We start from the raw sequence: 55568 nt of genomic DNA, 5'->3' as shown, positions 1-55568 counted from the left end.
GCTTATGCTGTCGGCGACAGGCGAGGAGCGCAGGTCGTAGATGTTCGCTGTTCCGGCAGGAAGGAAATCAGTCTGTACCCGGCGGCCGTCGATAAACAGCCCATGGGAGTGTACGTCGCGGAGCTGTATCGTCACCAGGAACGCATCTTCGACGGGGATCGGCTCAGTGAGACCTGTGTCCTCTTTGTCGCAGCGGATTTCCGTCACCGCCACTTTGGCGTTCTTCAATGTCCGAGCGACAAACGAGGGTGCCGTGTCGGTCTTGAACGTACGCCGCAGCGTCTCGCCGTAGGCTCCGTTTTCCGTCATGTCGAGACCTCCCAGAGGGACCGGCGGTAAGCAGACGTCGCGACAGCATTCCATGCCGGGCGCATGCGCGGATCTGGGCGAGGCTAACATTCTGGAACAGTTCGGTATCCCTTATTGCGTGAAGGAACTGTCCGATATGTTCACCCCAACCATAGTTGGCCAGGTTTCCTGTTTTTAGTTCTTCCAGAGAGTTGTTCGCAGCCAGCCAGTCGGCAAAACGGCTTTCGAGGTGATCGACATCCTTTCCGAGTGCCTCGAAACCCGTCTCCTGGGATGTCCGAGAGATGCGAGGCGTGGCGACTACCTTCGACTGTGACAGTAACCGACCGATGCGTTCGACGAAGTGGACGACGACATCGAACGGGATGCCGTCGAGGAGGGGGCGCGGAACCAGCGGCTCCACAATCCCCATCCGCTGAAGCTGGTAGCAATCGTAGGAGCCGTCGTTGGGGCAAGAGCCGCGCCCGACTCCCAGCCCGCCCTTCAGGTGGCCATAGAATGGATATGAGCTATCGCCTTCACCGAGACGCAGCGAGTTTCCGTGGAAAAGGCAACGCGTCAGGCTCCGGACATCCCACCAACTCCGGTGATATGGCGCTTCCTTCACACATTCCGGGCAGTATCGAAGGCTTCGACGGGATGCCCGCGGTGGGGCGGTCGTGTTTTTCGACCTGGTTGCGGGGATCGGTGTCCACCGAACGAGAGATGCTTTCTCCTCCTCGGCGATCGGCAGATCCGTCACCGCTTTCAGGATCTGCCGGATCGGGTCACCGCCGCGGTACATGTCGCTGCGGAGTGCGAAGTCGCGCGGAGTGAGTTCCTCCCCATCCATCACGAGCCGGGTGAAATAGGAGCGTGCGCCTTCACCGAAGCACGGACGCACGCGCCATCTCGAGAAGATGCGCTGGAGACGGAATTGATCATGCAGCATGGCGATAACCGAAATAATTGTGGGAGTCGTCGGGTGCCAGCCGGGTCGCGACGACATGTCGAAGATGTTCAATGAGGATGTGAGAGGACCCGTCGTTGAACGCGCGGAAGGCCGCTGTGGTAATAGCGCCCACCAAGCTTTGACCATTTTTCGAGCAGAGCACGGATTGTCTTCCAGTCGCCGCGCGCCGCAACCGCCGCTTGGGCGGCATCGATGATCGCATCATTCGTCGTCGGCCCGTAACGGAGGCGACGGTTGCCCTTCGCCGCATCGTTGTCCGCAAAACTGACAAGCCTGTCGTATTGATTTCCGGTGCGGGCGATCCTGATGATCTTGTACCACCCAGATCGCCCGGGTGGTTTGTCGTCGCCGATTTCCGCGGCCACCTTCTTGATGACCTGCGCCTTCTGCTCATCGGTCATCGACCGAAGATCGTTCTCGCGCATGAAGGTCTCGAACCCGTCCGCATAGGCCAGCTTCGTCACCGCCTTTTTTCGCTGGTTCGGCTTCAAGGCAAATGACGAGCCGGGGACATTCCTCGCCCCGTCGGTCGGCCCAATGACTGGGCGGATACGCTTGGCGCGGGCGAGTTCGCTGATCTGCCAATCCGAGAGGTAGATCCTGTCATTGGTGCCGAGATGAGTGAATTCCGACTGCGGATTGGAATCCTTTGCCGCTTGCAGGGTCCCGCCGAATGAGAAGATGCCGTACTTCGTTCGGCGCGGATTCAGGATGAAGAATTGCTGGCGATCCTTCAGCTCCCACGCCTGGATCGTCGGCGCGTTCTCGCGATCAGGTGGCAGATCCAGTTCGTGGTAGGTCTTAATCTTCTGCCAGATGATATCGTCACGCATGAGCGGCATTCCTTCTGGTTACGATGGTGGAGGGCGAAAGGCTGTTGGCGAGATCGACATCGAGTTCACCTCGGATGGCCATCTGCATCACGGCGGAGAACACGGGATTGCATTCGGTGACGTGGCGGGCCGATGATCTGCCCTCGGTGCGGCTATGGGTGAAGATCCCGTTGATCGGCATCGAGCGGACGAGGCTCTCGATCGTGGCCGGGTAGGTCGCTCTGCGGAGGCATTGCCGAAGCTCCGCCATCTGAGGATGTTCCCCCTCGACCTGCCTGTGCATCCACATCCGTTTCAGGTCTTTGAGGACTGGCAGCCGAAGAGTGGTTTCAGAAAGAAGGAGGTATCTCGCACCAAGATCGCGGTAGTGCGCTGTCCTCGCGTCCCTGAAGCCCTCGTGGACGGATCCGACATAGGCAAAGCCGCCGCCGGGGGAGACGATGGCGAACGGTGCTCCTGGCTTTCCCCGGAAAAAGAAGAGACCCGTGTTCTGCTTGGTTGGGTCGGCCCTCTTCTCCTCGTCGGAATAGATGTCGTAGAACACTTGGTGGCCGCCTGCGACATCGTCGATAATGCGGTTGAGGCCGCCCAGAACCGTCTGCACGTCCACGGCGCTGTGATAGGGCAGCAGTTTTTGCAAGCCGTTGAGTGTCATGTCCTCGTCGTATCGCCGATCGTCCCACGGTAGGACCCGAGGCGCGTATCCTGAGAATGCCGGATGTCGCAGGATGTCGCCGATCGTGTTCGTCGGAGACAGGTTCCTGCTTTCCGATCTGCCTACCGACATGTCAGACAGGACCAGCAGCGACGCGAGCAGAACCGACTTGATGCTGTTTAACAATGAAATCTCCTCTCGCCTGGCATGGCTTTGTCCTGCTTATCCACGTGCTGCCTGCTGCCTGATCTGGCGGATGGCATCATTGAAGCCTTTGGGCGTGCCGCTGGAGCCAGCAAGCTTTCGGACCCGGACCTCATCGATCCTCTTGCCGACGACGACCTTGGGCACGGCCGCCGCGAAGGCGCGCTGGAGTTCCAGGGAGCGCGGGACATAGGCATGCGGGGTTACGGTGACGGTGGTGATGATGCCGTCCTTCAGGGTTGCTCTGACCGTGATATGCGACGGCTGCCCGCCGTATTCGCCCGTCGCGGTATAGACACCGTCGGCATACGGCGTCTTGCGCGCGCCTTCAGCCTCCGCCGCCCCGGCAAGCACGAGCGTGAGTGCCGTGGTCAGAAGCATTTTCCGTGTCTGGCTTCGCATTGCTGTTCCTTTCTCAAGTGAAGACTTCGCCATTGAAATTGTCCGAGATTTCGGCGCGGCCGTCGGCGAACATGCGGACGAACGAGAAATCGAAGGTCGACATCAACCGGGACGGCGGATCGAAGAAGAGAGCGGTCGCGAGCCCGTCGGCCGTTGCCGCGTCGGCGGCAATCGCCCATGTGGCGATGACGTTCATAGTCGGTCGCCCGGTCCGCCCGTCCAGGACGTGGTGAAGACCATGACCCCATCGGCGGCGATTGGACGCCGAGGCGCAGATGGACGAATCCTTCAGGTTAGCGATCCCGATCACCATGTCCGGATCATGGGGATGCTCGAGGCCGACGGTGAGGGTACCGTCTCCACGGTGGCACATGTCCCCGCTGCCATCGATCACGAACTCAACGACGCCCTCTTCCGTCAGAATGTCGGTGACAAGATCGACGAGCCTGCCTTTTCCGACTGCACCGAGATCGATCACGAGCGGCTTGCGGGTGCTCACGGTTCGTTCATTCCGCACGAGGTCCCGAGACCAGCTCGGACGCTTGGTCGTCATGGAAGCAAGAGAGTCTTCATCCGGAAGGAGCGAGTAGCCAGCGTCGTATCCCAGACGCTCGAGATCACATCCGACGAGCGGATCGACCGCTCCGCCCGTCGCGTCGTGAAGCCGATCGTAGAGATCGAACATCGGGATCGCCCCGGACGGAAAGGTGAACGTCCCACCTTCGGGAGCATTTGCGATCCGCGAAACGATGGAGTCATCACGGAATCGGGAATAGACGCTGTCGAAGCGCTCGATCAGGTCGAGTATCCGCGACCTGACCTCTTGAGAGAGCGGAGCAGGCGTGTCGATCTCCCAAGACGTGCCTATGGCATCGAACTCGAAATGGCAGGTCAACACGCCATCCATATCAGAGGCCCGTCATTTTCAGGACGGCTTCGGGAAGTCGCTCGCCAACAACCTCGAATTTCGCAAGAACGGTTTCGATCTCTGCCAAGTCGGCCGAGGTCATTTCGAGATTGACGCTTCCAATGTTCTCTTCGAGACGGTGCTGCTTCGTCGTACCGGGGATCGGCACGATCCAGGGTTTCTGCGCCAGCAACCAGGCCAGCGCGACCTGAGCGGGAGTAGTGCGGTTCCCAACGGCAATCGACGTGATCGCCGCCACCAGTGCGAGATTGGCCTCGCGAGCATCAGCGTCGAAGCGCGGGACGAGATTTCGGAAATCTGTTGCATCGAATTTCGTGCTCGCGTCGATCTTACCTGTCAGTAATCCCGCGCCGAGTGGCGTGAACGGCACGAAACCGATCCCCAGTTCTTCGAGAACGGGAAGCAGTTCCGCTTCCGGATCTCGCGTGAACAATGAATACTCGCTTTGAAGCGCGGTGACCGGCTGGACAGTATGCGCCTTTCGAATCGTTGCGACACCCGCTTCAGACATACCGAAATGCTCGACCTTGCCTTCCGCGATCAGGCCCTTCACCGCACCCGCGACATCTTCGATCGGAACGGCCGGATCGACGCGGTGCTGGTAGAAGAGGTCGATGCGGTCGGTCTTTAGGCGCTTAAGGGATGCCTCCGCCACGGCCTTGATATGTTCCGGGCGGCTGTTTGTGCCACCACGACGAGCGCCAGTTTCGAGATCGATGTCGAAGCCGAACTTGGTCGCGATGACGACCTTGTCACGGATCGGGGCCAACGCCTCGCCGACAAGCTCCTCGTTGACGAAGGGGCCGTAGGCTTCCGCCGTGTCGAACATGGTGATGCCCTGATCATGGGCGAAGCGCATCAGCTTGATCATTTCGCCTTTGTCGGCGGCGGGACCATAGGCCGAGCTCATGCCCATGCAGCCGAGGCCGAGGGCGGAGACTTCGAGGTTTCCGAGCTTTCTGGTTTTCATTGTGTCTTTCCTTTCAAATGTGGTTCCGCGTTCTGTCAGGCTGTCGTCGATGCAGTCTCCGGGCGGGTGCGGGGACGAGCCATGAACACGATGGCGAGGATCAAGGTGGCGGCGATGAGGAGCGATCCGGTTTCCATCGCAACGCTCGCGCGCTGGGCCAGAAGTTCAACACCCTCGAGACCCTGCGATCCAACTGCCGCGGTGGCGACCAGGACACCGAGGCCGAGCGAACTTCCGAGCTGGTGGGCGACGTTGACGACACCGGAGGCGGCGCCCGCACGCTCTGACGGAACACGGACGATACCCGATGCTGTCAGCGGGCCGAGAGCACCGCCCTGACCCGCGCCGATCAGCATCATCGGGATGGCGAGGCCGAGGAGCGATGCCTGCTGCATGGCGAGGCTCAACCAGATCATGCCGAGCAGCCCCGCCCCGACACTGGTGATGAGGACTCGTCCTGCACCGTATCTCGCAATCAGACGCGGCGCCGACATGGCGGTGATGAAATTGACCACGGTGGTCGGCAGGAAGGCGATGCCTGCCTCGGCAGAACTCAGGCCCATGACGCTCTGCAGAAACTGCGCGACAAAGAAGTAGAAGCCGACGTTCGCGCCAAGGAACAGGGCGCGGGCACCGTATGCAGCCGAGCGCTCCCGGTCGGCGAATAGGGACAACGGCATGATCGGCTGGCTTGCGCGGCGCTCGATGAAGGCAAACACGATCAGCATGATGATGCCGGAGCCGACCCATGCCTCTGTCATAGCGTCCGACCATCCCGTCGATGCCGACCGGATCACACCGTAGACAAGCGCGACGATGCCAAGTGTCGAGGCGATCGCGCCACCGATATCGAAGGTGCCGGGATTGCGATCCGTCTCATGGATGAACCTTTTCGCGGCGATCATCATGGCGATGCCGATCGGCAGGTTGATGAAGAATCCTACGCGCCATGACAGCCAGTCGGCGAGAAGCCCGCCGATCACCAGGCCAAATGCGGCGGACACACCTGCTGCGGCGGCGTAGTAGGATACGGCGCGCGTCCGTTCAGGTCCGGCTTCGAAATTGGTCTGCAGAAGTGCAAGCGTCGATGGCGCGAGGATCGCCGAACCCAGACCCTGCACGGCTCTCCCGGCAATCATGACCGCCGGGGTCTGCGATATCCCGATAGCAAGCGACGCGAGCGAGAAGATCGTGAGGCCGATGAAGAACATCCGTCTGCGACCGAATATATCTCCGGCCCGTGCCCCGAGCAGAAGGCATCCGCCGAAAGCCAGAGTGTAGGCGGTCGACACCCATGAGAGACCGGCATCGCTGAACCCAAGCTCGGCGTGGATCTTTGGCAGTCCCGTCAGCACGATCGAGATATCGAGCACGATCATCACGTAGCTGATCAGGATGATCGCAAGGATCGCGTTCTTGTTCGGTGAAGCGGAAGTCTGTTGGTGGTCCGGCATCTCGTTTTCCGTTCGGGGACTGGCAGCGCCGTCCTCCACGGCAAAGCGTCTGTTTCCATGGGATCAAGATATTCCTTGCCGACCATTTCGATTAGGGGCAGTAATCGGGATGAAGCTATAAGGATGCCTAATGAATGCCGCAGGAGAACTTCAACGATCTGGTCGCTTTCGTCATGGTGGCGCGCGAGGAGAGCTTTACGAAAGCCGCTGTCAAACTCGGCGTATCGCAGTCCGCGCTCAGCCAGACGGTGCGGGCGCTTGAGGAGCGTCTGGGGATACGGCTTCTGACAAGGACAACGCGGCGGGTCTCGCCGACGGCGGCAGGTGAGCGTCTTCTCCTGACAGCGGGACCGCGGTTTGAGGAAATCCAGTCAGAACTGGCGGCGCTGACCGAGATGAGGGACAAGCCTGCCGGGACGGTGCGCATCACGGCGGGCGAACATGCCGCGATCTCCGTTCTCGCTCCTGCGCTCGACAAGTTTCTGCCGGACAATCCGGACGTGAAGGTCGAGATCACCGTCGATTATGGCCTGACCGATATCGTGGCTGAGAGATTCGACGCAGGCGTGCGACTTGGTGAGCAGGTCGCCAAGGACATGATTGCAGTGAGGATCGGACCCGAGATGAGGATGGCTGTGGTCGGATCACCATCCTACTTCCAGAGCAATCCATGGCCCGAAGTTCCCCAGGACCTGACAGCGCATAACTGCATCCAGATTCGCATGCCGACGCATGGCAACATCCTGCAGTGGGAGTTCGAGAGAGACGGGCGCGAACTCAACGTCCGCGTAGACGGGCAACTCGTGTTCAATAACATCGCCATGCGGATGGATGCTGTCCTGCGGGGCCTGGGCCTTGCCTACATGCCGGAGGATCTGGTCCAGCAGCATATCCGCGAGGGGAGGCTTGTGCGAGTCCTGGAGGACTGGTGCATGCCGTTTCCGGGATATCACCTTTACTATCCCAATCGTCGGCACGCATCACCTGCATTCAGTCTGGTTCTTGACGCGTTGCGATACCGCAGATAACGCACTAATGAACTGAATGTGATTAATAAGCCAGCCTAATGACTTCAATCGGAAATAGGCGGCTAATCCGCTAGAAGGCCGTCGACTACCTTTCTCCCAACCTAATGTTGTGAGATCCAGATGCACCAAGCCTTTTTCAGAACTGTTTCCGCCTTCGCATTCTCGACCCTCATCGCGGGCGCCGCCTTTGCCCAGACTGGATCGAAGCCCGAGCCGCTCGTCATTCAGGAGCAGGGCAGCTTCGCAGTCGGCGGCACTGTCAAGAAGACGGCAGGCACGTACAACAACAACGCGCCGACTGCCGAGGGTCAGTCGATCCATGGTGACCACGCCTACGTCTCCTATCAGATCCCACAGAACGCGAAGTCCTTGCCGATCGTCATGCTCCACGGAGCATTCCAGTCTGCCCGGAGCTGGGAGACGACCCCTGATGGCCGCGAGGGCTTCCAGACGATCTTCCTGCGTCGCGGTTTTTCGACCTATCTCGTCGACCAGCCCCGCCGTGGCCGCGCGGGTAACAGTACCGTCGCCACGACGATCGAGCCGACACCCTACGACCAGCTCTTCTTCGACCAGTTCCGCCTCGGCAAGTGGCCGGACTATTACCAGAACGTCCAGTTCGACAAGGGACCGGCCGCACTCGATCAGTTCTTCCGCTCGGTCACGCCGAACACCGGGCCTTATGATGCGGGAGTGATTTCCGATGCCATGTCTGCGCTGTTCGATAAGACTGGACCGGGAATCCTGTTCACGCATTCTCAGTCCGGTGGTCCAGGCTGGCTGACGGCGATTAAGAACACGAACGTCAAGGGCATCGTATCGCTGGAGCCGGGCAGCGGCTTCATCTTCCCGGAAGGCGAGGTTCCCGCCGACATGCCGAGCGCCGCCGGCACCCTCAAGGGAGAGGCTGTTTCCAAAGCAGATTTCGAAAAGCTGACGAAACTGCCGATCGTCATCTACTATGGCGACAACTTCCCCGTCGAACCGACGACCGAGCGCGGTCAGGATAACTGGCGCGTCCGCCTCGCCATGGCGAAGCTCTGGGTCGAGGCCGTTAACAAGCATGGCGGCGATGCGACGCTCGTCCATCTGCCGGACATCGGCATCAAGGGCGGCACGCACTTCCTGATGTCCGACCTGAACAACGTCGAGATCGCAGACCAGGTGTCCAAGTTCCTGGCCGACAAGAAGCTCGACTGATCCGTCATCGCGCTCGAGGCATCGCTTCGGGCGCGTCGACCACGACAGGAAAGGAGCCAGCCAATGGCCAATGAAATTATCGATACCAGACGTCGTGAGTTTCTCGGAGCATCCGCTCTCGTGATTTCCGGTGCAATGTTGGGAGTGTCATCCATGGCAACCAGAGCCGTCGCCGCCGACTACAAGCAGAATCCGTTCACGCTGGTCTATGACGGCGCCATCACGAAAAACGAGCCGGGCAAGGTCAACATCCATCCGGTGAAGTACAAGCTCAACGGTCTCGACATCGTCGCCAACGTCTATACACCAGCGAATTACGACCAGGCAGGCAACCATCCGACGATCGTGCTGGCGCATCCAAACGGCGGCGTGAAGGAGCAGACGACAGGTCTCTACGCCCAGCGTCTTGCGGAACGTGGCTTCATCACAATTACGGCGGATGCCGCATATCAAGGTGGCAGCGGTGGCGCGCCGCGCAGCACGGACAAGCCGCAGTACCGTATCGAGGACATCCACGGAATGGCCGACTTCATCAGCCAGTTCCCCGGTGTCGATACCGCACGCCTCGGTCTTTTCGGCATCTGCGGCGGTGGCGGATACTCGCTGTCGGCCGCCAAGACCGACAAGCGCTTCAAGGCACTGGCGACGCTCAGCATGTTCAACTCAGGGCGTGTCCGTCGCAACGGCTTCCAGGACAGCCAGATGGGGACTATCCAGCAGCGTCTTCAGCAGGCATCAGCGGCCCGCGCCCAGGAAGCTGCCGGCGGCGAGGTTCTCTATTCCGGTGATGCGAACATGACTGACGCGCAGATCGCCGCCTTGCCATTCGATCTCTATCGCGAGGGTTACGAATACTACCGGCGCACGCATGCGCATCCTGGCTCTACCTTCCGATATACGACCAGCAGCCTGATGGATTTGATGCGCTGGGATGCGACGGACGAGATCGCGCTGATCGACGTGCCATTGCTGATGATCGCGGGCAGCGCTGCGGACACGCTCTATATGACCGAGGATGCATTTTCGAAAGCAACCGGCACCAGGGACAAGGAACTCTTCAAGATCGAGGGTGCCAAGCACATCCAGACCTATTGGGTTCCGGAATATGTCGAAGCCGCTCTCGGTAAGCTGGCGCCGTTCTTCGAGCGCCATCTCGCCTCCACGTGAGGACACGCCTTCACAAAAATCGGCCCAAGGCCGCAGGACCACCTGTCGAGAGGAAACAGATTTGAACAAGCTCATCCCAAGAATTCTTGTCGCAACGATCGTCCTTACAGCCGGATTGGAGTCCAGCATGGCACAGGCACCAGCATCGAACCTTGATTCCGCAAAGTCGCGGACACAGCAATTGATGGGCGATATCGCGCCGAAGCTAGCCGAGCTGACCGACGACGTTCTCTACGCCGACGTGTGGGAGCGGCCAGAGCTTTCCCAGCGGGATCGCAGCCTCGTGACAGTCTCGGCGCTGATCGCCCTCAATCGTCCGGACCAGCTCCGATCCCATCTGATCCGCGCGAAGGCCAACGGCCTTACGGAGGAACAGCTCATCGAAACCATAACCCACATGGCGTTCTATTCCGGTTGGCCAAGCGCAGTGTCGGCCGTGGCGATCGCCAAGGAAGTCTTTGCCGAGTAGTCCGCAAGAAGCGCCCCTCGGGCTTACGATGACAGGTGATCCATGAACATGAAGACCGCAATGACCATCGCTCTCTCCCTTGGTGCGCCCGCCGCCGTCGCCGAGCCTGACAAGAGTGTCACGGTGACGCGTGCAGGCACGCATGCTTCCACGGTAGGACCGGCGAGCAACTTCACCGGAGCCGTCCGGGTCGACTCCCGCTTCGCCGCGACGGCACCTGCCACCGTCGGTGGCGGGACCGTGACCTTCGAACCCGGCGCGCGGACCGCCTGGCATACCCATCCTCTCGGGCAGACGCTGATTGTCACGGCTGGTGTCGGTCTCGTCCAGCACTGGGACGGCGACGTCCAGGAAATCCGTCCGGGCGACATCGCGTGGATTCCGCCGGGCGTAAAGCACTGGCACGGGGCGACTGCAACGAACGGCATGTCCCACATCGCCATTTCCGAGTCCCTCGACGGCAAGTCGGTCGAGTGGATGGAACACGTCACCGACGAACAATACACGCGCTGACCTGAGGTCGGGCACTGAACGAAGAGGTTTCGATGAAGAAGATAATCGGCGGCATTGGCGGTGCAGTGCTTGCGGGGCTGACGGTCCTGTTCGTTGGCATGCAGGTCCACGCGGAACCAACGCGCGCGACGATGCCGAACATCGACAAGCTGGTTCACTACACCACGGTGACACGCGGCGAGGTCACCGAGCACATCATGACGACCCGCGAGGCGATCGAGGCCGTCAAGGCCGGAAAACCAATCCCGAACGGCACCCATGTCGCGCTGGTCGACTATCGCGACGGCAAGGTGTTCCGCTACTTCATCATGGAAAAGGGCGAGAACTGGGGGCAGGATTATCCCGAGGGCCGACGTACCGCTGACTGGCAGTTCCAATGGTTCAAGCCGGATGGCAGCATCAACGAGGCCGAGAACACGGCCCGCTGTCAGAGCTGTCACATGTCCCGTTCGGATCGGGACTTCCTTTACACGTTCAACGACATGCGGCGGTTCGAATTCGAATGAACCTTTTCCGTGTCCGTCTTCTGCTCGATTTCCTGGCAGTCGCCCTCATCATCGAGTGCCTCGCATACTGGTGGCTGGACAACTTGTCCCATGAACTGTTCGGAACCGCACTGTTCTTATTCGTCATCCTACACAACGTCTTCAATAAGCGCTGGTATGGCGGCGTGGCGAAGCGAAAGATGGATGCAGTTCGCATCGTCAATCTCGCCACCATCGTCTGTCTCGCGATCGGCATGACGGTCATGCTGGTGACAAGCTTTCTCCTTTCCCGGGATCTGTTTCCATTCACGGCTCTGAGCGGCGCGTTCGCCGTCCGTGAGACCCATATGTTTGCGGGCTACTGGGTCCTGCTGGTCATCGCCGTCCATCTGGGCACGCGGTGGAGCGTGGTGATGAACGTCGTGCGCTCAACATTTGGAGTACAACAATCCGCCGTGCTGGCCTGGATCGCCAGATGTTTGACACTCGCTATCATCATCTGGGGCGTGAGAAGTTTTTCGGAGATGGGGTTCGGATCGAAGCTGATGCTGACCTACTCGCTCGATATGTGGGATTTCAGCGAGACGACACTCGGTTTCTTCCTGAACTACGCTTCTATCGTCGGTATGTTTGTCGCGCTGACCCACTATGGACTGGCGGCTATCAGCTACCTTAGTCGCCCATCGGTGCGTAACGGGGCATAAGACGATTTCGGATGTTCGATCCAAGCAAACAGATCGGCCAGCCTCTTCATCCGCGATGCCGGAGCAGCCGCTCTCGATTGCGCCGCTCTCTGACTGCGATCCGCGGGGTCTTGGCTGGCAGGTAACCAGATTTCGCGAGAGCTTCCGCGAACGTCGGCTTTCTCCGGCGAAAGAGATCGACAATGTTCGTGAGCGAGATGGCCACAGTACGGCTCCGGAAACGAGGGTGTGAAGCGGACGTCCGTCAGTCCACGTCGCCGACAATATCCTGGTGAAGTCCTTGATCAAGGTCCAGGTAGCTTCTCTTAGCTGTGTCAACGAAATTCTCTTCAATAAAGCCGGTCACTTACCGGCAGGTCCTAGAAGAGGAACGTCAGGCATTCTGTACGACATTGATGGTTGTCCATCTGATCGCCCGACACCTCGAAGGTCTCTCAGGAGACCTATCTATACTGGCGGATCGCGACACGGAATTCCGGAGTCCTAGTGGACGCGGAGACGAGTTCGCGCACGGATCTCCGGGAGGAGGGGATGCGCGGGATCGGCCGAAATCGGTGCCCGGAGGCGCGGGAAATCTACGTCAGGGATTTGCACATCGATACGTTGAAGGTGAAGGCGCGGAATTTCCACTAAGCATGGAAAACCTCGTTTCATCGTCCTGACATGCTGGAGCCCGCTATCGACCCTGAGCGGTCAACGCACACGCATCCCATTGAGAAGCAGGTCTACCAAATGAGCAATGCGCGCCATCGGCGCATCCTCCTTTTCGACCGCGATAGATATTGCACTTACCACACAGATAATGTCGTCGAAGTTCGCATCGCCACGAATGATTCCGGCCTCCTGGGTGCGCCGAAGCAATCGTTGTCCTTCCTCGGTAATCGCGATGCAGCCGGGTGTCCCGTGCTGAATGACGGTCCCGAGCGTGGCGGCAAGGCTTTGATAGACGCTCGTGTTCATCGCGAGATCCTCAAGAAACAGGCGCATCGAGTCTCCGGGGTCATGGTCCGCATCCCGCTCACGACTTGTCTGTGCCACAGCCGTGAACCGCTCGTTGCTGGTGGCGGCCAGAAGGGCCTCTCGCGTCGGGAAACGACGATAGAGCGTACCGATTCCGACCTTTGCGCGCTTTGCTACTTCCTCTAGCGCTACACCGGCACCCTGCTCCAGAAATAATTTTTCTGCCGCAACGAGAATGCGTTGGCGGTTCAGTTCCGCATCGGCACGCAGGGCAGTCTCAACCATTTTTTTGTCCTCATCTTGCAAAGTGGAGGAACCCTCCATATAGTAAGTGGAGATGCATTCCACTTAATAGAAGGCAATATGATGACTAACCGTTTCGAAAACAAGGTCGTGGTGATCACCGGCGGAAGTGATGGTATCGGGCTGGCTTCCGCGCAGCACTTCGCGCAGGAGGGTGCGCTTGTTTACATCACTGGGCGGCGACAAGAGTTGCTCGATGAGGCCGTCGGCCTGATCGGTCATGGCGCGGTCGGTATGCAGGGCGACGTCACGAACCTCGCCGATCTGGCAAGTCTCTACCAGCGCATTGGCGATGACCACGGCAGGGTCGATGTCGTCTTCGCGAATGCCGGCATGCATCAGCCCGTTCCGCTCGACGCGATTGAAGAGGCTCATTTCGATGCGACGTTCGGCCTGAACGTGAAAGGTTTGCTGTTCACGGTGCAGAAGGCTCTGCCGCTGATGACGGAAGGCGGCGTGATCGTCCTCAATGGGTCGATTGCTGGTTCCAAAGCCTATCCTGGCCAGTCCCTCTACAATGCCAGCAAGGCAGCGGTTCGCTCCTTCGCACGGAGTTGGACCAACGATCTCAAGGAACAAGGCATCCGGGTGAACGTCGTCTCGCCAGGCGGCACTGAAACACGCCTGATGCGGAGTTTCTTCGACAATACGCCGGGAGCTGAAGAGGAGGTGATCAAGGGGGTTCCCCTTGGGCGCTTGGGCCACCTCGAAGATGTCGCACGCGCGGTCCTGTTCCTTGCATCGCACGAAAGCAGCTTCGTCGCTGGGCATGAACTCTTCGTCGATGGCGGCGTGGCGGCGGTCTGACGCTGGCCAAAAATCTCAAGTTCATGGGCATGATACAATCGAAAGCGAATAAGATGATGATGATAAGACTTCTGGCAGGCGTTTTGTTGGCGCTGTCAATTTCCGGCCCCGCCAATGCCGATGCAACCAATGTCGTCCTGGTGCATGGTGGCACCACGGACGGCTCGGGCTGGAAACAAGTCCATGATATCCTGCGGGCGAAAGGGTTGGTTGTCACTGTCGTGGAGTTGCCCCATACGAGCCTCGATGACGACATCGCGGCGGCAAAACTGGCCGTCGCTGTCCAAAGCGGGCCGACCGTTCTGGTTGGCCACAGTTATGGCGGGGCGGTTATCACCGAGGCTGGTGTGGCGCCCAGCGTCAAGGCGCTTGTATATGTCGCGGCTCTCCAACCAGATCAGGGCGAAACTCTCGCGGAGATCAGCAGCCGCTTTCCCATGGGCATCGACATGAAGATGCTCGATGACAAGAGGTTTGTGCCAAACCCGGCAACCTATCGCGAGATGCTCGGCGGGGACCTCCCGCGCGATATCACCGATTTCATGTCTGCGTCTGCCAAGCCGATGAGGGTGGATACATTCCAGGCCCGCTTCCACAATGCCGCATGGCGTGAAAAACCGTCGTTCGGCATCGTGACGACCGAGGACAAGGTGCTATCACCCGACTTTCTTCGTTGGATGTATCAGCGCACAAACACGAAGGTAACAGAGGTGGCGTCCAGTCACATGGTCTACATGTCTTACCCCAAGGAAACGGCCGATGTCATTCTTGAGGCAGTTCGTTCGGTAGACTGAAGGGATGCCCAGCAACAGCGGGCGCCACTTTCGAGGGGCGCCCGTTCACGTCTTCAAGTGGATGGTCAGAGCTTGCCTTCCACGACCAGTTCGCGTGTTCGGGCGAGCGTCGAAAGCAATGCGGCCTTGTATCCTCTTTCGCCATCGAACTGCGCCTGTTCGGCCTGTTCTTCAGCTCCACCCGGCTGCTTGCCGCGCAAGCCGAGGTAGCAATAGAAGCGAAGCTGCAATGCGCCGTTCTCGTCTTCGTAAAGTTCGTTGACTATTGCACCCTCGCGTGGGCCTTCCGCCTGGAAGAAGGTGACCTTGCGATCGGCTTCAATCGTTATGATTTCGCGAAGGTCGGTTCCGCCGATCGTGGCGTCACGGACGAAATGGGTGGCGCTTTCCTCGATGACATCGCATCGCGTGCATAACCCGGGCGGCAGAAAAAGGCACGCATCAAGCGCCTTCAGTTCGAGGCCCGCCCATATCTGTGCGCGGGTCAAAGTGACTTCACCCTTCGGATTTACGGGAACGGTTGCGGTGGAATAGATCATGATCGTATCTCCTTCAGAGGATGGACGTCCGGTTCAGGCTGAGGCGGCAAGCTGCGCGGCGAACGCGCGGTAGGTATGAAGGGGGCGACCCAGAATTTGCGTCAGGCGCTCGACATCGCTGGCCTCAGGAACCATGCCGTCACTGACATAACGCTCGGCCATCAGGCGCATTTCGTATGCCATCCACTTGGGCATGACGTTGGCGAGGTTCTGTTCGAAGCCGGACGGATCATCGCCGCCATAGACGACAGGGCGGCCCAGGGTCTCGGACCAGATGACCGCGAGCTCTGCGCCAGTCAGCGTATCCGGGCCAACCAGGTTGATGGTCTCGCTTGGTAGTTTTTCCGTGGCACGGTCACGACGCACGAGTTCGATCGCTGCGACTTCAGCAATGTCACGGGCATCGACCATCGCGACGCCCTTGCTGCCAATCGGCATTGGGTAGACACCGTAGTTCAGGATGACATCCTTGATCATCACTTCGTTGTCGATGAAATAGGCTGGGCGCAGGATCGTGGCGCTGAAGCCCATCGCTTCCAGCATGCGTTCCGTACCATACTTCACCGCGAAATGCGGGACATTCACAGCGCGGTCGGCATCGAATACCGAGAGATAGACGATACGTTCCACGCCAGCTTCCTGCGCAATATTCAGGGCGATGATGGCCTGGGTGAATTCATCACCGGCGACTGCGTTCAGCAGAAACAGCGTCCGCACGCCCTTGAAGGCGGGGCGGAGCGCGTCGATGTCGAGCATGTCGCCCTGAACCACCTCGACGCTGGAAGCAAAGTTGGCCTTGGCGGGATCGCGCACAAGAACGCGGACATCGGCATTGCGTGCCACGAGCTGGTTGACGAGATGGTGGCCAACGCGACCGGTAGCACCTGTTACGAGAATGGTCATGTGTGTTCTCCTTGGTTCGGTGTGTCAAAGACTTCGGTGTTGAAGACACGCCGAATATGGACGGTTCACATTCGCACCAATAGGCGCTAAAAATAGACGCATCGTCTCACTGATGGAACACTCATGGATTTGGCTGCTCTTGTTGATTTCATCACCGTCGCCCGCCATGGCGGTTTCGGACGCGCTTCCCGCGCCTCCGGCCGGCCGAAGGCAACGCTCTCGCGCCGCGTAGCGGAACTGGAGGCGAGCCTCGGCCTGCGGTTGTTCGAACGCGGCGCGCGGATGCTCAAGCTGACAGAGGAAGGACGGGCGCTTCACGAACGGGCAGGGGCTTTGCTGACCGAGCTTGACGAGACCGCCACCGCCATCGCTTCCGGCGGAGACAGGCCGCGCGGAAGGCTGCGGATCAGCGCGCCATTGCTGTTCTCGCAGACGGCGATGGGCAAGCTGGCTGCCGGCTTCGCCCTAAAGTATCCGGAGGTGCGTCTTGAAATCACGACGGAAGATCGGCCTGTCGACATGGTGGAGGAAGGGTATGATCTAGTCATCAGGGTCAATCCTGCCCCGGATGAGAGCTTGGTGGGCCGAGCCTTCCTGCGGGATGGATTGGTCGTCGTGGCAGCGCCAAGCCTTGTTTATCCAGCCGGAGGTGTTGTGCCAGCCGTCGTCCGTGGAGCACCCGGCCAGACGCGCTCGTGGACGATGACCACACCGACGGGCCGCGCCAATCTTAACATCGACCCCGTGCTAAGCCTATCCTCAATGACCATGGTTCGCGACGCCGTGCGGCTGGGCGTGGGTGCCGCCCGCCTTCCCCTATCGCTCGTCAGCCATGACATAGTTGAGGGTAGGCTGGTTCGCTGGGGAGATGTCGAAGGGCCGGAAACGGCGCTATGGGCGCTCTATCCTTCACGCCGCCTTCTCAGCGCGCGGGTGTCTGCTTTCCTCGACTATCTCAGGGAAGCATTTCCCTCCGGATCTGCCGAAGAACTGGCGGCCTATGTCGAAAAATAGCGGCGTAATTCACGTCCCCAGTTGGCGCGTCTGCGTCATGACGGCCTCCGGCCCGAAGAGGTCATTGGCGGTATGTGCTATCGAAAGGCCAGATGCATCGACGGTATCTTCCTCCGCAGGGCGAAGGGCTGATATCGCTCACTGAGGAATGCGACGGTCGAATCAAGCGAATGCAGGTGGTGAGGATGCAACATATTCCAGATGATGCGCGGGATGCTTGGACACCGGAACTGCTTTCTGAGCGTTTCCGCTACCAGCACCCGTCCTGGTATATTGTCGGTGGCTGGGCACTAGACCTGTGGCACGGTTACCAGACCCGCGATCACGAGGACTTGGAGTTCTGCATACTTTCGGACGATGTCGATATTTTTCGCGACGAGTTATCCGAGCTGGATTTCTTCGAGGTCCGCAACGGCAATTTTGCCTATCTTGCTCCTGAAACGAGGCCTCGGCCAGAGACCACCCAATTATGGGGAGCCGACATGGCGAACCTTTGCTGGCGCGTGGACATGATGATCGAACATGGCACCCGAGAAAATTGGACTTACAAGCGCGATCCATCATTCCGTCTGCCCAGATCGACTGCGGTTCGAGAAACACCGACCGGAATTCCTTATCTCGCTCCTGCTCTTGCCCTGTTGTTTAAGGCAAAACACGTTCGAGCGAAGGATGAGGAAGACCTGCATGCTGCCTTGCCGAAGCTTCACGATCAGGAAAAAGCCGATTTACGATGTTGGCTTGAGGCAATGTATCCGGGACATGAATGGATCACACGGCTTTGAAGAAAGGCAGGATGACTGCTTCTGGCGCAAAGCGACAATCTAGCTGGCTGGCGCGGATTGAAACCTTGGGCTTTTGGGAATGTGCTCGGGATAAGTCAGGAATCTGCATATCGACACTTTGAAAGTGAGGGCGTGTAACTCCCACTACCCGATCCCCAACGTCTCTTCAGAGCCAGCGTGCAGCCAGCAAGGATTCACAAAGCCAAATCCGCAAGAATCATTCAGGCCTTCGCTAGCCGCATTATTGTCAACATTTATAGGATTCGACGATGAATCCATGGCGATTGTCAACAATTCAAAGTATATGTTGCGCATTATTTGTGCCGCTATATTTCTATTGTTTTGAGCTGCCGATAATCTCTATTAGACTTGAATTTTCATCACGGTCTCATCGGCCCTAAGTATTAATTGGAGGCTATTCTGAACAAGGTGGTCGGCGTTTTGGGCAGGAAAGACGTGCTACCAAAAATTAACTGTGATCTTGAGAAGTGCGCGACGAAGCCCACTTTCGGTCATTTCGCGACCGTCGGCCACCAATGTCAACAATTACAATGACCTGAAACATGTGTCGAGCAGCATGAGGCGCTGCGGATGGGCGACGAAATACCAAAAATCTAACCGAACACTGATCACCCGACAAGCGCCGGCATCGCCCCCTCAACGATAGACATGGTGCAAGGCTGCAGTGACGACGACGCCGGAAGGGAACAGGGATGAAGCGATCTCGCCGTAAGAAACGCCTCTGGAGGCGGAATCTGTCAGACTAATCCGCGTTTATGCGTTCACAGTCCGCGTTATATGGTAGCCAGTCCGCACTTATGTGGCGACGTAGAAAAAATGGCGCACCCGACAGGATTCGAACCTGTGACCTTTGGAATCGGAATCCAACACTCTATCCAGCTGAGCTACGGGTGCATCCGCGACGGTTTGAGGCCGTCGAAGCAAGCTGTGACCGGTTCATAGCCTAGGTCGTGCCGCGCATCAATGGTGAAAGCGTCCCGGCGGCAGGAAAATCCTGTTCATTGAAAATGGTACGGCTCGCAATCGCTGCCAGAGCGGAGGGAAGGGAACAACGGGCAAGGGACGGGCGAAAAAATGCCGCGCTTTGGAGGCGCGGCATTGTTCTTTCAGGCACAGAATTGCCTAGGCCGTCTGCATCGCACCGGGGCCGGGGATGGCCTTCGGTGGGACCTTGCCGAGGATGATCATCCCCAACACTTCGTCCTTGGTGACATCCTCGGTGCGGGCATGACCGACCACCTGGCCGTTCTTCATCACCGAAACGCGGTCGGCGAGATCGAAGACGTCGTGGATATCGTGGCTGATCAGGAAGATCCCGATGCCTTCGCGCTTCAGCTGCTTGATCAGTTCGCCAACCTGCGCCGTTTCCTGCGGCCCGAGTGCCGCGGTCGGCTCGTCCATGATCAGGATGCGGGCGTCGAACAGGATGGCGCGGGCGATCGCCACCGATTGGCGTTGGCCGCCGGACAGTGCCTTCACCGGTTCCTTGAAGCGGCGGAAGTTCGGGTTGAGCCGCCCCATCACTTCACGGGCCTTGGCTTCCATCGCGACATCGTCGAGCGTGCCCCAGGGGGTGCGCAGCTCACGGCCGAGATAGAGGTTGGCGGCCGCATCGACATTATCGGCGACTGCGAGCGTCTGGTAGATCGTCTCGATGCCGTAACCCTTGGCGTCACGGGGATTGTTGATCTGCACCGGATCGCCATTGATCAGGATTTCGCCGGCGTCACGCTTGTAGGCGCCTGACAGAATCTTGATCAGGGTCGACTTGCCGGCGCCGTTATGGCCGAGCAGAGCCACGACTTCGCCCGGATAGAGATCGACCGAGGCGTTGTCGACGGCGTGGATGCCGCCGAAAGAGATGGAAATGTTCTTCATTTCCACCAGCGGAGTGCGTTGTTCCGTCATTGTCGTACTCCTTTACTTGGCCCGGCCGCGATAAACGGTATCCAGCCAGACGGCCATGACCAGCACGATGCCGATGACGATGCTTTGCAGTGGCGTATCGATGCGCAACAACACCATGCCGGACTGCAGGGATTGCATGACGATCGCACCGAGAACTGCGCCTGAGATCGTGCCCATGCCGCCGGCAAGCGACGTACCGCCGATGACTGCAGCAGCGATCGTATAGAGTTCGTCGAGCGTGCCTTGCGCATTGGTTGCTGCGTTCAGGCGGGCCGTCGAAATGGCGGCTGCGATGGCGCAGAGTGCGCCCATCAGCGCGAAGATGCGCACCGTCACCCAGCGGGTCTTGATGCCCGCGAGTTCGGCTGCTTCAGGGTTGCCGCCGATCGCAAAGACATAGCGGCCAAAGCGGGTGCGGGTGGTAAGAAAGCTCATGGCGATGGCGATGCCGACGGCCATCAGCACCGGGATGGCGATACCGAGCGGGATCTGCAAGCCGCCTTCAGGCCAGGGGATGTTGTTGGCCTCGGCATATTTCTTGGCGAGATTGACCGGCATGTAATAGCTGTTCAGCACCCAGACGGCGGCCAGCACCATGACGCAACCGACCGTGGAGAGGAAATACTCCGCCCACATCGGCCGCAACGGAAAGCCGAAGCGCTTGCGCTGCTTGCGCGAGTTGATGATCGAGGCGACGATGATGACGCAGGCGATGACGCCGACGACCCAGCTGGCCGTGGCACCGATCGACCCCTCCGCGCCGCCGCCCATCAGGCGGAAGGTCGAATCCATCGGCGCAACGGTGGCGCCGGAGATGACGAGGAAGGCCGCAGCCCGCCAGATCAGCAGGCCGCCCAGCGTGACGATGAAAGCGGGAACGTTGAGAAAGGCGATGATGATGCCCTGGAAGGCGCCGATGGCAGTTCCAAGCGCGATGCCGACTGTCAACGCTATGATCCAGGTGGCCGGGTGGTCGAAACCAATCAGCGGCGGCAGGATCTTGGCTTGGGTGATCGCCATGATCATGCCGACGAAGCCGAGGATCGAGCCGACCGACAGGTCGATATTGCGGGTGACGATGACGAGCACCATGCCGGTTGCCATGACCGAGACCGATGCAGCCTGGACCGTCAGGTTCCACAGGTTGCGTGGCGTCAGGAAAAGCCCGTCGGTAAAAAATTGAAAGCCGAGCCAGATGCACATCAGCGCTGCGATCATTCCCAGAAGCCGGGTGTCGATCTCGGTCGCCTGCAGGAAGCGCTGCAAGGCGTTCCCCTGTGTCTGGCGCACGCTGCTGGAAGGCGTGGCAATGGTGGTGTTTGCCATTTCCTGATTACTCCCCCTTTATTCTTGTCTAAAGTACCGTACATCGGAGAAGCGCCGCAACGTGATCGCTGCGGCGCTGGTAACGGGACTTTATCTGCCCATGTTCAGGATCGGATCAGTTGCAGACTGCAACGGTTCCGGCCTTGACGCCCTGGCAGGTTTCTTCCTTGGAAATCCAGCCGGCGTCGATGACGACGTTCAGATTGTCCTTGGTGATCGGCTGCGGTGCGATGAAGAACGACTGCATTTCGACGCCCTTCGGTCCGCCGGCAAACTTGACAGTGCCGGGGATCGCATCCATGGCGGTGCCGCTGGCAAGCGCCACAGCGATTTCGCCGGCCTTCTTGCCGAGTTCGCGGCTATCTTTCCAGACGGATACGGTCTGGGTGCCAAGTGCGACGCGGTTCAAGGCGGCCTTGTCGCCGTCCTGGCCTGAAACCGGAACAGAACCTGCCAGGCCCTGGGCTTCGAGCGCTGCGACAACGCCGCCGGCCATGCCGTCGTTCGAGGAGACGACACCGTCAACCTTGTTGTCGTTGGCGGTCAGGAACTGCTCCATGTTCTTCTGCGCAACTTCCGGCTTCCAGCCGTCCGTATAGGCTTCGCCGACATTCTTGATCTTGCCGGCGTCCATGGCGGCCTTCAGCACTTCCAACTGCCCGGAGAACAGGAAGTCAGCGTTCGGGTCCGTTGATGCGCCCTTGATGAAAACGTAGTTGCCTTCCGGCTTGACCTTGAACACTTCGGCAGCCTGCATGCGGCCGACTTCCTTGTTGTCGAAGGTGATGTAGTAGGCAGCCGGATTTTCGATCAGGCGGTCGTAGCCGACGACCGGAATACCTTCAGCGGCGGCCTTTTCGATGGCCGGGCCGATGGCTTCCGAATCCTGCGCCAGAACGATGATGGCGTTGGCGCCCTGTGCGATTAGCGACTCGATGTCGGTCAATTGCTTGGCGGCGGATGCCTGGGCGTCAGCGGAAATGTACTTGTCGCCGGAGGCTTCGAGGGCTGCCTTGATGGCGGCTTCGTCGGTCTTCCAGCGTTCTTCCTGGAAGTTCGACCAGGAAACGCCAACGACCAGATCCTTGGCCATGGCTGCAGTGTGCAGAGATACGATGATGGCAGCGCCTGCCATCAGTGTCAAAACTGATTTCATGAAGTCCTCCCAAGTGACCGCTGGCCGTCCGCGCGAACCTCCCGCACGGCCCCCGGCCAGCAAATTTGCCTGTCGCCAGCTCCAAAAGAGTTTTTTCTCGACAGTCGAGAAAATAGATGTCAGAGTTTTTCGGGGCTGTCAACAATGCTTTGAACAAGGCCGTTTGACATCGGGCAGATGCTTTGGGAGGAGCATGTGTTTGTGGGATTCGTGAGCAACAGGGATGCGCAATGCTGAGTAAATCGAGCACCGAACTGGTGCGTCAGCAAAACAGCGCGCTCGTGCTTGCAACGCTGCGGCGTCTGGGGCCGCTCTCCCATACCGACATATCCGAACATACGGGGCTGGCCTCTGCAACCGTTTCTGCGATCACCGCCGAACTGGAGCGGGCAGGGGTCATTGAGAAGGCGGAACAGCAGGCGCCTTCGGGACGCGGCCGGCCGCGGGTGCTGTTTGCGCAGCGCCGCGACAGCGGCTTTCTGATTGCCGTGCGAATCTCCTCGGATGTCGTGCAATATTCGCTGGTCGATTATTCCGGGCGGCTGATCGACCGTTTCGAGGAGCTGCGCAATCACAAGGCCGTGGGCACGCAATCTTTTGCCGAGGGGTTCCTCGATGCGCTGGCCCGCCTTATTCACCGGTCGCAACTGGACAAGGCGCAGATCCTTGCCGTCTCGATCAGCAGCAAGGGCACGGTCGATGCGGATGGCAAGCGGCTGTTGTGGTCGCCGGTCTTTGGTGGCGAGCAGATCGATTTCGTATCGTTGCTGCAGCCGGACTGGCGCGCCAAGGTCACCCTGAACAACGAGACGCTTCTGGTGGCGCAGGCCTTGGGAATGAAGGCGGATGCGAGCGAGGCCGGGTCTTTTCGCGTGCTTGCCGCCTTGTCGCTTGGCCACAGCATCGGGCTTGGCGTTGCCCGCAAGGATAGGTTTGGCGAGCTGGAGGTGACGGCACCCAATTTCGGCCATATGCTGCATGCCACCAATGGCTGCCTGTGCCGTTGCGGCTCCTTCGGCTGCATCGAGGCGTCGGCGGGGTTCTATGGGATTTTGCGTACAGCCTTTGAAGTGCCGCCCGATACGATCCCGGCCAAGTTCGTGCCTCTGGCGGAAATGGACAAAATCGCCGCAAGCGCGCGCCAGGGAAACCGCATGGCGGGTTATGCTTTCCGGCAGGCCGGCATTGCGCTCGGCAATGGTCTGTCCCGGCTGCTCAGCCTCTACGACCGCATGCCGATCCACATCACCGGGCCGGGAACGCGTTACTTCGATCTTCTGCAGCGTGGCATCGACGAGGGGCTTGAGCAGTCGCATGAGGTTCGGCTGCAGGGCAAACCGGAAATTTCGGTGATCTTCGATGAGCAGCGGCTGGTTTTCGATGGGCATCTGGATCGGGCCTTGACCGACATGGATCACGATATCGCCGCCTTCAGGCCGCTGCCGTCGTCGATAGAGCAGTCTTGATACAAGAATGGCCGGGCGAACCCGGCCTTTCTGACTTCGGTTTATCGATCAGGCGCCGACGCGGATCTGACGCTTTTCCGTGACCGACTTGACGGCGGCGTCGGCCAAGGCCAAAGCTGCGAGACCGTCAGCACCGGAAGGCGTGATCTTCGTGCCCTTTTCGATCGCCGAGATGAAGCCGGCGATTTCGTTGGCATAGGCTTCGGTGTAGCGCGTCATGAAGAAATCATGCAGCGGCGGGCGGGTATAGCCGTCGCCGTTGGCGATCTCGATCGAGACGGCGCGCTGATTTTCGGCAGAGACGACGCCCTTCGAGCCGTGCACTTCGATGCGCTGGTCGTAGCCATAGGTGGCGCGGCGCGAGTTGGAGATGATCGCCTGCTTGCCGGATGCGGTTTCAAGAATGACCGAAACGCTGTCATAATCGCCGGCCTTGCCGATTTCCGGATCGACGAGCACGGCCGCATGGGCGGTGACGGCGACCGGCTCTTCGCCGAGCAGGAAGCGGGCCATGTCGAAATCATGGATGGTCATGTCGCGGAAGATGCCGCCGGAACGCTTGATGTAATCGACCGGCGGGGCGCCGGGATCACGCGAAATGATCGTCACCATTTCGACGTCGCCGATCTTGCCGTCGTCGATCGCCTTGCGCACGGCCATGAAGTGCGGATCGAAGCGGCGGTTGAAGCCGACCATCAGCTTGCCCTTGGTCTCTTCGACAACTTTCATGCATTCACGCACCCGGCCGACGTCAAGATCGATCGGCTTTTCGCAGAAGATCGCCTTGCCGGCACGGGCGAAACGCTCGATCAGGTCGGCATGGGTGTCTGTCGGGGTGCAGATGACGACGGCATCGATATCCGCCGATTTTTCGATTTCCTCGATCGTGCGGACCGCGCAGCCATACTGCTTGGCGATCGCGTTGGCGGCCTCGGGAAAGGCATCGGCAACAGCGATCAGGACGGCGTCCGGATTGCCGCTGACGGCTTTAGCGTGGACCTTGCCGATACGGCCGGCACCGAGAAGACCAAATCTGACGGTCATGTTCATCTCTTTTTGACGAGCGGCAAAGCGCCGCGAAGGGACGGGGTGATGACGCTCACTCCGGACAGGCGTTGCGGAAGACAGGTCCGCGCTGATGCTTTCAAGGTTGTTTCAGGCGTCGGCCGGCCCTGTATTGCGGGCAGGGGCAATCTCTCTCCCTGTTCTTTTCCACTCCGGCGCGCATACCGTATATCTCCTCCGGCACGAGCGAAAATCAGAATGAAAACGTAACGAACATTATTTTCGGAATTTTTATTCCATTTACGCCGTCGCCGTCAAGCTGTTAAACCGTCCGGCCCCTTGCGGCAAATGTCCTTTTGGCCATAAAGCTGTGACGTTGTGATGTAAGGCCTTCAAGGCCGGAAAATTTCCAAGGACAGTTTGCATGATGAAGTTCATCGATCCGGATCACCCGTTCTACAAGCCGCTTTGGGTCCGGCTGTTGATCGTGGCGCTCTGCTGTGTCTGGACGGCTGTCGAGTTCTGGAACGGTGCGAATACCTGGGGGATGATCTTTCTTGCTGTATCTGCCTATACGGCCTGCGTGTTGATCATCTTTTTCAAGCCGAAGGCCGAGGTTGCCGAAGAGGCCAAGACCGACGACCCGGCCTGATCATCACCGCCGCTGCATCAACCGTAACCGCCGTTGCGCCTCGTCGATCAGCATGTTGGCGATCTTCATCCGGATCGTCGCGTTGGAGCGAAAGTCCGGGTGGTGCCGGTCAGGATGATTTTCGGCTGCAAAGCGCCGGCGCTTGTCGGTGAGTGTCTGCGGCGTTTCCATCTCGGTCAGCGCCAGGTCGGCGGCGATCTGCTCCGGGCGGATCCGGCCCAGATGGTCCGGCATGACGGGCTTGGGTACCGGTTTGGCAGGCGCCAGCATCTCGTCGCTGGCCGTGTCGAAATAGGCGCGCTGAACTGCGCCGCTATCTGCCATCCCGGATGCGGCAAGATTGCCGACGAAGCCGCCGTTGAGGCCGCGGATACTGGTATGCGCTGGCTGCTCGTCCTCAGCAGGCCCTTCCGCGTCTTCTTCCGTTTTCAGCCGTTCCAGAACGGACTGGAACACCGACATTCCGAACATGCGCGTCTTCCCGTTTTGCCGCCTTAGAGCATGGCAAGGTTTTGCGGGCCTGATCAGGCGGAACTTTGCTTGAGGATCAGATCATAAAGAAGCTTGGCGCTTGGCGGCAGGGCGCGACCGCGAGCGGTGATCAGGCTGTACGGCCTGATCTTGATGTCGAAATCGGTGGGCAGGACGCGAATTTCGCCTGCCTGGCTGCCGCTCCCGGCGATCAGCGTTGCCACGTCACGGGCGACGGGAGCGACGGCATTGGTGTGGCGGACGATGGAGACCGTGAGGATCGTCGATGAGGTGTTGATGATGGTTGAGGGCAGGGGCGTGCCGGCCGACAGGAAGCTGTCTTCAACGGCGCGCCGCAGTAGCGTTCCGGACGGCTGGAAAACCCAGTCGTAACCGGGTAGATCAGACGAGCTGATGATGCTCTTGTCGAGCAGCGGATGACCCGCACGGACAATCAGGCAGACGTCTTCCTCGCCGAGTTCGATCAGATTGAACTGCCGCGGATCCATGTCGTCCGGTATCCGGCCGATGACGAAGTCGTGCCGCGCGGCCAACAGTTCGCGCACGAGCACATTGCTGTTTTCGATCTGGATGTTGATTTCGATACCGGGATAGGCGGTCGAAACCTGGCGGATAGCGGGAACGGCGAGATTGAGGGCCGGGCCGGTGACAGAACCGAGCGACACCGAGCCGCCGCTGCCCGTTTTCAGTTCGTTGATCTCGCGGGTCGTTTCCCGCAGTTCCAGGAAGATCGTGCGGGCACGCCGCGCCAGCGCCCGGCCATACTGTGTCAGCTCGACGCCGCGGGCGACGCGGGCGCAGAGCGGCGCCTTGAGAATGGTCTCGATCTCACCCAGCATGCGCGATGCGGCTGGCTGTGAAATGCTCAGGGAATCGGCCGCTGCACTGATCTGCCCGTGCTCCTCAATGGCCAAAATCAGCTGAAGATGACTCATTTTTAAGCCTAAGCGAAAAATTCCGCGCTCCGAATAATCGACAGCTGTGGATGAGTGCGGCGCTGAATCGTCCATATTTTACCCACCTTCCGAGAAAAATGCCTTCGCATATGCAAAAAATCACACTGTTCCGCCACATTATACCAAAATTGCTATATGGATACACATATATTGCATTTGACAGTTATGATGTTTGATTCCAGTTTGCAGCCATGTGCGCCAGCGTGCTCGGGAGCGTGTAAGGCCTGGGAGGGCTTTCTTTCACCCCTTAAACCTCCGCCAAGAGATTTTCTGATCTCTCGGCTACGCGACGCGCTGCACATATCAAGGCCGGCTGATCGCCGCCTGGATCAACACTCAGGGAGAGATACATGAGATTAGTTACTTCGCTTCTCGCCGCCGCAGCGCTCAGCGTGGCGTCGTTCGTCGTTCCGGCGATCGCCCAAGACAAGGGCACTGTCGGTATCTCGATGCCGACCAAGACCTCGACCCGCTGGATTTCGGACGGCGAGACCATGGAAAAGCTGTTCAAGGAAGCCGGCTATACCCCGGACCTGCAGTTTGCTGACGACGACATCCCGAACCAGCTGGCCCAGATCGAGAACATGGTCACCAAGGGTGCCAAGGTTCTCATCATCGGCGCCATCGACGGCACGACGCTCTCCGACATCCTGGCAAAGGCTCATGAAGCCGGCGTCAAGGTCATCGCTTATGACCGTCTGATCCGCGATTCCGGCAATGTCGACTACTACGCAACGTTCGACAACTTCCAGGTCGGCGTTCTGCAGGCAACCACGCTGGTTCAGGGTCTCAAGCTCGACGGCGCGACCGAGCCGAAGAACGTTGAACTGTTCGGCGGTTCGCCGGACGATAACAACGCCTTCTTCTTCTACGATGGCGCAATGTCGGTTCTGCAGCCGCTGATCGACGCCAAGAAGATCGTCGTCAAGTCCGGCCAGACAGGCATGGAAAAGGTCGGCACGCTGCGTTGGGACGGTGCTGTTGCACAGGCCCGCATGGAAAACCTGCTTTCCTCGACCTACACCGATGCCAAGGTTGACGGCGTTCTGTCGCCTTACGATGGTCTCTCCATCGGCATCATCTCGGCTCTGAAGGGCGTTGGCTACGGTTCCGGCGACATGCCGATGCCGATCGTTACCGGTCAGGACGCTGAGCTTCCTTCGGTCAAGTCGATCCTCGCTGGCGAGCAGTATTCCTCGATCTTCAAGGATACCCGCGAGCTTGCCAAGGTTGCCGTCTCGATGACGGACGCCATCATTGGCGGCAAGGAGCCGGAAATCAACGACACGAAGACCTATGACAATGGCGTCAAGGTCATCCCGTCCTACCTCCTGAAGCCGGTTGCTGTTGACAAGTCGAACGTCAAGGACGTGCTGGTTGGCGCTGGTTACTACACGGAAGACCAGATCAACAACTGATCCCGTCTTCTCCATTCCGGGCCCGCATCACCTGCGGGCCCTTTTATCTTGATGAGAGACTTGTATTGTCATTGCGTCTGGCCTCATCATTCACGGACTGCCGCAGGATTACCTGAACATGGACAACATCATTCTCGAAATGCGGGGCATCACCAAGACGTTTCCGGGCGTCAAGGCCCTGGACAATGTCAATCTGAAGGTTCACGAGGGTGAAATTCACGCGCTGGTCGGCGAAAACGGAGCCGGCAAATCAACGCTGATGAAGGTTTTGAGCGGTGTCTATCCCGCTGGAACCTATGACGGCGAAATCCACTACGATCGCGAAGTTCGCAACTTCTCGACCATCTCGGACAGCGAGCATCTCGGCATCATCATCATTCACCAGGAGCTGGCGCTTGTGCCGCTTCTGTCGATTGCCGAAAACATCTTCCTTGGCAACGAAATCGCCACCAACGGCGTCATCGACTGGAAGCAGACATTTGCCCGCACGCAAGGCCTTCTTGAAAAGGTTGGTCTCAAGGAGCCACCGTCGGCCCGGATCACCGATATCGGCGTCGGCAAGCAGCAGCTCGTCGAAATCGCCAAGGCACTTTCCAAGAAGGTCCGGCTGCTGATCCTCGACGAGCCAACAGCGTCGCTCAATGAAACGGATTCCGATGCGCTCTTGAAGCTGCTGATGGAATTCCGCAAGCAGGGCATGACCTCGATCATCATTTCGCACAAGCTGAACGAGATCAAGAAGGTCGCCGACAAGATCACCATCCTGCGCGATGGCGGCACGGTGGAAACACTGAACTGTCACAACGAAGATATCAGCGAAGACCGCATCATCAAGGGCATGGTCGGCCGCGACATGGAAGACCGCTACCCGCCGCGCGAGCCGAAGATCGGCGAAACGTTGATGGAAGTGAAAAACTGGAATGTCTTCCATCAGCAGCACCGCGACCGCCAGTTCCTGCATGATATCAATTTCAATGTCCGCGCCGGCGAAGTCGTCGGCATTGCCGGCCTCATGGGAGCCGGCCGTACCGAAACCGCGATGAGCATTTTCGGAAAGTCCTGGGGTCACAAGATCACCGGCGAAGTGCATATGCATGGCAAGCTTGTTGATGTCAGCACCATCCCGCGTGCCATCGAAGCCGGCCTTGCCTATGTTACCGAAGACCGCAAACAGCTCGGCCTGGTGCTCAACAACAACATCATGCACAACACGACGCTCGCCAATCTGGGCGCTGTCGCAAGCAGCGGCGTGATCGACGATCACATGGAGCGCAAGGTCGCGACCGACTACCGGACGAAACTGCGCATCCGCTCCCATTCGATCTATCAGGAGACCGTCAATCTGTCGGGTGGCAACCAGCAGAAGGTCGTTCTATCCAAGTGGTTGTTTACCACGCCTGAAGTGCTGATCCTCGACGAGCCGACACGCGGCATCGATGTCGGGGCGAAGTATGAAATCTATACCATCATCAATCAGCTTGCCGCAGAAGGGAAGGGTATCCTGATGATCTCATCGGAAATGCCCGAACTTCTCGGAACCTGCGACCGCATCTACGTGATGAACGAAGGACGCATCGTCGCCGAGCTTTCGAAAGCAGAAGCAAGCCAGGAATCCATTATGCGCGCCATCATGCGCTCCGGGGAGAAACACTAATGGTCGCCGAAACCAGCGCTCCGAAAACCACACCCTCCATCGGGGAATATCTCAAGAACAATATCCGCGAATACGGCCTGCTCGTCGCGCTCGTGGTTATCATGCTGTTCTTCCAGTATCTGACGGATGGCGTCCTCTTCCGTCCGGTCAACCTGACCAACCTGATCCTGCAGAACTCCTTCATCGTCATCATGGCGCTGGGCATGCTTCTGATTATCGTTGCCGGACATATCGATCTGTCCGTCGGATCGATCGTGGCGTTCACCGGCGGCCTGTCGGCAATTATGCTGGTGAAATGGGGAATCCATTACTCGATCGTGGTGCCGCTCTGCCTGATCTTGGGTGGTCTCGTCGGTGCCGCTCAAGGGTATTGGGTCGCCTACCAGAAAATTCCGGCCTTCATCGTGACGCTGGCCGGTATGCTCGTGTTCCGCGGCCTGACCTATCTCATTCTCCAGAACCGCCCGATTGGTCCGTTCCCGAAGGACTTCCAGTCGCTGTCGACCGGCTTCGTTCCTGATTTCCTGTATTTCCTCAATCCGGCGCCGGACACGATCGTCAATTTCTTCTCGCTTGTCGTCGTCGTTGCCCTGGTAGCCCTGGCCATCTACTACGGTCTTCGCGACCGCCGCACCAATGAGAAACACGGCACGGAAAACGAGCCTTTCGCGTTCTTTGCCGGCCAGATGTTCATCATTGCTGCTGTCGCAATTTTCCTTGGCTACCAGCTCTCGACCTACAAGGGTTTCCCAAACGTTCTGGTCGTCATGGCTCTGCTGATCGCGCTCTACACGTTCGTCACCACACGTTCGACGATCGGCCGCCGCATTTATGCGATGGGCGGTAATGAGAAGGCCGCAAAGCTCTCCGGTATCAATACCGAGCGCCTGACCTTCTACACCTTCGTCAATATGGGCGTGCTTGCCGCTCTTGCCGGCATGATCATCGCGGCCCGCCTGAATTCGGCAACGCCGAAGGCCGGTGTCGGCTTCGAACTCGACGTCATCGCGGCCTGCTTCATCGGTGGTGCGTCCGCTTCGGGCGGCGTTGGCAAGATCACCGGCGCTGTCATTGGTGCTCTGATCATGGGCGTCATGAACAACGGCATGTCGATCATGGGCCTCGGCATCGATTACCAGCAACTGGTCAAGGGCCTTGTGCTTCTCGCTGCCGTGTTCTTCGACGTCTACAACAAGAACAAGGGCTGACCGGGTCCGGTCTGTCCTGCGCGCCGGGCCTTGTCCGGCGCAAACTGGTGCCGGGGCGCGTTTCGTGCTGACATTTGGCGAGATGCTCCGGCCCACGCATCATAACGAGAACGGCGGCGTTGCCGCCACCAACGGGAGCATATGCCATGTCTCCCAATGGGTTGTTGTTGCCGAAAGCTCGCGGCTTGACGCTGAAAAGACAGCCCGGATCGAGAAAAGGATAGTGCTGTGCTGATTTCCCAGGTGAAGAACAATGATGGCTCGATCACGGTCGCCGTTCGCGACGCGGGGCAGGCCGCGCGTGCGGTCAAGAACGCATCCAGTGTCTACGGACTGGCGATGGAAGCGGCCAATTCCGGCAAGAGCCTGAAGGCTGTCGTCGAGGCACATGGACTTGGCGACGAAGTCGATCTTCAGGACGCTTATGCCAAGGGCAATTTCCTGCCGCCGATCACGCATCCGGACGATGCCCACCTGCACCTGACCGGCACGGGCCTTACCCATCTTGGCTCTGCCTCGACGCGCGATGCGATGCACGCGGCTGTGTCCAAGGTGGAAGAGGGCGCCACCGACACGATGAGAATGTTCAAGATGGGCCTGGAAGGCGGCAAGCCGAAGCCGGGCGAAAAGGGCGTTCAGCCCGAATGGTTCTACAAGGGCAATGGCTCGCAGACCGTGGCCCCTGGCGGCGACCTCGTTTCGCCATCGTTTGCGCAGGATGGCGGCGAAGAGCCGGAAATGGCAGGCATCTATGTGATCTCCGACAAGGGCGCGCCATTCCGCATCGGTTTTGCGGTCGCCAACGAATTCTCCGATCACGTGACCGAGCGCGTCAACTATCTCTATCTTGCTCATTCGAAGTTGCGGCCTGCAAGCTTCGGTCCGGAAATCCGGGTGGGCGAAGCGCCGAGCGATATCCGTGGGACCTCGCGCATCATCCGCGATGGCGCCGTGTTCTGGGAAAAGCCGTTCCTGTCCGGCGAAGCCAACATGTCCCATACGTTTGCCAACCTCGAATATCACCACTTCAAGTACGGTATCTTCCGTGCGCCGGGCGATGTGCATGTCCATATGTTCGGGACTGCGACGCTATCCTTCGGTGATGGCATCAAGACCGAGGCAGGCGATATCTTCGAAATCGAGGCGTCCGAGTTCGGCCTGCCGCTGCGCAACACGCTGGCGATTGCTGGCGAAGACGAGGTCACGATCGGCCAGCTCTGATTTCCGTGCATTTGACTGCGGGCGTCTATCCCAGGGCGCTCGCTGAACCAAAGGAGGCTTCGAGCCCATGACACTTCATCACAACCTGATCGCTGGCGAATGGGTCGGCAGCAATGGCGTCGAGAACATCAACCCGTCGAACACCAACGAGATTGTCGGCCTCTATGCCACCGCCAGCGCCGACGATGCCAAGACCGCGATCGCCGCTGCCAAGGCCGCATTTCCGGCCTGGTCGCGCTCGGGCATCCTTGAACGTCACGCGATCCTGAAGAAGACGGCCGACGAAATCCTCGCCCGCAAGGAAGAGCTTGGCAACCTGCTCGCTCGCGAAGAGGGCAAGACGCTTCCCGAAGCGATCGGCGAAACCATCCGTTCGGCACAGATCTTCGATTTCTTTGCTGGTGAGGCGCTGCGCCTGGCCGGTGAGGTTCTGCCATCGGTTCGTCCGAACATCGGCGTCGAGATCACCCGCGAGCCGATCGGCGTCATCGGCATCATCACGCCGTGGAATTTCCCGATCGCTATTCCGGCCTGGAAGATCGCCCCGGCGCTCTGCCACGGCAACACCATCGTCTTCAAGCCGGCCGAACTGGTGCCGGGCTGCTCCTGGGCGATTGTCGATATTCTTCATCGCGCCGGTCTGCCGAAGGGCGTGCTCAACCTGGTGATGGGCAAGGGTTCTGTCGTTGGTCAGGCGATGCTCGACAGCCCGGATCTTGCCGGCATCACCTTTACCGGTTCGACCGGAACCGGCAAGCGGGTGGCTGCCGCCTCGATCGAGCATAACCGCAAGTTCCAGCTGGAAATGGGCGGCAAGAACCCGATGGTCGTGCTTGACGATGCCGACCTGACGGTCGCCGTCGAGGCTGCTGCCAATTCCGGCTTCTTCTCGACCGGCCAGCGTTGCACCGCCTCCTCACGCCTGATCGTCACTGAAGGCATTCATGACAGGTTCGTTGCGGCGCTTACCGAAAAGCTGAAGACGCTGGTGGTCGATGATGCGCTGAAGGCTGGCACCCATATCGGACCGGTGGTCGATGAGCGCCAGCTTGCCACCGATACCGACTATATCGCCATCGGCAAAAAGGAAGGCGCCAAGCTCGCCTTCGGCGGCGAGACGATCGAACGGGAAAATCCGGGCTTCTATCTGCAGCCGACGCTGTTTACCGAAGCCACCAACCAGATGCGCATCAGCCGCGAGGAAATCTTCGGCCCTGTCGCCTCGGTCATCCGTGTCAAGGATTACGAGGAAGCCTTGTCGGTCGCCAACGACACGCCGTTTGGCCTGTCGGCGGGTATCGCCACGACGAGCCTCAAGCATGCCACCCATTTCAAGCGCAATTCGGAAGCCGGCATGGTGATGGTCAACCTGCCGACGGCCGGTGTCGATTTCCACGTGCCGTTCGGCGGCCGCAAGGCCTCCTCCTTCGGCTCACGCGAGCAGGGCAAGTATGCAGCCGAGTTCTTCACTGTGGTGAAGACGGCCTACACGCTGGCATAACGCATTTTCGCCGGATCGGCTGTGTCGATCCGGCATGTCAAAGGACAAGGGTAATGTTCAAGAAAGCACAATGGCCGCGGCAGCTGCGTTCGCAGCATTGGTATGGCGGCACGAGCCGCGACGTCATCTACCATCGCGGCTGGATGAAGAACCAGGGATATCCGCACGACCTGTTCGACGGACGCCCGGTGATCGGCATCCTCAATACCTGGTCGGACATGACGCCGTGCAACGGCCATCTGCGTGAGCTGGCCGAAAAGGTGAAGGCCGGTATCTGGGAGGCGGGTGGCTTCCCGATGGAAGTACCGGTATTCTCGGCTTCGGAAAACACCTTCCGACCAACCGCGATGATGTACCGGAACCTTGCGGCTCTGGCGATCGAAGAGACGATCCGCGGCCAACCGATGGATGGTTGCGTGCTTCTGGTCGGTTGCGACAAGACCACCCCGTCGCTGATCATGGCAGCTGCCTCCGTCGATTTGCCTTCGATCGTCGTCACAGGCGGCCCGATGCTGAACGGCTATTTCCGCGGTGAGCGTGTCGGTTCCGGCACGCATCTGTGGAAGTTCTCCGAAATGGTCAAGGCCGGCGAGATGACGCAGGACGAATTCCTTGAGGCGGAAGCCTCGATGAGCCGCTCGTCAGGCACCTGCAACACCATGGGCACCGCGTCCACGATGGCCTCCATGGCCGAAGCACTCGGCATGGCGCTGTCCGGCAACGCCGCGATCCCGGGCGTCGACAGCCGCCGCAAGGTGATGGCGCAACTCACCGGCCGGCGCATCGTGCAGATGGTCAAGGACGACCTGAAACCATCAGATATCATGACCAAGCAGGCTTTTGAAAACGCCATCCGCACCAATGCGGCGATCGGCGGCTCGACCAATGCCGTCATTCATCTGCTTGCCATGGCTGGCCGCGTCGGCATCGACCTGACGCTGGACGACTGGGACCGTTGCGGCCGCGACGTGCCGACCATCGTCAACCTGATGCCATCGGGCAAATACCTGATGGAAGAATTCTTCTATGCCGGTGGTCTGCCTGTCGTCATCAAGCGCCTCGGTGAGGCGGGCCTGCTGCACAAGGATGCGCTGACCGTTTCGGGCGAAACCATGTGGGACGAAGTCAAGGATGTCGTCAACTGGAACGAAGACGTCATCCTGCCGGCCGAGAAGGCGCTGACGCAATCCGGCGGTATCGTCGTGGTGCGTGGCAATCTCGCTCCAAAGGGCGCGGTGTTGAAGCCGTCCGCCGCTTCGCCGCATCTGTTGACGCACCGTGGCCGCGCTGTCGTGTTCGAGGACATCGACGACTACAAGGCCAAGATCAACGATGACAATCTCGACATCGACGAGACCTGCATCATGGTCATGAAGAACTGTGGACCGAAGGGCTATCCCGGCATGGCCGAAGTCGGCAACATGGGTCTTCCGCCAAAGGTGCTGAAGAAGGGCATCACCGACATGGTGCGCATCTCCGATGCCCGCATGTCCGGCACCGCCTATGGCACGGTCGTGCTGCACACGTCGCCGGAAGCCGCTGTTGGCGGGCCGCTCGCCGTGGTCAAGAATGGCGACATGATCGAGCTCGACGTTCCCAACCGCCGCCTGCATCTCGACATTTCCGATGCGGAACTGGCCCAGCGTCTTTCTGCATGGAAACCGCAGCACGAGCTACCGACATCGGGCTATGCTTTCCTGCATCAGCAGCATGTCGAAGGGGCCGATACCGGCGCCGACCTCGACTTCCTCAAGGGATGTCGTGGTAGTGCTGTTGGCAAGGACAGCCACTAACCGCTGGGCAGCAATCAATAAAAAAGGCGGGGTGCAAACCTCGCCTTTTTTGTTTGCCCGCGCCAGATTACAGGCTGATCAAAGCAGTACCGCATACTGCGATGACAGCGCCGACCCACGCAGCTTTCGGTGGTGCGACCCCGGTTCTGGCCCATACCATAGGCAGGATCACGACGGGTGTCATCGAGGACAGCGTCGAGACAATACCGACATTGCCATTTGCAAGCGCCGCCATCAGCAATGACATGCCGAGACCCGTGCCGAAGAAGGCAGATCCAAGAGCCGTGACTTGTGTTTTGGCTGTCATCGGCGAACGGTCTCTCAGCTGTGCGATCGGCAGCAGGCTGGCGAGGAGAAAGACCAGTGCCGCAAAGCCGGCGCGGACCATCATGGCGGTAAACGGTTCGACACCTGCTGCCATCGCAGGACGGGCGCATAGGCTTCCGAGAGCCTGACCTATCGCCGTAATGACCCCGAGGCCGATGCCTAGCCATGGCGTTCCAGCCGATAATGCCGCCTTCGATCCTAACGGTAGGCCGATCGCCAGTGTGATGCCCAAAAGCACGAGAAGAACGCCGGCGCTCTGCTGCAGGCTGACCGTTTCGCCAAGCACGGCATAGCCGAGCAGAAGTGCGAAAGGAGACGCAAGCGAAAACAACAGGGCGGTTGTTCGCGCGCCGGCAATGTAGATCGCTGCGAAATAGGTCGTGGTCGCAATGACAATGCCAAAGCCGCTGGATAGTGCGAGGTATCCGATCTGCCATGGCTCCAGCGAGTGCCAGCCGCCAACGGCAAGCGACGCCGTACCTGTCATCAGGAATGACGCAACCATCTGCCACCGGGCCAGCCGGAAGACATTTACGCGCCCTTTCAGCTCACCAATGAGCATGCCGCTCATGGCAATGCAGGTTGCTGCGGCGAGTGCGAGGATTTCGGAGACATACATGAATGTTGCCTGGCTATGAATGTTTGCGGGGCATGCCACAGAGCCGTATAAATCCCCAGATAAATCGTGGTCTCTTGCCAGTAAAATTTCCCGTCCGGCTGCAAATGCATCATTTCAATGCACTTCTCTAAGGTATTATCGCCTGTGATTACTTTCCATTCACGCGGCTTTTCAGAAGCCGGAATGCGGTCGGAACGAAGGCGTGCCTGAGCTGGTTGCTTCTCCATCGCCGGGCTGATCCGGTATTCGGGAAGGAGAACGTTATGAAAATTGCTATCATAATCCTGTCTCTCGGCTTTCTCGCTGCAACGGTTGTATTTGTGCCGCCTGTTGAGGCTGAGGACAGTCACGGCAACGGTCGCGGTCTCGGTGTGAGTGTATCGATCGGCGGTGAAAATGGCATCAACGCTGACGTTGGAGCATCACTGGGCGGGCGTAATGGCGTCAATGCCGACGTCAATGCTTCAGTGGGAGGTGCCAAGGGTGTGAACGCCGATGCCAATGCCTCTGTCGGAGGACGGTCAGGGATCAACGCCGACGTCGATGCCAGCGTCGGTGGCAGCCGAGGTCTGACAGCGGATATCAGTGCAAGCGCAGGCGGAAGCAAGGGTGTCAATGCCAATGCTGGCGTCGGGCTTGGCGGATCGCGCGGCCTCAATGCAGATGTCGATGTAGGAATAGGCGGCGGGCGGGGTATCGATGTCGGTATTGGTGTTGGCAACAACGGCGGCGATGGCGGTGGCAAGACGCCGGTGAAGCCCAATCCCGGTGGTGGCGATGGCAGCAGCAATCCGGACGTTAAGCCTGCAACGCCACCTATGACGGCGTTCAACAGTTTGCCGGCAGGCGAACAGCATCGTCTCATCCGCCGCTGCCGGGATATTGCCGGCTCGTCAGATTATGATGCCAGTCTAGTCAGTCTCTGCCGACTGCTGCAGGCAAGCGCTTCGCGCTGACAATAGCAAAAAGCAAAATCCCGCCAGCTGGAATGGCGGGATTTTCCGCGGCGATCGATATCACCCTTTACTGGCTTTGCGTCTGGCTCTGGCCCTGCTGCTCCACCGTCACGGAAACCTTCAACGCTTCGCTCGACGAACCATGCACCAGGCCGGAAATCGGTGCTGCGTCGCGATAATCCAGGCCGCAAGCGATGCGAACGTAGCGGTCGTCGGGGCACATCTTGTTGGCGGCGTCGAAGCCGACCCAGCCGAGGCCGTTGAGGTGCACTTCGGCCCAGGCATGGCTTGCCGTCTGTTCAGGCTGGTCTTGCATCATCAGATACCCCGACACATAGCGGGCCGGCAGACCCAGCGTGCGGGCAGCGGCGATCATGATATGGGCGTGATCCTGACAGACGCCGCTCTTTTGCAACAGAGCCTGTTCCGCTGTGGTCTCCGTTCCGGTTTCGCCCTGCCGGTATTCGACAAGCTCGTGGATCTTTCCCATCAGGGCGTGCATTCTGGCAAGATCGGTATCGCCATCCATGGCCTTGGCAAGGTTGCGGATCGGTTTTGCCATCTTCGTCAATGGCGTTTCGCGCAGATAGAGCCAGAGTGGGGCATAGGCCTGATGCGCGCCGTAGACGCCGGCCTTGTCCTCGGTCTCCACTTCGCCGGAAGCGACAACGCGGATGAAGGTCTGGTCGCCGTTGACACTGACGAGATTGACGCGGTTGCCGAAATGGTCGTCATAGCCGACCTCCATCTTGGCGCCCTCGACGGATGTTTCCCAGCTGATCACGCTCTGGCCGGGCTGCGACAACGGTGTCAGGCGCAAGCGTTGCAGGGAATACTGTACGGGCTCGGCATAGGTATATTCGGTGGTGTGACTGATTTTCAGACGCATTGATTGCTCCCCATCCGAATCTCAGTTGAACCGGTAGCCGTTGGAGATTTCCTCTCCGAGGCGGTTGTTATGGCTGATGAAATTCTCGATATACTCGTGCAGGCCTTGATCCATCACGTCCTTGATCGAATGGTTGCGCAGCGACGACAGCGTTTCCTCCGCTGTCGCATGGGCCGCGTGGGCTTCCCCATATTCACGTGCCAGATAGCCGAGATTGCTGACGATCTTGTCATAACAATAGGCAAGCGAACGGGGCATGCGGCCATTGAGGATGAGGAAGTCGGCGATGTTGGATGGCTTGTATTCCGCCTCATAGACCCAGCCATAGGAGCGGTGCGCCGAAACCGAGCGCAGGATCGATTCCCATTGCACGTTATCGATCGACGAGCCGACCTGCGACACCGCCGGAAGCAGGACGTAGTATTTCACATCGAGAATGCGGGCTGTGTTGTCGGCCCGTTCGATGAAGGTACCGATGCGGGAGAAGTTGAAAATCTCGTTGCGCAGCATCGTTCCGTGGAACGCGCCGCGAATGAGGCCGGTCATGCGCTTGATGCCGTCGATGACTTCGGGAAGGTCGGCCGGCTTGATACGCCGGGCGAGGGTGGATTTGAGGTTGAGCCAGCATTCGTTGGTGGCTTCCCAGGTCTCCCGCGTCAGCGCGGTGCGCACCATACGGGCATTGTTGCGGCCGGTGTCGATACAAGACATGACGCTCGACGGATTGGCCTTGTCGCGCAGCAGGAAATCGATGGCGTCGGCGCTGGTCAGGTTTGGATAGAGTTCGTCGTAGATGTCGCGGACACCGGAGCTTTGCAGCACGCCGTCCCAATCGTCTTCGGTCGCCTCCGAGCGGGTCAGCGACATGCGCAGGCCGGCGTCGATCAGCCGGGCGCTGTTTTCGGCCCGTTCGATATAGCGGAACATCCAGTAGAGGCCGTTTGCGGTTCTTCCAAGCATGTGGTGTCAGTCCTCCAGAACCCAGGTATCCTTGGTGCCGCCGCCCTGGCTGGAATTCACCACCAGCGATCCGGCCTTCAAAGCCACGCGGGTGAGCCCGCCCGGAATGATCTGCACCTTGTCGGAAACGAGGACGTAAGGGCGGAGATCCACATGGCGTGGAGCGATGCCCTTATTGACGAGGATCGGCACTGTCGAAAGTGAAAGTGTCGGCTGGGCGATGTAGTTGGCTGGCCGCGCCTTGAGCTTTTCGGCAAACAGCGTGCGCTCCTTCTTCGATGCGGTTGGCCCGACCAGCATCCCATAACCGCCGGAGCCGTGGACCTCCTTGACGACAAGATCGGCGAGGTTTTCCAGCACGTATTTCAGGCTGTCGGCCTCCGAGCAGCGCCAGGTCGGAACGTTCTCGAGCAGCGCCTTGCGGCCGGTATAGAACTCGACGATCTCGGGCATGTAGGAATAGATCGCCTTGTCGTCGCAGATGCCGGTGCCCGGCGCATTGGCGATGGTGATATTGCCGGCGCGGTAGACATCCATGATGCCGGGGATGCCGAGCGCCGATTCTGGCTTGAAGGTTAGCGGATCGAGATAGTCGTCGTCGACGCGGCGGTAGAGCACGTCGATCGCCTCGTAGCCGCGTGTGGTGCGCATCTTCACCTTGCCGTCGATGACACGCAGGTCCGAGCCCTCGACCAGTTCGACACCCATCATGTCGGCAAGGAAGGCATGTTCATAATAGGCCGAGTTGTAGATGCCGGGGGTGAGGACGGCGACACGCGGCTTGCCCTCGCAGCCGGGAGGGGCAAGCGACGCCAGCGAGTGGCGCAGCAGATAAGGATAGTTCTCGACGGGGCGGACGCGGTTCTGATGGAAGAGTTCCGGGAACATCTGCATCATCGTCTCGCGGTTTTCCAGCATGTAGCTGACACCGGAGGGGGTGCGGGCATTGTCTTCCAGCACATAGAACTGGTCTTCGCCGGTGCGAACGATATCCGTGCCGACGATATGGGTATAAACGCCGCCCGGCGGGCGGAAGCCGATCATCTGCGGCAGGAAGGCGACGTTGCGCTCGATCAGTTCGCGCGGTACGCGGCCCGCCTTGATGATTTCCTGCTTGTGGTAGATGTCATCGAGAAAGGCGTTGAGGGCGATGACCCGCTGCTCGATGCCCTGAGCGAGCTTTCGCCATTCACGGCCGGAAATGATACGCGGGATCAGATCGAAGGGGATGAGCTTTTCGGAACTGTCTGCGTGCCCGTAGACCGCGAAGGTGATGCCCGTCTTGCGGAATATGTTTTCCGCCTCCCGCGATTTGGCGATCAGGCGGGCCTTGTCCTGGGCGGCGTACCAATCATTGTAAGTCGAGTAAGGCTGGCGCGGGCTGTTGTCCGCATTCATCATTTCGTCAAATGCCAACGGTGTGTCCCCTTTTTTGTCATTTGAGACCAACAACAGGGGCAATGCAAGAAGCATGCTCAAAAGAAATTCAGGCGGGGGATCGCTGCTTTTTTAGGCTAATGACGGGGCGCCTGCATCGGCCTGCCACCAGTTTCATCATGTTTTTGCATAAACGTTGCCAAGCCATTCCATTCTGGTCTCGAGATGGAAGCCGGATGCTTGTCGAGTGCCTGATTTTTGTGCGGCCAAAAGATCGCGATCCTGCCGCTGCTGAAGATAAACATCAGGAATATTGCTTTGACCATCACAGGAAGCGGCCCTATCGCAGTCGGCGACGCAAAGATTGCCTCTGGAGTTCGCATGACCCTCGACCGCTTGGCACCCGCCATATTCGTACTGCTCTGGTCGACGGGATGGGTGATGGCGAAATATGCCGACATCTATGCCGATCCGCTGACATTCTTGGTGATGCGTTACATCCTCGCCACGCTGCTGTTCGTCGGCTTCTGTCTAGTCACCGGAGCCAAGTGGCCGAAGACATGGGCGGCAGCCGGACACGCAGTCGTCTCCGGCATCTTCCTGCACGGGCTTTACCTGGGGGCTGTCTGGTGGGCGATCGGGCAGGGCGTGCCGGCCGCGATTTCCGGCATCATTGCCGGCCTGCAGCCGTTGATGACGGCGGCGGTGGCGCCGGTCCTGATTGGCGAAAATCTGTCTGGTCAGCAGAGGCTCGGTTTGACACTCGGCTTCCTCGGGATTGCGCTGGCCGTCATTCCCAAGGTTCTGGCGATCGATACCGGCATGACACCGATCCATCTGTTCCCTGTCATCGTCAATGTCATCGGCATGGCGGCTGTGACCTACGGCACGATCTACCAGAAACGCCATCTTCAGTCGGGAGACATCCGCTCGACCGCGGCGCTGCAATATGTCGGGGCGCTGATCGTCACGGTGCCTGCCGCGTTTCTGTTGGAGGACATGCGGGTCATCTGGAGCGTGCAGCTGTTTGCCGCTCTTGCCTGGGCGGTGCTTGGCCTGTCGATGGGGGCAATCGCCTTGCTGCTCTATCTTATCCGGCGTGGTCAGGTCTCGAAAGCCGCTTCGCTGATCTATCTGGTCCCACCGCTCGCAGCGTTACAAGCCTGGTTGCTGTTTGATGAAGCGCTGACATTGCCGATGATCATCGGGACGGTCATTGCGGTGGCCGGTGTTTATCTCACCAACCGCAAGCCGGCAGCGGTTCCGGCATAAAAAAAACGGCGGGTCCAGCCCGCCGTTCTTCATTTCAATTCACTATCGCGAAAAGCTTATGCCTCGTCGCGGCGCGGGGCAGCGTTGGTACGCTTGCGCTGTCCCTGGGAGCCGGCGCCGCCTTCGCGGCTCTGGCCACCGGCGGCATTGCCGCCGCCATGGTTGCGGTTGCGCCATTCGCCCTGCTTGTGGCCGGGGCGTCCATTGCGGTTGCCGCCCGGACGCTTGGCAAGAGCATTTTCATGGGCTGCCTGTGCGGCCGGACCCTGGCCCTTGCGGTGCGGCTTTTTCGGCGAGGCGTTGTCGCCAGCCAAGAGATCGTCACCGGCAAACGGGCTTGGAGCCGTGCGCTCAGCGCGATGAACGTTGTCGCTGCCACCCTGCGGGCGCGGACGGCGTTCGTTGTGGCCGTTGCCGGCCGGACGTGCGGCGTTGCGGGCACCGTTGCCACCGCGGGCACCCTTCGGGCGGGCGCGGTCGGCCGGAACTTCACCGCTGGCGACAGCAATATCGATCTTCATCAGGCGTTCGATATCGCGCAGCAGGCGGATTTCATCCGGCGAGCAGAAGGCGATGGCGATACCGTCGCGGCCGGCGCGGGCCGTACGGCCGATCCGGTGAACGTAGGCATCCGGCACTTCCGGCAGGTCATAGTTGTAGACGTGGGTGACGCCCGGAATGTCGATGCCGCGGGCCGCAACGTCGGTTGCAACGAGAACGCGGGTGTCGCCATCACGGAAGGCCTTCAAGGCGCGCTCGCGCTGGCCCTGGCTCTTGTTGCCGTGAATGGAGGCAACGGAGAAGCCGACATGTTCCAGATGCTTCATCAGCTTTTCGGCGCCATGTTTGGTGCGCGAAAAGACCATGGCGCGGCCATCGGGATTTTCGGTCAGGGTCTTCTTGAGGATTTCGGTCTTCTGGCTGGCGCCCTGAACGAAGTGCACATACTGCTCGACCTTGTCGGCAGCCTTGCCCGGAGGCGAAACTTCGACGCGCTTCGGCGTGCTCAGATATTCGGCCGCGAGATCGGCAATGGCCTTCGGCATGGTGGCCGAAAACAAGAGCGTCTGGCGGTTCTTCGGCACCAGCTTGGAAATCTTGCGCAGGTCGTGGATGAAGCCGAGGTCGAGCATCTGGTCGGCTTCGTCAAGCACGAGGTAGCGTGCCTGTGTCAGCGTCACGGCCTTGCGGGCAACCAGATCGAGAAGGCGGCCAGGGGTCGCGACAAGGATGTCGACGCCGCGGGCGAGCTGTTCGGACTGCTTGTTGATCGAGGCGCCGCCAACGACCAGACCGATCTTGATCGGGGTCTTCTTGACGAAGTCCTTCAGGTTGGCGGCGATCTGGTTCACCAGTTCGCGGGTCGGGGCGAGCACGAGCGCGCGGATGTTGCGCGGATCGGGACGCTTGCCGTCGGCCATCATCTTTTCGATCATCGGCAGGCCGAATGCGGCCGTCTTGCCGGTGCCGGTCTGGGCAAGACCGATCAGGTCATGGCCTTCCATGACAAGCGGAATGGATTCGGCCTGAATCGGTGTCGGCGTTTCGAACCCGAGGGAGGCGAGGGTCGAAAGCACGTGCTCGGAGAGGCCAAGGTCTTTGAAAGTGGTCAATGTAGTACCTTTTCGGGGCGCAAAACGAGATTTGCCGGAACTGCACCATGCGGTTCCGGTTTCGCTTCGCGTCAAGAACCCCGCGTGATTTGGGAACTTGTGGGTTGATTCTGCTGTCTGCGCTGCATCCTGCCGCGTTTGGCAGGACATTCTGTGTTGCGCTTATCCTTCGTTACGGATCGTTGAGATCCCGCAGGGCTCGCTCACGCGGCGGCCGGAAGGTGACGCTGGGCCTCATGTCGTTGTTTTGCCGCGAAAAGTCAAGGGATAGTTTTTGCAGCTGCGAAGAGACCGGCGGATCACGGCATGGCCAGCTGGAAATCCCCGCCAGCGAGCACCGTGCCGTTGACGAGAATTTCCACGCGGTGGCTACCGGGATAATATTGCCGCGTGGTGATGGCGCGAATCGCATGCTGGCGTGTCATGATGACAGTTTCGCCGGGAGCGAGCACGAGGCTTTTCCACTTGAAGACTTTTGGGGCAAGGCTGCCATTGGCTTTGCGATGATGGACGGCATAGTCGATCATCACCTGTTGCGGTGCCGGCCCCTCATTGGCGATGGCGAGCTTGAAGGCGAGGGCATTGCCGAAGACCACCTGCGGGGTCTCTATCTCCATGGCCGCGCCGATGCCGGAAAGCGGCGCAAAGCCGAAATTCGACAATGCGGCCGCATGTCCCTTCTTCAAGAGCGTGCGCGAGGCATGCCGCAAAAGCTGCCGCCGCTCGGGGGAGGCCGTTTCGATATGCTCACCGACGAAGGATGCGACCAAATCAGGATGATCCTTGGCGATGTCGTTCAGGCTGTTGGCAACGGAGCGGCGCACGTAATCCTCGGGATCATCCAGCAGCGTGGAGAGGATTGGCAGGATCGGTTGCGGATCACGCATCAGCGCCGGTAGACGAATCGCCCAGGGCAGGCGGGGCCGGGTACCCTCGCTTGCCAGCCGCCGAACATGATAGTTGCTGTCGGTGGTCCATGTGCTGATTGTTGCCAGGGCGCGTTCCTGCTCCGCGAGAATAAACGGCCGGATGCCGAACTCGGCGGTAAAATGCGGGGTCAGCTGTTTCAGCAACGCCAGGGACAGATCGAAATGGCCAAGGCCGTTTTGCGCTACGAACTGGCTGACGGGCAGCAGCGCCCAGCCTGTGATACCTGAGCGGCCCGATTGCGGCAGGCTCGCCGACAGGATTGCAGCGGCTGTTTCGAAATCATCGGGCAGGGTTTCCTCAAGCGCGTCACGTATCTGCAGGGCGCGCTGCATCAATTCCAGCTGCTCCATATTCCGGCAGGCGATATCGACAAAGCGTACCCTGTCGAAACCAGTGGCGTTCGCGGCAATGTGCGTGGCCATCGTTTCGACGAGCGCCGGATGCAGAAGGTTTTTCAGTGGTTCAGCCATGCCGTGTCCGTCCTGTGATTCCTATCAACCATAATGGCTGTTCTGCCGGGAGCGTAGGACGGTTTTTGGCAGTAGGATCGATCATCGGATTTTCTGCGGAACTATCCTTTTTTCCAATGCGTTGATTCCATTGCGCGCCTCGCCATCCGGGAGGCGCGGCCGGTCTTCAGTCGCGGTGCCGCCGGTGCTGTGCCATGTGAATGCCGGGATACCACGCTCGAGGAGTGAACAATGACCACCACTTGGATTCTTGCTGCCGATGGAAATCAGGCCCGTCTTTTGAAGGGCGTGAATTTCCTCAAAGACGAACCCCAGAACCCCGAGCAGGAGATTTTTCAGATGGACACCAAGCGTGTCCAGGACATCATGGCGGACAAGCCTGGACGTAGTCATTCGTCGGTCGGACATGGCCGTTCGGCGATGGAGTACTCCAGCGATCCGGTCCGCGAGGAACAGCAGAAATTCACCGCCGACGTTGCCAGCAGGATCGACAGCTACGAACAGGAAGGTGCATTCGATCGTCTGGTCGTCTGTGCAGCGCCACAGACGCTGGGGGACCTGCGGGGCATGCTTTCCACCGCGACACGGGCAAAGACCACGGCGGAGATCAGCAAGGACTACAGCAATCTACCAACGAAAAAGCTGATCTCGTCGGTGCGCGCTGCAATGTCAAACTGATCGCAACGACAAGGGCAGGCAGCGATGCCTGCCCCTTCGGCTTTTTAGTAGCACACACGGGTTCTGTACTGATCACCCCAACGATCCTGATGCCAGACAATGTGGCAACGAGGGTAATAGCCGCCGTACACATAATATGGGCGATAGGCAGGGGCATAATAGGCCGGAGGCGCATAATAGCGGGGTTGGCTGAGCGCTCCGCCGATGATGGCACCCCCGACAATGCCGGTGGCCAGTCCCGGCCAGAAGCGATCATGCGCAGTGGCCTCAGAGGCGGTGGCAATTGTGGCGCCCGCAATTGTCAAGGCAATCAGACCGGTGGAAATTGCTGTTCTCAACGAAAGCATGGTCTTGTTCCCTATGTCCGGGCGATGGCCGCCGACCGGTCATGTCTTGCTCGAACAAGGATATTAATGCGCCGGAATGTGGCTTTGTTGCCTTAGATTTTCATTAAATTTCCGTTAGAAATCAGTCGCAACGCCGCCCTCTGCCTTGCGGCGGGCAACAAACGCGTCAAGCTCTTCCTCGATGGCCGGATCGAGTGGCGGCTTCTCGTATTCGTTGAGTTTTTCCTTGAAGACGCGGTTGGCGTGATCATAGGTCGTCGGCCGTCCGGCCTCGGTCCAGGTCTCGAAATTGCGCCAGTCCGACAGGATCGGCGAATAGAACGCCGTCTCATAGCGGGCAAGTGTATGGGCGGTGCCGAAATAGTGACCGCCGGGGCCGACGTCGCGCACGGCATCGAGACCGAGCGCATCCTCGCTGACATCAAGGGGGGTGAGAAACTCTGCCACCATCTGCAGCATGTCGACATCGAGAATGAATTTTTCGAAGGATGCGGTCAGGCCGCCCTCGCTCCAGCCGGCCGAATGCATGATGAAATTGCCACCGCCTTGCGTCAGCGCCCACAATGACAGCACCGATTCATAGGCGGCCTGCGCATCCAGTGTATTGGAGGCATTGGTATTGGAGGTGCGGTAGGGCACCTTGTAGCGGCGGGCGAGCTGTCCGCCGGCAATCACGGCCTTCATGTATTCCGGCGTGCCAAAAGCGGGTGCTCCGGTTTTCATGTCCACATTCGAGGTGAAGCCGCCATACATCACCGGAGCGCCGCGCCGGACCATCTGGGTAAACGCGATACCCGCCAGCGCCTCGGCATTTTGCTGGACCATGGCGCCTGCGATCGTCACTGGCGCCATGGCACCGGCGAGCGTGAACGGTGTGACGACGACGACCTGATTGCGAGACGACATTTCGATGATGCCTTGCAGCATCGGCCCGTCGAGCCGCAGCGGCGAGGAGGTGTTGATGATGGTGAACAGCGATGGTTCGCTTTCCATCTGCTCGGCGGAAATGCCACGCCCGATCCGGGCTATCTCAAGCGCATCGATATTGCGCTGCTGGCCAAGCGAATAGCAGTGAAACACCTTGTCGGTCAGCTTCACCATGTCGGAGAGGCAATCGAGATGGCGCACAGAGGCGTGGATATCGATCGGCTCGACCGGATAGCCACCGGTTGTGTGGATAATATCGTAGGACTGAGCGAGCTTGACGAGCTTGCGGAAGTCTTCCTGGTTGCCGGCGCGCCGTCCGCCTTCGCGGTCGGCGACGAAGGGGGCCGAGGCGATCTGAGCAAAGACAAGATTGTTGCCGCCAATCTGGACGTTTCGCGCCGGGTTCCGGGCGTGCATGGTGAAGCCTGATGGTACCGACGCCATCATGTCCATGATCAGGCCGCGATCGAAACGTACTCGATCAGTGCCGGGTGTGACATCTGCACCTGCCGCCTTCATCCGGTCGCGGGCTTCCGGCAGGATCACATCCATGCCGATTTCTTCAAGGATTGTCAGCGAAGCGTCGTGAATGGCCTCAAGCGCGTCTTCCGACAGCACGACGGATTTTGCCATCGTGTTGACGAGGTTGAGATATTTCGAGCTGCCGCCGCCCCTGCGCGAGCGATCCGCGCCGCGGCCGCCGGTTCGGCGCCGGCGTTCCACCGGAGCTTCTGGGTCGCTCGGGGTGGTCTGCGGAAATAGGTTCTCGCTCATGATTCTTCCATCGGATTGGACCGAGCGTCATGTTGCATATCCGGTGCTCGAAAGGCGCTACCATTTGCGACAGCAAACTTCCTGGAAAGAGTAGGCGGTTTTGGAGGGTTGGCTATTCCGCGACGCCGGATGTCGATTTCACGCCGCAAAGCATTTCCCGTTTGCTGCCAAAGCCCGGCCTGCGCTCGACGATAAAACCGGCCGCTTGCAGATTACGGCGGACAAAACCGGCGGCGGCATAGGTCGCGAACGTGCCTTCCTCGACAGTCTTTTCCTGGACAACGCGCATCAGCTCTTGCGACCACATATCCGGATTGCGCCGGGGCGCGAAACCGTCGAGATACCAGGCGTCGAATGGGGCAGGGAACCCAGGGATCGTGTCGAACGCCGGGCCGCAGACGACGGTCAGCCGCACATCGGTGGCAAGATCGAGATCGATACGGCCGTTTGGTGCGTCCGGCCATGCGGCACAGAGCGCTTGCCGCTCCGCATCGATCTCAGGCCAATGTGACAGCGCCCGGCCGATGTCGCCCGCCTGCATCGGAAACCGCTCGAACGAGACGAAATGCAGATTTGTCCCTTCGGCAGCGGCCGTTTTCCACTGCCGCCATGTCTCGCAACAATTGAGCCCGGTGCCGAAGCCGAGTTCGCCGATCCGGAATGTGCCGGGGCCGCGCCAGCGTCCGGGCAGGCCGTTGCCCGCAAGAAAGACATGGCCGCATTCCAGCCGCCCGTCTTCGCGGCAATAAAAGTGATCGCCAAATTCCTGCGAATAGGGCATATCGCCCGCGTGCCATTCAAGCGTTTGCCGGTCGGGAATATCGGCCTCTGGCACGATTGCAATTTCAGGGTTCTTGGTGGACATGCCGAACCGATAATCTCCGCATGCAGGAAGGTCAATCGATGACGGATCTGTTGATCGTCGGCGGCGGCATCATGGGGCTCTGGGCTGCCGTCATGGCCGATCAGGCTGGGTTGAAAACGGTTCTCGTCGAGCGTGACAGGATCGGCGCCGGTGCCAGCGGCGGCGTGCTCGGCGCGCTGATGCCGCATATGCCGGATCGCTGGAATGCCAAGAAGCAGTTCCAGTTTGATGCACTGCTCTCGCTTGAAGAAGAAGTTGTCGACCTTGAGGCGCAAACTGGGCTATCGGCCGGTTATCGCCGCTCGGGCCGGCTGATCCCGCTGCCAAAACCACATTTGCGCACCATCGCTCTTCGCCATGAGCAAGACGCGCTCGTGAATTGGAAGCAGAAGGACCGGCAGTTCTTTTGGCATGTTCGAGACAACCCGGCGGCGGCTGGCTGGCCAGAAACCGAAGCCATGGCTAGCGGTGTCGTGTTCGATACGCTGGCCGCACGTATCGATCCGCGCTTGCTTCTGAGGGTTTTGAGCGCGGCGCTTCTGCAGTCTCGCCACGTGCAGATTGAGGAGGGGCGGGCGCTTGCCGGTCTTGACCCGGCTGTCGGCAAGGCGACGTTTTCGGACGGACACTCCATTTCTTTCGGTGCGTGCATTCTTGCCAGCGGAGTCGACGCCTTCCGGCAGCTGGATGCCCTGGAAGAAACCCCGATGGCGGCATCCAGCGGCGCGGCCGTCAAGGGGCAGGCGGCGGTGTTGAAAGCCGATATCGATCCCGCCTTACCTGTCATTTTTATGGATGGTCTCTACATCGTGCCGCATGACAACGGCCTTGTTGCCATTGGCAGCACCAGCGAAGACAAATTTGCCGATCCGTTGTCAAACGACCATCTGCTGGACGATCTCCTTTCCCGGGCTCGGGCGGTTGTTCCGTCGCTTGCCGATGCGCCTGTGGTCGAGCGCTGGGCGGGCTTGCGGCCAAAGGCCATCGGCCGCGATCCGATGGTCGGCCGCCATCCGGATCATTCCCGCCTTTATACCCTGACCGGCGGCTTCAAGATCAGCTTCGGACTGGCGCATCGTCTTGCGGCCAGTGTTATCGGCGAAATCACCGGGCGGGCGGATGGAGCGTTGCCGGAGACGTTCCGCTGTGCCAGCCATTTTTCGCTGCTCCGCGGCTCATAAAGCTGACGTCGTCATAAGTGGCGTGCCGTTCATGCAAAAAAGCCCTGCTCGGGTGAGCAAGGCTTTTCGCTGGCGGTTCAGGCTGAATTACATCCAATATGGCGGCACGCCGTAATAATCGTAGACGCGGCGGCCGTTTTCCTTGTTCCAGTCGTACTCGTCATTCCCGTGATATTTCGGCGCACTTTCCACCTGTTCGCGGGTGATATCAGTACGATAGCCACCAAGGCTCTCGTCGTAGCTAAGCTTCTGCCACGGAAGCGGATAGTGGTCTTCACCGATACCGAGGAAGCCACCGAAACCGAGCACGGCATAGGAGACACGGCCACTGCGCTTTTCCAGGATGACCCGCTCGATCGAGCCGATGTGCTTTCCGTCCTGGCCATACACGCGGGTACCTTCGACCTTGTCGCTGGCGATCAGGTCGTGCGTTTCCTTGATGCTGGCATCCCGGTTCATGCTTTCCTGGTAAGTCATGATCAGTCTCCGTTTTTGAATGGTATCGCTTGGAAAACGAAGCAAATGCCAGTTGGTTCCGTTCAGAAACCGGTATTTCCGGGCAGCCATTCATTTTTGCAGGGATAGATCGTAAGTTTGTATTGGCCGCCGCCATTCGTCATTGTGTCATGCAAATCACTTAACCCCGGCTCCAGAACAAGTTTCAACGGAGCGGGGCCGATGCGGTACGCCATCTATTTTACGCCGTCGATGTACGATCCCCTGTCGGTCGCCGCGGCAAGCTGGCTTGGCCGCAACGTCTATTCCGGCGAAGCGCCCGAGGCGCCCTCTATCGCCGGTTTCAGCCGGCAGGAGCTGGCGTTTCACACCGCCGTGCCGCGCCGCTACGGATTTCACGGGACGATCAAGGCCCCCTTCCGCCTGCATGACGATACCAGCGAATCGGCACTCTTGAAGGCGCTGATGCATTTTGCCAGCACCATGACGCCGTTTGAGATTCCGCGAATGGAAATCGCACGGCTCGGCGAGTTTTTCGGGCTCGCACCCTCGGTCCCCTGCGAGCAGATGAACCATCTCGCAGCTTCCGTGGTTCAGGTCTTCGATGAATTTCGCGCACCCTTGAGCGATATCGAGATCGAGCGGCGGGATCCGGACCGGTTGACGGCCCCGCAGTTCTCCAATCTCCACCGCTGGGGCTATCCCTATGTGATGGATGAATTCCGTTTTCATATGATGTTGACGGGGCCGGTAAATTCCAAACTCAACGCCCGCTTCGAAACCGCCTTGCGCGATTTCTTCGAGCCGGTGATCGCTGATCCGTTGAAAATTTCCAGCCTTGCCCTGTTCGTCGAGCAGGAACCCGGCGCGCCGTTGCGGGTCCATTCGCAGCATCCGCTCGGCAAGCTTTCGGCGCACCGGCCCGCTGCTGCTTGCGCAAAAGCCAGTGCCTCGGCATTGATCACTGTGCCGCGCATTTCCGAATCAAGGGCGGCTGTGGCTGCCCGCTTGCTGCAGGCGAGCTGCTGAGCCGCAGATGCCGTTCTGACTGTTAAAGCTCCAGCCTCTGCAAGCTTTGGACAGAGCGTTACCGGTCACCATTTTGACTTCGATTTTCCGGTCCCGGATGATACCGTTCCGGCAAATTCGAAGGGTGATTTCATGACAGACCAATCCTATCCACGCGATCTCGTCGGCTATGGCCGCAATCCTCCGCAAGTTCGCTGGCCGGGCGATGCGCGCATCGCCGTGCAATTCGTGGTCAACTATGAAGAGGGGGGCGAGAGCTGCATTCTTGACAGCGACAAGGCATCCGAATCGCTGCTGTCGGAAATCGTCGGCGCACAGCCCTGGGCCGGCCAGCGCAACCTCAATATGGAATCGATCTACGAGTATGGCGCGCGTGCCGGTTTCTGGCGGCTGTGGCGGATGTTTACCAGCCGCAATGTCGATGTCACCGTTTACGGCGTGACGCTGGCCATGGCGCGCAATCCGGAGGCGGTTGCCGCCATGAAGGAAGCGGGTTGGGAAATCGCCAGCCACGGCTATCGCTGGCTGGAGTACAAGGATTTTTCCGAAGACGAGGAACGCAAGCATATCCGCGAGGCCGTGCGCCTTCACACCGAACTGACGGGATCGCACCCGCTTGGCATGTATCAGGGCAAGCCTTCAGACAATACATTGAAGCTGGTGATCGAAGAGGGCGGCTTCGTCTATTCCTCTGACAGCTATGCCGACGAACTACCCTATTGGGTGCCGGGCCTGACCAAGGACAAGCCGCATCTGATCATTCCGTATACGCTCGATGCTAACGACATGCGGTTTGCGACGCCGCAGGGCTTCAATTCCGGCGACCAGTTCTTTGCCTATCTGAAGGACACGTTCGACGTGCTCTATGCGGAAGGTAAGGAAGGCAGCCCGAAGATGATGAATGTCGGTCTGCACTGCCGTCTCGTCGGCCGGCCAGGTCGGGCCGCGGCGCTTGCCCGGTTCGTCGATTACGTTCTAAGCCACGAAAAGGTCTGGACGCCGAAGCGCATCGACATCGCCCGGCACTGGCATGAGCATCACAAGCCGGAAGGTGGCCTGTGATGCTGGCGCGGGACGAGTTTGTCGCGCGGTTTGGCGGCGTATTCGAGCATTCTCCTTGGGTCGCCGAGCGTGCTTTCGACACGGTACCGGATATTTCGCTGACGTCTGACGATGTGCATGAGGCGCTGGTTGCGCCGTTCCGTGCGGCCTCGCATGCCGAGCGGCTGGCGGTTCTCCGCGCTCATCCGGATCTTGCTGGTAAACTCGCCATTGCCGGTGGGCTGACCGAGGATTCCAAGGCGGAGCAGGCTGGGGCAGGGCTTGATCGCCTTAGTGCCTCCGAACATGCGCGGTTTACCGGGTTGAATACCGCCTATACGGAGAAATTCGGCTTTCCTTTCATCATCGCCGTCAAGGGGCTGAACAAGGACGATATTCTGTCTGCCTTCGAAAGGCGGATTGACAATAGCCAGGAAGAGGAATTTGAAACGGCATCTGCGCAGGTCGAGAAGATCGCGCTTTTGCGTTTGCGTTCACTGCTTCCGGGAGAAGACAATGCCTAAGACGAACCCGCCATGCCATTTCACGGCGGCATTGACGATCTGATGCCACATATTCTGACGATCGAGCCGCTGACCCAGGCGGCATTCGCGCCTTTTGGCACTGTTATTGAGGCTGATCCGGAAACGATGCGGCTTATCAACGGTGGATCGACCGAGCGGTTTCATGCGCTTGGACGTGCCGATGTGGCCGGTGACGATGCCCGCGTCATCATCAATATCTTTCGCGGCCAGCCGCGCAGCTTTCCCTACAGTGTGACGATGATGGAGCGCCATCCGCTGGGCTCCCAAAGCTTCTCGCCGATCAGTGGCGGTTCGTGGCTTGCGGTCGTGGCGCCGGATGATGGTGGAAAGCCTGGATTACCGCGGGTCTTTCTGGCCACCGGCGCGCAAGGCGTCAACTATGGCCGCAATGTCTGGCATCATCCGCTGATGGCTGTCGGCGCGGTCAGCGATTTCCTGGTTGTCGATCGTGATGGTCCGGGTAACAATCTCGAAGAGGTTTTCTACGACGAGCCCTTCGTCATCGCCAATCCCTTCTGACGCACGAGGTTCCCATGAGCATGTCCGGCCGCCTGACCACCCATGTCCTCGATACCGCGCTCGGTAAACCGGCCAGAGGCTTGAAGATCGACCTCTTCCTGATCGAGGGTGACGGTCGCCGTCTGCTGCGCACTGTCGAAACCAACAGTGACGGCCGGGTCGATGGCCCGGTGCTTGAGGGCGACGCCTTTGTGGCCGGTACTTATGAGTTGCTGTTCCACGCGGGTGACTATCTGCGTGGGACTGGTGCTGTCTTGGCAGAGCCAGCCTTCCTCGATCTCATTCCGCTGCGCTTCGGCATTGCCGATGCGGCCAGCCACTACCATGTGCCGCTGCTGCTTTCGCCGTTCAGCTATTCGACATACCGGGGTAGCTGAGCCTATTCGGCAATCACGTCCCGGTTGATATCACGGATATCACGCTTGCCGCAGAGCGCCATGGTGATGTCGAGTTCCTTGCGGATGATATCGAGCGTGGTGGTGACACCGGCCTTGCCGCCGGCGCCGAGGCCATAGAGGAACGGGCGGCCGATATAGGTGCCCTTTGCGCCCAAGGCGATAGCCTTCAGTACATCCTGGCCGGAACGGATGCCGCCATCGACATGGACCTCGATCTGGTGGCCGACGGCATCGACGATTTTCGGCAGCATGCTGATCGATGACGGTGCGCCATCCAACTGGCGGCCGCCGTGATTGGAAACGATGATCGCGTCAGCGCCGGTGCGCGCCGCCATCTTGGCGTCCTCGACATCGAGAATGCCCTTCAGGATCAGCGGGCCGCCCCACATTTTCTTGATTTCCTCGACATTTTCCCAGGACAGCTGCGGATCGAACTGTTCGGCGGTCCAGGAAGAGAGGGAGGAGAGATCGGAGACGTTCTTGGCGTGGCCGACGATGTTGCCGAAGCTGCGGCGCTTGGTCCCCAGCATCTGCATGCACCATAGCGGCCGGGTCGCCATCTGCCAGATATGTTTTGGGGTGAATTTCGGCGGGGCTGACAGGCCGTTGCGCAGGTCCTTGTGACGCTGGCCGAGAATCTGCAGGTCGAGCGTCAGGACCAGTGCCGAGCATTTGGCGGCCTTGGCGCGGTCGATCAGGTTCTTGACGAATTCCCGGTCGCGCATGACGTAGAGCTGAAACCAGAAAGGCTTTGTCGTCACCGAGGCAACGTCCTCGATCGAGCAGATGCTCATCGTGGAGAGCGTGAAGGGAACGCCAAATTCCTCGGCCGCCTTCGCCGCCAGCATTTCGCCATCGGCGTGCTGCATGCCGGTCAGGCCGGTCGGAGACAGGGCCACCGGCATCGAGACCTTCTGGCCGATCATCGTGCTTTCGAGCGAGCGGTTGGTCATATCGACCAGCACGCGCTGGCGCAGCTTCATCTTGCGGAAATCCTCTTCGTTGGCCCGGTACGTGCCTTCGGTCCATGCGCCGCTGTCGGCATAGTCAAAGAACATTTTTGGCACGCGGCGCTTGGCGAGTGCCTTGAGGTCACTGATTTCGAGGATTTTGGCCATGGCGCGGGTTTCCAGCTCAACAGATGTTGCCCGGCCATACCATGTTTCGCGAATGCTTGTTAAGAGCCGAATCGAGAAGAGGTAAAAATATTTTACCTCTTTCTCGATGCTCAATCGCCGCCAGC

The 55568-nt window shown here is 59.5% G+C and carries 56 protein-coding genes, 1 tRNA gene and 2 pseudogenes (2 of these 59 running past the window's edge); 29 read left to right on the top strand and 30 right to left on the bottom strand.

Annotation, left to right across the window (positions count from 1 at the left end; all coding sequences use genetic code 11):
• The 8 genes and pseudogenes from ACSQ3J_RS15705 to ACSQ3J_RS15670 form a co-directional block, all read right to left on the bottom strand.
• Positions 1-309, bottom strand: the start of a protein-coding gene (locus ACSQ3J_RS15705; protein ID WP_060505848.1) for a helix-turn-helix domain-containing protein. It extends 549 nt beyond the left edge of the window; the window shows 309 of its 858 coding nt (coding positions 1-309); it begins with the start codon at positions 307-309; its stop codon lies beyond the left edge, outside the window.
• A 547-nt stretch (positions 310-856) separates the two neighbouring features.
• A pseudogene (locus tag ACSQ3J_RS15700) lies at positions 857-1240 on the bottom strand (TniQ family protein); the annotation flags it as partial.
• A 68-nt stretch (positions 1241-1308) separates the two neighbouring features.
• Complete coding sequence (locus tag ACSQ3J_RS15695) at positions 1309-2094, bottom strand: hypothetical protein (RefSeq protein WP_060511736.1); 786 nt, start codon at positions 2092-2094, stop codon at positions 1309-1311.
• Positions 2087-2935 (bottom strand): hypothetical protein, encoded by an 849-nt coding sequence (locus ACSQ3J_RS15690; protein WP_060505846.1) that lies wholly within the window; start codon positions 2933-2935, stop codon positions 2087-2089. Before ACSQ3J_RS15690 ends, ACSQ3J_RS15695 begins: the two co-directional genes overlap by 8 nt.
• 36 nt (positions 2936-2971) lie before the next feature.
• A complete protein-coding gene (locus tag ACSQ3J_RS15685) occupies positions 2972-3355 on the bottom strand; it encodes a hypothetical protein (protein WP_200954914.1) in 384 nt (127 codons plus the stop codon).
• Between the two features lie 13 nt (positions 3356-3368).
• Entirely contained in the window at positions 3369-4250 is an 882-nt protein-coding gene (locus ACSQ3J_RS15680; protein ID WP_244482312.1) for an FAD:protein FMN transferase, read from the bottom strand.
• Between the two features lie 13 nt (positions 4251-4263).
• The gene (locus ACSQ3J_RS15675; protein WP_436039521.1) at positions 4264-5253 is read right to left on the bottom strand and encodes an aldo/keto reductase; all 990 of its coding nucleotides are present in this window, start codon (positions 5251-5253) and stop codon (positions 4264-4266) included.
• Positions 5254-5288: 35 nt separating this feature from the next.
• Positions 5289-6707, bottom strand: a complete 1419-nt coding sequence (locus ACSQ3J_RS15670; RefSeq protein WP_436039520.1) for an MFS transporter — start codon at positions 6705-6707, stop codon at positions 5289-5291.
• Positions 6708-6841: 134 nt separating this feature from the next.
• Between ACSQ3J_RS15670 and ACSQ3J_RS15665 the strand changes: the two genes are divergently transcribed.
• From ACSQ3J_RS15665 to ACSQ3J_RS15630, 8 genes and pseudogenes are all read left to right on the top strand, one after another.
• Complete coding sequence (locus tag ACSQ3J_RS15665; protein WP_436039519.1) at positions 6842-7735, top strand: LysR family transcriptional regulator; 894 nt, start codon at positions 6842-6844, stop codon at positions 7733-7735.
• A gap of 120 nt (positions 7736-7855) precedes the next feature.
• Entirely contained in the window at positions 7856-8935 is a 1080-nt protein-coding gene (locus ACSQ3J_RS15660) for an alpha/beta hydrolase (RefSeq protein ID WP_436039518.1), read from the top strand.
• 63 nt (positions 8936-8998) lie between these two features.
• Positions 8999-10102, top strand: a complete 1104-nt coding sequence (locus tag ACSQ3J_RS15655) for an alpha/beta hydrolase (RefSeq protein WP_436039517.1) — start codon at positions 8999-9001, stop codon at positions 10100-10102.
• A 127-nt stretch (positions 10103-10229) separates the two neighbouring features.
• Positions 10230-10571, top strand: a complete 342-nt coding sequence (locus ACSQ3J_RS15650; protein ID WP_436039515.1) for a carboxymuconolactone decarboxylase family protein — start codon at positions 10230-10232, stop codon at positions 10569-10571.
• 42 nt (positions 10572-10613) lie between these two features.
• Positions 10614-11084 carry a (R)-mandelonitrile lyase gene (locus ACSQ3J_RS15645; RefSeq protein WP_436039514.1) on the top strand — a complete coding sequence of 157 codons (471 nt, stop codon included), beginning with the start codon at positions 10614-10616 and terminating at the stop codon, positions 11082-11084.
• A gap of 32 nt (positions 11085-11116) precedes the next feature.
• Positions 11117-11590, top strand: coding sequence for a cytochrome P460 family protein (locus tag ACSQ3J_RS15640; protein ID WP_436039513.1), 474 nt, complete (start codon positions 11117-11119; stop codon positions 11588-11590).
• Positions 11587-12273: a DUF4405 domain-containing protein gene (locus ACSQ3J_RS15635; protein WP_436039512.1), complete on the top strand. Its 687-nt coding sequence runs from the start codon at positions 11587-11589 to the stop codon at positions 12271-12273. Before ACSQ3J_RS15640 ends, ACSQ3J_RS15635 begins: the two co-directional genes overlap by 4 nt.
• A 398-nt stretch (positions 12274-12671) precedes the next feature.
• A pseudogene (locus ACSQ3J_RS15630) lies at positions 12672-12906 on the top strand (hypothetical protein); the annotation flags it as partial.
• Between the two features lie 60 nt (positions 12907-12966).
• On the opposite strand, the gene ACSQ3J_RS15625 reads toward ACSQ3J_RS15630, so the two are convergent.
• Positions 12967-13518 (bottom strand): TetR/AcrR family transcriptional regulator, encoded by a 552-nt coding sequence (locus tag ACSQ3J_RS15625; RefSeq protein WP_436039511.1) that lies wholly within the window; start codon positions 13516-13518, stop codon positions 12967-12969.
• Between ACSQ3J_RS15625 and ACSQ3J_RS15620 the strand changes: the two genes are divergently transcribed.
• Together ACSQ3J_RS15620 and ACSQ3J_RS15615 are read left to right on the top strand one after the other, a co-directional pair.
• Positions 13474-14343 (top strand): SDR family NAD(P)-dependent oxidoreductase, encoded by an 870-nt coding sequence (locus tag ACSQ3J_RS15620; RefSeq protein WP_436039510.1) that lies wholly within the window; start codon positions 13474-13476, stop codon positions 14341-14343. The genes ACSQ3J_RS15625 and ACSQ3J_RS15620 overlap by 45 nt on opposite strands.
• 53 nt (positions 14344-14396) lie before the next feature.
• Positions 14397-15137 carry an alpha/beta fold hydrolase gene (locus ACSQ3J_RS15615; protein WP_436039509.1) on the top strand — a complete coding sequence of 247 codons (741 nt, stop codon included), beginning with the start codon at positions 14397-14399 and terminating at the stop codon, positions 15135-15137.
• Between the two features lie 65 nt (positions 15138-15202).
• On the opposite strand, the gene ACSQ3J_RS15610 is transcribed toward ACSQ3J_RS15615, so the two are convergent.
• Positions 15203-15676 carry an AtaL-like protein gene (locus tag ACSQ3J_RS15610; protein WP_436039508.1) on the bottom strand — a complete coding sequence of 158 codons (474 nt, stop codon included), beginning with the start codon at positions 15674-15676 and terminating at the stop codon, positions 15203-15205.
• A gap of 33 nt (positions 15677-15709) precedes the next feature.
• Positions 15710-16579, bottom strand: coding sequence for an SDR family oxidoreductase (locus ACSQ3J_RS15605; RefSeq protein WP_436039507.1), 870 nt, complete (start codon positions 16577-16579; stop codon positions 15710-15712).
• Between the two features lie 123 nt (positions 16580-16702).
• On the opposite strand from ACSQ3J_RS15605, the gene ACSQ3J_RS15600 reads away from it, so the two are divergent.
• Positions 16703-17593, top strand: a complete 891-nt coding sequence (locus ACSQ3J_RS15600; protein ID WP_436039505.1) for a LysR family transcriptional regulator — start codon at positions 16703-16705, stop codon at positions 17591-17593.
• Between the two features lie 185 nt (positions 17594-17778).
• Complete coding sequence (locus ACSQ3J_RS15595) at positions 17779-18375, top strand: nucleotidyltransferase domain-containing protein (protein WP_082512275.1); 597 nt, start codon at positions 17779-17781, stop codon at positions 18373-18375.
• A gap of 838 nt (positions 18376-19213) precedes the next feature.
• Here the strand turns inward: ACSQ3J_RS15595 and ACSQ3J_RS15590 are convergent.
• From ACSQ3J_RS15590 to xylF, 4 genes are all read right to left on the bottom strand, one after another.
• Positions 19214-19290: transfer RNA gene (locus ACSQ3J_RS15590), tRNA-Arg, on the bottom strand.
• Positions 19291-19518: 228 nt separating this feature from the next.
• On the bottom strand, positions 19519-20304 hold the full coding sequence (locus tag ACSQ3J_RS15585; RefSeq protein WP_037098954.1) for an ATP-binding cassette domain-containing protein: 786 nt from the start codon (positions 20302-20304) through the stop codon (positions 19519-19521).
• 12 nt (positions 20305-20316) lie between these two features.
• Entirely contained in the window at positions 20317-21630 is a 1314-nt protein-coding gene (locus ACSQ3J_RS15580; protein WP_060505843.1) for a sugar ABC transporter permease, read from the bottom strand.
• 115 nt (positions 21631-21745) lie between these two features.
• Positions 21746-22786 (bottom strand): D-xylose ABC transporter substrate-binding protein, encoded by a 1041-nt coding sequence (gene xylF, locus ACSQ3J_RS15575; protein WP_060505842.1) that lies wholly within the window; start codon positions 22784-22786, stop codon positions 21746-21748.
• Between the two features lie 230 nt (positions 22787-23016).
• Between xylF and ACSQ3J_RS15570 the strand changes: the two genes are divergently transcribed.
• Positions 23017-24252, top strand: coding sequence for an ROK family transcriptional regulator (locus ACSQ3J_RS15570; RefSeq protein ID WP_060505841.1), 1236 nt, complete (start codon positions 23017-23019; stop codon positions 24250-24252).
• Positions 24253-24300: 48 nt separating this feature from the next.
• Here the strand turns inward: ACSQ3J_RS15570 and iolG are convergent, their stop codons facing one another.
• A complete protein-coding gene (gene iolG / locus ACSQ3J_RS15565) occupies positions 24301-25296 on the bottom strand; it encodes an inositol 2-dehydrogenase (protein WP_060506069.1) in 996 nt (331 codons plus the stop codon).
• 385 nt (positions 25297-25681) lie between these two features.
• On the opposite strand from iolG, the gene ACSQ3J_RS15560 reads away from it, so the two are divergent.
• Positions 25682-25909, top strand: a complete 228-nt coding sequence (locus ACSQ3J_RS15560; RefSeq protein WP_082512264.1) for a hypothetical protein — start codon at positions 25682-25684, stop codon at positions 25907-25909.
• A 3-nt stretch (positions 25910-25912) separates the two neighbouring features.
• On the opposite strand, the gene ACSQ3J_RS15555 is transcribed toward ACSQ3J_RS15560, so the two are convergent.
• Both ACSQ3J_RS15555 and ACSQ3J_RS15550 read right to left on the bottom strand, forming a co-directional pair.
• The gene (locus tag ACSQ3J_RS15555) at positions 25913-26380 is read right to left on the bottom strand and encodes a hypothetical protein (protein ID WP_060505840.1); all 468 of its coding nucleotides are present in this window, start codon (positions 26378-26380) and stop codon (positions 25913-25915) included.
• A 53-nt stretch (positions 26381-26433) separates the two neighbouring features.
• Entirely contained in the window at positions 26434-27411 is a 978-nt protein-coding gene (locus tag ACSQ3J_RS15550; RefSeq protein WP_060511738.1) for a LysR family transcriptional regulator, read from the bottom strand.
• Between the two features lie 296 nt (positions 27412-27707).
• Here ACSQ3J_RS15550 and chvE point away from each other — a divergent pair, with 296 nt between their 5' ends.
• The 6 genes from chvE (at position 27708) to araD (ending at position 36152) form a co-directional block, all read left to right on the top strand.
• The gene (chvE, locus tag ACSQ3J_RS15545) at positions 27708-28775 is read left to right on the top strand and encodes a multiple monosaccharide ABC transporter substrate-binding protein (protein ID WP_060505838.1); all 1068 of its coding nucleotides are present in this window, start codon (positions 27708-27710) and stop codon (positions 28773-28775) included.
• 118 nt (positions 28776-28893) lie between these two features.
• On the top strand, positions 28894-30429 hold the full coding sequence (gene mmsA / locus ACSQ3J_RS15540) for a multiple monosaccharide ABC transporter ATP-binding protein (protein ID WP_060505837.1): 1536 nt from the start codon (positions 28894-28896) through the stop codon (positions 30427-30429).
• Complete coding sequence (gene mmsB / locus ACSQ3J_RS15535; RefSeq protein ID WP_060505836.1) at positions 30429-31637, top strand: multiple monosaccharide ABC transporter permease; 1209 nt, start codon at positions 30429-30431, stop codon at positions 31635-31637. Before mmsA ends, mmsB begins: the two co-directional genes overlap by 1 nt.
• Positions 31638-31865: 228 nt before the next feature.
• Complete coding sequence (araD1, locus tag ACSQ3J_RS15530; protein ID WP_060505835.1) at positions 31866-32858, top strand: AraD1 family protein; 993 nt, start codon at positions 31866-31868, stop codon at positions 32856-32858.
• 67 nt (positions 32859-32925) lie between these two features.
• The gene (locus tag ACSQ3J_RS15525) at positions 32926-34359 is read left to right on the top strand and encodes an aldehyde dehydrogenase family protein (protein WP_436039501.1); all 1434 of its coding nucleotides are present in this window, start codon (positions 32926-32928) and stop codon (positions 34357-34359) included.
• A gap of 53 nt (positions 34360-34412) precedes the next feature.
• Positions 34413-36152, top strand: a complete 1740-nt coding sequence (gene araD / locus ACSQ3J_RS15520) for an L-arabinonate dehydratase (RefSeq protein ID WP_060505834.1) — start codon at positions 34413-34415, stop codon at positions 36150-36152.
• Positions 36153-36219: 67 nt separating this feature from the next.
• Here araD and ACSQ3J_RS15515 read toward each other — a convergent pair whose 3' ends face one another.
• Entirely contained in the window at positions 36220-37098 is an 879-nt protein-coding gene (locus ACSQ3J_RS15515) for a DMT family transporter (RefSeq protein WP_060505833.1), read from the bottom strand.
• A gap of 263 nt (positions 37099-37361) precedes the next feature.
• On the opposite strand from ACSQ3J_RS15515, the gene ACSQ3J_RS15510 reads away from it, so the two are divergent.
• Positions 37362-38054, top strand: coding sequence for a hypothetical protein (locus ACSQ3J_RS15510; RefSeq protein ID WP_436039499.1), 693 nt, complete (start codon positions 37362-37364; stop codon positions 38052-38054).
• 67 nt (positions 38055-38121) lie between these two features.
• Here ACSQ3J_RS15510 and ACSQ3J_RS15505 read toward each other — a convergent pair whose 3' ends face one another.
• From ACSQ3J_RS15505 to ACSQ3J_RS15495, 3 genes are read right to left on the bottom strand one after another with little or no spacing between them, the layout of a single operon-like run.
• A complete protein-coding gene (locus ACSQ3J_RS15505) occupies positions 38122-38943 on the bottom strand; it encodes a transglutaminase family protein (RefSeq protein WP_060505831.1) in 822 nt (273 codons plus the stop codon).
• 21 nt (positions 38944-38964) lie between these two features.
• The gene (locus tag ACSQ3J_RS15500) at positions 38965-39903 is read right to left on the bottom strand and encodes an alpha-E domain-containing protein (protein ID WP_060505830.1); all 939 of its coding nucleotides are present in this window, start codon (positions 39901-39903) and stop codon (positions 38965-38967) included.
• 6 nt (positions 39904-39909) lie between these two features.
• The gene (locus ACSQ3J_RS15495) at positions 39910-41304 is read right to left on the bottom strand and encodes a circularly permuted type 2 ATP-grasp protein (protein WP_037099483.1); all 1395 of its coding nucleotides are present in this window, start codon (positions 41302-41304) and stop codon (positions 39910-39912) included.
• A 357-nt stretch (positions 41305-41661) separates the two neighbouring features.
• Here ACSQ3J_RS15495 and ACSQ3J_RS15490 point away from each other — a divergent pair, with 357 nt between their 5' ends.
• Positions 41662-42552 carry a DMT family transporter gene (locus ACSQ3J_RS15490; protein WP_060506067.1) on the top strand — a complete coding sequence of 297 codons (891 nt, stop codon included), beginning with the start codon at positions 41662-41664 and terminating at the stop codon, positions 42550-42552.
• A 56-nt stretch (positions 42553-42608) separates the two neighbouring features.
• Here ACSQ3J_RS15490 and ACSQ3J_RS15485 read toward each other — a convergent pair whose 3' ends face one another.
• The gene (locus tag ACSQ3J_RS15485; protein ID WP_060505829.1) at positions 42609-44165 is read right to left on the bottom strand and encodes a DEAD/DEAH box helicase; all 1557 of its coding nucleotides are present in this window, start codon (positions 44163-44165) and stop codon (positions 42609-42611) included.
• Positions 44166-44464: 299 nt separating this feature from the next.
• Entirely contained in the window at positions 44465-45565 is a 1101-nt protein-coding gene (locus tag ACSQ3J_RS15480; RefSeq protein WP_060505828.1) for a DNA alkylation repair protein, read from the bottom strand.
• Between the two features lie 231 nt (positions 45566-45796).
• Here ACSQ3J_RS15480 and ACSQ3J_RS15475 point away from each other — a divergent pair, with 231 nt between their 5' ends.
• Positions 45797-46243: a host attachment protein gene (locus tag ACSQ3J_RS15475; RefSeq protein WP_060505827.1), complete on the top strand. Its 447-nt coding sequence runs from the start codon at positions 45797-45799 to the stop codon at positions 46241-46243.
• Positions 46244-46287: 44 nt separating this feature from the next.
• On the opposite strand, the gene ACSQ3J_RS15470 is transcribed toward ACSQ3J_RS15475, so the two are convergent.
• The 3 genes from ACSQ3J_RS15470 to mnmD form a co-directional block, all read right to left on the bottom strand.
• Entirely contained in the window at positions 46288-46590 is a 303-nt protein-coding gene (locus ACSQ3J_RS15470; RefSeq protein WP_060505826.1) for a hypothetical protein, read from the bottom strand.
• Between the two features lie 114 nt (positions 46591-46704).
• Positions 46705-48291: a trimethylamine methyltransferase family protein gene (locus ACSQ3J_RS15465; RefSeq protein ID WP_060505825.1), complete on the bottom strand. Its 1587-nt coding sequence runs from the start codon at positions 48289-48291 to the stop codon at positions 46705-46707.
• A 112-nt stretch (positions 48292-48403) separates the two neighbouring features.
• Positions 48404-49156, bottom strand: coding sequence for a tRNA (5-methylaminomethyl-2-thiouridine)(34)-methyltransferase MnmD (mnmD, locus tag ACSQ3J_RS15460; RefSeq protein ID WP_060505824.1), 753 nt, complete (start codon positions 49154-49156; stop codon positions 48404-48406).
• 38 nt (positions 49157-49194) lie between these two features.
• Between mnmD and ACSQ3J_RS15455 the strand changes: the two genes are divergently transcribed.
• Positions 49195-50337, top strand: a complete 1143-nt coding sequence (locus ACSQ3J_RS15455; RefSeq protein WP_060505823.1) for an NAD(P)/FAD-dependent oxidoreductase — start codon at positions 49195-49197, stop codon at positions 50335-50337.
• Between the two features lie 87 nt (positions 50338-50424).
• Here ACSQ3J_RS15455 and ACSQ3J_RS15450 read toward each other — a convergent pair whose 3' ends face one another.
• On the bottom strand, positions 50425-50814 hold the full coding sequence (locus ACSQ3J_RS15450) for a PRC-barrel domain-containing protein (protein WP_060506066.1): 390 nt from the start codon (positions 50812-50814) through the stop codon (positions 50425-50427).
• A 201-nt stretch (positions 50815-51015) separates the two neighbouring features.
• Here ACSQ3J_RS15450 and ACSQ3J_RS15445 point away from each other — a divergent pair, with 201 nt between their 5' ends.
• The 5 genes from ACSQ3J_RS15445 to uraH all read left to right on the top strand — a co-directional run bounded on the left by ACSQ3J_RS15445 (position 51016) and on the right by uraH (position 54304).
• Positions 51016-51822 (top strand): DUF1045 domain-containing protein, encoded by an 807-nt coding sequence (locus tag ACSQ3J_RS15445; RefSeq protein ID WP_060505822.1) that lies wholly within the window; start codon positions 51016-51018, stop codon positions 51820-51822.
• A 132-nt stretch (positions 51823-51954) separates the two neighbouring features.
• Positions 51955-52884 (top strand): allantoinase PuuE, encoded by a 930-nt coding sequence (gene puuE, locus ACSQ3J_RS15440; protein ID WP_060505821.1) that lies wholly within the window; start codon positions 51955-51957, stop codon positions 52882-52884.
• Positions 52884-53387 carry a 2-oxo-4-hydroxy-4-carboxy-5-ureidoimidazoline decarboxylase gene (uraD, locus tag ACSQ3J_RS15435; RefSeq protein WP_060505820.1) on the top strand — a complete coding sequence of 168 codons (504 nt, stop codon included), beginning with the start codon at positions 52884-52886 and terminating at the stop codon, positions 53385-53387. Before puuE ends, uraD begins: the two co-directional genes overlap by 1 nt.
• A gap of 42 nt (positions 53388-53429) precedes the next feature.
• Positions 53430-53927: an ureidoglycolate lyase gene (locus ACSQ3J_RS15430; RefSeq protein ID WP_436039597.1), complete on the top strand. Its 498-nt coding sequence runs from the start codon at positions 53430-53432 to the stop codon at positions 53925-53927.
• A 14-nt stretch (positions 53928-53941) separates the two neighbouring features.
• Positions 53942-54304, top strand: a complete 363-nt coding sequence (gene uraH, locus ACSQ3J_RS15425; RefSeq protein ID WP_112834491.1) for a hydroxyisourate hydrolase — start codon at positions 53942-53944, stop codon at positions 54302-54304.
• Positions 54305-54306: 2 nt separating this feature from the next.
• Here the strand turns inward: uraH and ACSQ3J_RS15420 are convergent, their stop codons facing one another.
• A complete protein-coding gene (locus ACSQ3J_RS15420) occupies positions 54307-55443 on the bottom strand; it encodes an alpha-hydroxy acid oxidase (protein WP_060505819.1) in 1137 nt (378 codons plus the stop codon).
• A 110-nt stretch (positions 55444-55553) separates the two neighbouring features.
• Positions 55554-55568 carry the final stretch of a helix-turn-helix domain-containing protein gene (locus ACSQ3J_RS15415; RefSeq protein WP_060505818.1) on the bottom strand. The gene runs 951 nt beyond the window's last position, so the window shows 15 of its 966 coding nt (coding positions 952-966); the start codon falls outside the window, past its right edge; it ends in the stop codon at positions 55554-55556.

This window comes from Rhizobium sp. LjRoot98, assembly GCF_964252935.1.
Taxonomy (GTDB): Bacteria; Pseudomonadota; Alphaproteobacteria; order Rhizobiales; family Rhizobiaceae; genus Pararhizobium.
This window is presented reverse-complemented; position numbering and strand designations above follow the sequence as displayed.

What these genes read in the sequence shown, in the direction of transcription:
- ACSQ3J_RS15560 (WP_082512264.1), top strand. Translation starts at nt 25,682, where the DNA reads ATGATGAAGTTCATCGATCCGGATCACCCGTTCTACAAGCCGCTTTGG.
- ACSQ3J_RS15685 (WP_200954914.1), bottom strand. Translation starts at nt 3,355, where the DNA reads ATGCGAAGCCAGACACGGAAAATGCTTCTGACCACGGCACTCACGCTC.
- ACSQ3J_RS15675 (WP_436039521.1), bottom strand. Translation starts at nt 5,253, where the DNA reads ATGAAAACCAGAAAGCTCGGAAACCTCGAAGTCTCCGCCCTCGGCCTC.
- ACSQ3J_RS15570 (WP_060505841.1), top strand. Translation starts at nt 23,017, where the DNA reads ATGCTGAGTAAATCGAGCACCGAACTGGTGCGTCAGCAAAACAGCGCG.
- ACSQ3J_RS15475 (WP_060505827.1), top strand. Translation starts at nt 45,797, where the DNA reads ATGACCACCACTTGGATTCTTGCTGCCGATGGAAATCAGGCCCGTCTT.
- ACSQ3J_RS15470 (WP_060505826.1), bottom strand. Translation starts at nt 46,590, where the DNA reads ATGCTTTCGTTGAGAACAGCAATTTCCACCGGTCTGATTGCCTTGACA.
- ACSQ3J_RS15645 (WP_436039514.1), top strand. Translation starts at nt 10,614, where the DNA reads ATGAACATGAAGACCGCAATGACCATCGCTCTCTCCCTTGGTGCGCCC.
- uraD (WP_060505820.1), top strand. Translation starts at nt 52,884, where the DNA reads ATGCTGGCGCGGGACGAGTTTGTCGCGCGGTTTGGCGGCGTATTCGAG.
- mmsB (WP_060505836.1), top strand. Translation starts at nt 30,429, where the DNA reads ATGGTCGCCGAAACCAGCGCTCCGAAAACCACACCCTCCATCGGGGAA.
- ACSQ3J_RS15585 (WP_037098954.1), bottom strand. Translation starts at nt 20,304, where the DNA reads ATGACGGAACAACGCACTCCGCTGGTGGAAATGAAGAACATTTCCATC.
- ACSQ3J_RS15655 (WP_436039517.1), top strand. Translation starts at nt 8,999, where the DNA reads ATGGCCAATGAAATTATCGATACCAGACGTCGTGAGTTTCTCGGAGCA.
- ACSQ3J_RS15695 (WP_060511736.1), bottom strand. Translation starts at nt 2,094, where the DNA reads ATGCGTGACGATATCATCTGGCAGAAGATTAAGACCTACCACGAACTG.
- ACSQ3J_RS15430 (WP_436039597.1), top strand. Translation starts at nt 53,430, where the DNA reads ATGCCACATATTCTGACGATCGAGCCGCTGACCCAGGCGGCATTCGCG.
- ACSQ3J_RS15480 (WP_060505828.1), bottom strand. Translation starts at nt 45,565, where the DNA reads ATGGCTGAACCACTGAAAAACCTTCTGCATCCGGCGCTCGTCGAAACG.
- ACSQ3J_RS15465 (WP_060505825.1), bottom strand. Translation starts at nt 48,291, where the DNA reads ATGAGCGAGAACCTATTTCCGCAGACCACCCCGAGCGACCCAGAAGCT.
- mmsA (WP_060505837.1), top strand. Translation starts at nt 28,894, where the DNA reads ATGGACAACATCATTCTCGAAATGCGGGGCATCACCAAGACGTTTCCG.
- ACSQ3J_RS15650 (WP_436039515.1), top strand. Translation starts at nt 10,230, where the DNA reads ATGGCACAGGCACCAGCATCGAACCTTGATTCCGCAAAGTCGCGGACA.
- ACSQ3J_RS15445 (WP_060505822.1), top strand. Translation starts at nt 51,016, where the DNA reads ATGCGGTACGCCATCTATTTTACGCCGTCGATGTACGATCCCCTGTCG.
- ACSQ3J_RS15500 (WP_060505830.1), bottom strand. Translation starts at nt 39,903, where the DNA reads ATGCTTGGAAGAACCGCAAACGGCCTCTACTGGATGTTCCGCTATATC.
- ACSQ3J_RS15505 (WP_060505831.1), bottom strand. Translation starts at nt 38,943, where the DNA reads ATGCGTCTGAAAATCAGTCACACCACCGAATATACCTATGCCGAGCCC.
- ACSQ3J_RS15605 (WP_436039507.1), bottom strand. Translation starts at nt 16,579, where the DNA reads ATGACCATTCTCGTAACAGGTGCTACCGGTCGCGTTGGCCACCATCTC.
- ACSQ3J_RS15455 (WP_060505823.1), top strand. Translation starts at nt 49,195, where the DNA reads ATGACGGATCTGTTGATCGTCGGCGGCGGCATCATGGGGCTCTGGGCT.
- uraH (WP_112834491.1), top strand. Translation starts at nt 53,942, where the DNA reads ATGAGCATGTCCGGCCGCCTGACCACCCATGTCCTCGATACCGCGCTC.
- puuE (WP_060505821.1), top strand. Translation starts at nt 51,955, where the DNA reads ATGACAGACCAATCCTATCCACGCGATCTCGTCGGCTATGGCCGCAAT.
- iolG (WP_060506069.1), bottom strand. Translation starts at nt 25,296, where the DNA reads ATGACCGTCAGATTTGGTCTTCTCGGTGCCGGCCGTATCGGCAAGGTC.
- ACSQ3J_RS15635 (WP_436039512.1), top strand. Translation starts at nt 11,587, where the DNA reads ATGAACCTTTTCCGTGTCCGTCTTCTGCTCGATTTCCTGGCAGTCGCC.
- ACSQ3J_RS15525 (WP_436039501.1), top strand. Translation starts at nt 32,926, where the DNA reads ATGACACTTCATCACAACCTGATCGCTGGCGAATGGGTCGGCAGCAAT.
- ACSQ3J_RS15670 (WP_436039520.1), bottom strand. Translation starts at nt 6,707, where the DNA reads ATGCCGGACCACCAACAGACTTCCGCTTCACCGAACAAGAACGCGATC.
- ACSQ3J_RS15625 (WP_436039511.1), bottom strand. Translation starts at nt 13,518, where the DNA reads ATGGTTGAGACTGCCCTGCGTGCCGATGCGGAACTGAACCGCCAACGC.
- chvE (WP_060505838.1), top strand. Translation starts at nt 27,708, where the DNA reads ATGAGATTAGTTACTTCGCTTCTCGCCGCCGCAGCGCTCAGCGTGGCG.
- ACSQ3J_RS15490 (WP_060506067.1), top strand. Translation starts at nt 41,662, where the DNA reads ATGACCCTCGACCGCTTGGCACCCGCCATATTCGTACTGCTCTGGTCG.
- ACSQ3J_RS15600 (WP_436039505.1), top strand. Translation starts at nt 16,703, where the DNA reads ATGGATTTGGCTGCTCTTGTTGATTTCATCACCGTCGCCCGCCATGGC.
- ACSQ3J_RS15660 (WP_436039518.1), top strand. Translation starts at nt 7,856, where the DNA reads ATGCACCAAGCCTTTTTCAGAACTGTTTCCGCCTTCGCATTCTCGACC.
- ACSQ3J_RS15665 (WP_436039519.1), top strand. Translation starts at nt 6,842, where the DNA reads ATGCCGCAGGAGAACTTCAACGATCTGGTCGCTTTCGTCATGGTGGCG.
- ACSQ3J_RS15615 (WP_436039509.1), top strand. Translation starts at nt 14,397, where the DNA reads ATGATGATGATAAGACTTCTGGCAGGCGTTTTGTTGGCGCTGTCAATT.
- ACSQ3J_RS15495 (WP_037099483.1), bottom strand. Translation starts at nt 41,304, where the DNA reads ATGATGAATGCGGACAACAGCCCGCGCCAGCCTTACTCGACTTACAAT.
- xylF (WP_060505842.1), bottom strand. Translation starts at nt 22,786, where the DNA reads ATGAAATCAGTTTTGACACTGATGGCAGGCGCTGCCATCATCGTATCT.
- mnmD (WP_060505824.1), bottom strand. Translation starts at nt 49,156, where the DNA reads ATGTCCACCAAGAACCCTGAAATTGCAATCGTGCCAGAGGCCGATATT.
- ACSQ3J_RS15595 (WP_082512275.1), top strand. Translation starts at nt 17,779, where the DNA reads ATGCAACATATTCCAGATGATGCGCGGGATGCTTGGACACCGGAACTG.
- ACSQ3J_RS15515 (WP_060505833.1), bottom strand. Translation starts at nt 37,098, where the DNA reads ATGTATGTCTCCGAAATCCTCGCACTCGCCGCAGCAACCTGCATTGCC.
- ACSQ3J_RS15450 (WP_060506066.1), bottom strand. Translation starts at nt 50,814, where the DNA reads ATGACTTACCAGGAAAGCATGAACCGGGATGCCAGCATCAAGGAAACG.
- ACSQ3J_RS15510 (WP_436039499.1), top strand. Translation starts at nt 37,362, where the DNA reads ATGAAAATTGCTATCATAATCCTGTCTCTCGGCTTTCTCGCTGCAACG.
- araD (WP_060505834.1), top strand. Translation starts at nt 34,413, where the DNA reads ATGTTCAAGAAAGCACAATGGCCGCGGCAGCTGCGTTCGCAGCATTGG.
- ACSQ3J_RS15555 (WP_060505840.1), bottom strand. Translation starts at nt 26,380, where the DNA reads ATGTTCGGAATGTCGGTGTTCCAGTCCGTTCTGGAACGGCTGAAAACG.
- ACSQ3J_RS15640 (WP_436039513.1), top strand. Translation starts at nt 11,117, where the DNA reads ATGAAGAAGATAATCGGCGGCATTGGCGGTGCAGTGCTTGCGGGGCTG.
- ACSQ3J_RS15580 (WP_060505843.1), bottom strand. Translation starts at nt 21,630, where the DNA reads ATGGCAAACACCACCATTGCCACGCCTTCCAGCAGCGTGCGCCAGACA.
- ACSQ3J_RS15420 (WP_060505819.1), bottom strand. Translation starts at nt 55,443, where the DNA reads ATGGCCAAAATCCTCGAAATCAGTGACCTCAAGGCACTCGCCAAGCGC.
- ACSQ3J_RS15550 (WP_060511738.1), bottom strand. Translation starts at nt 27,411, where the DNA reads ATGGACGATTCAGCGCCGCACTCATCCACAGCTGTCGATTATTCGGAG.
- ACSQ3J_RS15610 (WP_436039508.1), bottom strand. Translation starts at nt 15,676, where the DNA reads ATGATCTATTCCACCGCAACCGTTCCCGTAAATCCGAAGGGTGAAGTC.